38 protein-coding genes and 1 pseudogene are annotated in these 51,073 nt (G+C 68.2%); 14 read left to right on the forward strand and 25 right to left on the reverse strand.

All coding sequences use genetic code 11. The features are described from left to right. Window positions 1–866: 866 nt before the first annotated feature. Window positions 867–1,199, reverse strand: a complete 333-nt coding sequence (locus QHF89_RS42350; protein WP_136968113.1) for a hypothetical protein — start codon at window positions 1,197–1,199, stop codon at window positions 867–869. 266 nt (window positions 1,200–1,465) lie between these two features. On the opposite strand from QHF89_RS42350, the gene QHF89_RS42355 reads away from it, so the two are divergent. Next, complete coding sequence (locus QHF89_RS42355; RefSeq protein ID WP_136968112.1) at window positions 1,466–2,656, forward strand: HBL/NHE enterotoxin family protein; 1,191 nt, start codon at window positions 1,466–1,468, stop codon at window positions 2,654–2,656. Between the two features lie 27 nt (window positions 2,657–2,683). Here QHF89_RS42355 and QHF89_RS42360 read toward each other — a convergent pair whose 3' ends face one another. The 3 genes from QHF89_RS42360 to QHF89_RS42370 form a co-directional block, all read right to left on the reverse strand. After that, window positions 2,684–4,273, reverse strand: a complete 1,590-nt coding sequence (locus QHF89_RS42360) for a sigma 54-interacting transcriptional regulator (protein WP_136968111.1) — start codon at window positions 4,271–4,273, stop codon at window positions 2,684–2,686. Between the two features lie 68 nt (window positions 4,274–4,341). Further along, complete coding sequence (locus tag QHF89_RS42365) at window positions 4,342–4,602, reverse strand: hypothetical protein (RefSeq protein ID WP_136968110.1); 261 nt, start codon at window positions 4,600–4,602, stop codon at window positions 4,342–4,344. Window positions 4,603–4,659: 57 nt separating this feature from the next. Then, a complete protein-coding gene (locus tag QHF89_RS42370; protein WP_136968109.1) occupies window positions 4,660–6,282 on the reverse strand; it encodes a cryptochrome/photolyase family protein in 1,623 nt (540 codons plus the stop codon). A gap of 113 nt (window positions 6,283–6,395) precedes the next feature. Between QHF89_RS42370 and QHF89_RS42375 the strand changes: the two genes are divergently transcribed. From QHF89_RS42375 to QHF89_RS42395, 5 genes are all read left to right on the forward strand, one after another. Continuing rightward, on the forward strand, window positions 6,396–7,754 hold the full coding sequence (locus QHF89_RS42375; RefSeq protein WP_136968108.1) for a hypothetical protein: 1,359 nt from the start codon (window positions 6,396–6,398) through the stop codon (window positions 7,752–7,754). A 48-nt stretch (window positions 7,755–7,802) separates the two neighbouring features. Next, on the forward strand, window positions 7,803–8,690 hold the full coding sequence (locus QHF89_RS42380) for an alpha/beta hydrolase (RefSeq protein ID WP_136968107.1): 888 nt from the start codon (window positions 7,803–7,805) through the stop codon (window positions 8,688–8,690). 245 nt (window positions 8,691–8,935) lie between these two features. Continuing rightward, on the forward strand, window positions 8,936–9,286 hold the full coding sequence (locus QHF89_RS42385) for a hypothetical protein (RefSeq protein ID WP_136968106.1): 351 nt from the start codon (window positions 8,936–8,938) through the stop codon (window positions 9,284–9,286). A 111-nt stretch (window positions 9,287–9,397) separates the two neighbouring features. Next, window positions 9,398–11,965 carry a hypothetical protein gene (locus QHF89_RS42390; protein ID WP_136968105.1) on the forward strand — a complete coding sequence of 856 codons (2,568 nt, stop codon included), beginning with the start codon at window positions 9,398–9,400 and terminating at the stop codon, window positions 11,963–11,965. A gap of 270 nt (window positions 11,966–12,235) precedes the next feature. Next, window positions 12,236–13,144, forward strand: coding sequence for a sterol desaturase family protein (locus QHF89_RS42395; protein ID WP_284721653.1), 909 nt, complete (start codon window positions 12,236–12,238; stop codon window positions 13,142–13,144). A 107-nt stretch (window positions 13,145–13,251) separates the two neighbouring features. Here the strand turns inward: QHF89_RS42395 and QHF89_RS42400 are convergent, their stop codons facing one another. From QHF89_RS42400 to QHF89_RS42455, 12 genes are all read right to left on the reverse strand, one after another. Further along, entirely contained in the window at window positions 13,252–15,102 is a 1,851-nt protein-coding gene (locus QHF89_RS42400; RefSeq protein WP_136968103.1) for a GNAT family N-acetyltransferase, read from the reverse strand. Between the two features lie 18 nt (window positions 15,103–15,120). Beyond that, a complete protein-coding gene (hypE, locus tag QHF89_RS42405; RefSeq protein ID WP_136968102.1) occupies window positions 15,121–16,182 on the reverse strand; it encodes a hydrogenase expression/formation protein HypE in 1,062 nt (353 codons plus the stop codon). Further along, window positions 16,179–17,270, reverse strand: a complete 1,092-nt coding sequence (gene hypD, locus QHF89_RS42410; RefSeq protein ID WP_136968101.1) for a hydrogenase formation protein HypD — start codon at window positions 17,268–17,270, stop codon at window positions 16,179–16,181. Before hypD ends, hypE begins: the two co-directional genes overlap by 4 nt. Continuing rightward, window positions 17,267–17,527 (reverse strand): HypC/HybG/HupF family hydrogenase formation chaperone, encoded by a 261-nt coding sequence (locus QHF89_RS42415; protein ID WP_136931914.1) that lies wholly within the window; start codon window positions 17,525–17,527, stop codon window positions 17,267–17,269. The genes hypD and QHF89_RS42415 overlap by 4 nt, the downstream gene beginning before the upstream one ends. Beyond that, window positions 17,527–19,827, reverse strand: coding sequence for a carbamoyltransferase HypF (gene hypF / locus QHF89_RS42420; protein ID WP_136968100.1), 2,301 nt, complete (start codon window positions 19,825–19,827; stop codon window positions 17,527–17,529). Before hypF ends, QHF89_RS42415 begins: the two co-directional genes overlap by 1 nt. Window positions 19,828–19,836: 9 nt before the next feature. After that, window positions 19,837–20,178: a hydrogenase maturation nickel metallochaperone HypA/HybF gene (locus QHF89_RS42425; RefSeq protein ID WP_136968099.1), complete on the reverse strand. Its 342-nt coding sequence runs from the start codon at window positions 20,176–20,178 to the stop codon at window positions 19,837–19,839. Between the two features lie 16 nt (window positions 20,179–20,194). After that, window positions 20,195–20,647, reverse strand: coding sequence for a hydrogenase maturation protease (locus tag QHF89_RS42430; RefSeq protein ID WP_284721654.1), 453 nt, complete (start codon window positions 20,645–20,647; stop codon window positions 20,195–20,197). Window positions 20,648–20,660: 13 nt separating this feature from the next. Then, a complete protein-coding gene (locus tag QHF89_RS42435; RefSeq protein WP_136968098.1) occupies window positions 20,661–21,950 on the reverse strand; it encodes a Ni/Fe hydrogenase subunit alpha in 1,290 nt (429 codons plus the stop codon). Continuing rightward, entirely contained in the window at window positions 21,943–22,755 is an 813-nt protein-coding gene (locus QHF89_RS42440; protein WP_136968097.1) for an NADH-quinone oxidoreductase subunit B family protein, read from the reverse strand. Before QHF89_RS42440 ends, QHF89_RS42435 begins: the two co-directional genes overlap by 8 nt. A 1-nt stretch (window position 22,756) precedes the next feature. Continuing rightward, window positions 22,757–23,596: an FAD/NAD(P)-binding protein gene (locus QHF89_RS42445; protein WP_136968096.1), complete on the reverse strand. Its 840-nt coding sequence runs from the start codon at window positions 23,594–23,596 to the stop codon at window positions 22,757–22,759. After that, window positions 23,593–24,006: a cyclic nucleotide-binding domain-containing protein gene (locus QHF89_RS42450; protein WP_284721655.1), complete on the reverse strand. Its 414-nt coding sequence runs from the start codon at window positions 24,004–24,006 to the stop codon at window positions 23,593–23,595. The genes QHF89_RS42445 and QHF89_RS42450 overlap by 4 nt, the downstream gene beginning before the upstream one ends. A 63-nt stretch (window positions 24,007–24,069) precedes the next feature. Beyond that, window positions 24,070–25,251: a 4Fe-4S dicluster domain-containing protein gene (locus QHF89_RS42455; RefSeq protein WP_136968094.1), complete on the reverse strand. Its 1,182-nt coding sequence runs from the start codon at window positions 25,249–25,251 to the stop codon at window positions 24,070–24,072. Between the two features lie 124 nt (window positions 25,252–25,375). On the opposite strand from QHF89_RS42455, the gene ppsA reads away from it, so the two are divergent. Continuing rightward, the gene (gene ppsA, locus QHF89_RS42460; protein ID WP_136968122.1) at window positions 25,376–27,652 is read left to right on the forward strand and encodes a phosphoenolpyruvate synthase; all 2,277 of its coding nucleotides are present in this window, start codon (window positions 25,376–25,378) and stop codon (window positions 27,650–27,652) included. A gap of 336 nt (window positions 27,653–27,988) precedes the next feature. Here the strand turns inward: ppsA and QHF89_RS50065 are convergent. After that, window positions 27,989–28,207 (reverse strand): annotated as a pseudogene (locus tag QHF89_RS50065) (ABC transporter permease subunit); the annotation flags it as partial. A gap of 1,260 nt (window positions 28,208–29,467) precedes the next feature. Between QHF89_RS50065 and QHF89_RS42470 the strand changes: the two are divergent. The 3 genes from QHF89_RS42470 to QHF89_RS42480 all read left to right on the forward strand — a co-directional run bounded on the left by QHF89_RS42470 (window position 29,468) and on the right by QHF89_RS42480 (window position 35,336). Then, window positions 29,468–31,543 (forward strand): multicopper oxidase family protein, encoded by a 2,076-nt coding sequence (locus tag QHF89_RS42470; protein ID WP_136968092.1) that lies wholly within the window; start codon window positions 29,468–29,470, stop codon window positions 31,541–31,543. 284 nt (window positions 31,544–31,827) lie between these two features. Next, entirely contained in the window at window positions 31,828–33,078 is a 1,251-nt protein-coding gene (locus tag QHF89_RS42475) for a SufS family cysteine desulfurase (protein ID WP_136968091.1), read from the forward strand. A gap of 71 nt (window positions 33,079–33,149) precedes the next feature. After that, on the forward strand, window positions 33,150–35,336 hold the full coding sequence (locus tag QHF89_RS42480) for a sensor histidine kinase (RefSeq protein ID WP_136968090.1): 2,187 nt from the start codon (window positions 33,150–33,152) through the stop codon (window positions 35,334–35,336). 135 nt (window positions 35,337–35,471) lie between these two features. Here QHF89_RS42480 and QHF89_RS42485 read toward each other — a convergent pair whose 3' ends face one another. Both QHF89_RS42485 and QHF89_RS42490 read right to left on the reverse strand, forming a co-directional pair. Next, on the reverse strand, window positions 35,472–37,769 hold the full coding sequence (locus QHF89_RS42485; protein ID WP_284721658.1) for a heavy metal translocating P-type ATPase: 2,298 nt from the start codon (window positions 37,767–37,769) through the stop codon (window positions 35,472–35,474). 239 nt (window positions 37,770–38,008) lie between these two features. Continuing rightward, window positions 38,009–38,335: a hypothetical protein gene (locus tag QHF89_RS42490; protein WP_136968089.1), complete on the reverse strand. Its 327-nt coding sequence runs from the start codon at window positions 38,333–38,335 to the stop codon at window positions 38,009–38,011. A gap of 237 nt (window positions 38,336–38,572) precedes the next feature. On the opposite strand from QHF89_RS42490, the gene QHF89_RS42495 reads away from it, so the two are divergent. Further along, window positions 38,573–39,019, forward strand: coding sequence for a multicopper oxidase domain-containing protein (locus QHF89_RS42495; protein ID WP_284721659.1), 447 nt, complete (start codon window positions 38,573–38,575; stop codon window positions 39,017–39,019). A gap of 10 nt (window positions 39,020–39,029) precedes the next feature. Here QHF89_RS42495 and QHF89_RS42500 read toward each other — a convergent pair whose 3' ends face one another. Both QHF89_RS42500 and QHF89_RS42505 read right to left on the reverse strand, forming a co-directional pair. Beyond that, complete coding sequence (locus tag QHF89_RS42500; protein WP_136968087.1) at window positions 39,030–39,290, reverse strand: hypothetical protein; 261 nt, start codon at window positions 39,288–39,290, stop codon at window positions 39,030–39,032. Between the two features lie 170 nt (window positions 39,291–39,460). Then, the gene (locus QHF89_RS42505; RefSeq protein ID WP_284721660.1) at window positions 39,461–41,701 is read right to left on the reverse strand and encodes an FG-GAP repeat domain-containing protein; all 2,241 of its coding nucleotides are present in this window, start codon (window positions 41,699–41,701) and stop codon (window positions 39,461–39,463) included. 484 nt (window positions 41,702–42,185) lie between these two features. Here QHF89_RS42505 and QHF89_RS42510 point away from each other — a divergent pair, with 484 nt between their 5' ends. Both QHF89_RS42510 and QHF89_RS42515 read left to right on the forward strand, forming a co-directional pair. Then, window positions 42,186–43,568: a hypothetical protein gene (locus tag QHF89_RS42510; protein WP_284721661.1), complete on the forward strand. Its 1,383-nt coding sequence runs from the start codon at window positions 42,186–42,188 to the stop codon at window positions 43,566–43,568. Between the two features lie 11 nt (window positions 43,569–43,579). Then, window positions 43,580–43,786: a hypothetical protein gene (locus tag QHF89_RS42515; protein ID WP_136968084.1), complete on the forward strand. Its 207-nt coding sequence runs from the start codon at window positions 43,580–43,582 to the stop codon at window positions 43,784–43,786. A gap of 60 nt (window positions 43,787–43,846) precedes the next feature. On the opposite strand, the gene QHF89_RS42520 is transcribed toward QHF89_RS42515, so the two are convergent. Beyond that, entirely contained in the window at window positions 43,847–44,746 is a 900-nt protein-coding gene (locus QHF89_RS42520) for a hypothetical protein (protein ID WP_136968083.1), read from the reverse strand. Window positions 44,747–44,996: 250 nt separating this feature from the next. Between QHF89_RS42520 and QHF89_RS42525 the strand changes: the two genes are divergently transcribed. Then, on the forward strand, window positions 44,997–46,055 hold the full coding sequence (locus QHF89_RS42525; protein ID WP_136968082.1) for a hypothetical protein: 1,059 nt from the start codon (window positions 44,997–44,999) through the stop codon (window positions 46,053–46,055). A 1,022-nt stretch (window positions 46,056–47,077) separates the two neighbouring features. Here QHF89_RS42525 and QHF89_RS42530 read toward each other — a convergent pair. Genes QHF89_RS42530 through QHF89_RS42540 form a run of 3 tightly spaced genes read right to left on the reverse strand, consistent with a single transcriptional unit; the run spans window position 47,078 to window position 50,631 of the window. Further along, on the reverse strand, window positions 47,078–48,022 hold the full coding sequence (locus tag QHF89_RS42530; RefSeq protein WP_284721662.1) for a substrate-binding domain-containing protein: 945 nt from the start codon (window positions 48,020–48,022) through the stop codon (window positions 47,078–47,080). Window positions 48,023–48,064: 42 nt separating this feature from the next. Beyond that, window positions 48,065–49,090, reverse strand: coding sequence for an ABC transporter permease (locus QHF89_RS42535; RefSeq protein ID WP_136968080.1), 1,026 nt, complete (start codon window positions 49,088–49,090; stop codon window positions 48,065–48,067). Further along, window positions 49,087–50,631 carry a sugar ABC transporter ATP-binding protein gene (locus QHF89_RS42540; RefSeq protein ID WP_136968079.1) on the reverse strand — a complete coding sequence of 515 codons (1,545 nt, stop codon included), beginning with the start codon at window positions 50,629–50,631 and terminating at the stop codon, window positions 49,087–49,089. Before QHF89_RS42540 ends, QHF89_RS42535 begins: the two co-directional genes overlap by 4 nt. Window positions 50,632–51,073: the final 442 nt, after the last annotated feature.

A 51,073-nucleotide genomic window follows, 5' to 3' on the forward strand; every position in this document is an offset into this window, starting at 1 on the left:
GGGGACAGCAGAAGCCGTAGCGCGGCTGTCTTGGTGGGGAACGCCGCCGCCGGTCAAGGCCAGGGATGAGCTTGCCTACCAAAGGCCGCAGCGCGGACAGGTCGGCGGCCAACGCCTCGTCGCATGAGGTCGTGGCGTGACGCGATGGCCTCACGCTCCAAACAGCACGGCTCCGTCCCTCCACGTGATGCGGCCGTAGGTCTTCGGGCGAGGAGCCTATGGTCTCCTGCATCGTGCCCATCTCTCGACGCCACGAGCCCGTCGCCCCTTCCATCGCCCCCGTTCCTCCAAGGCACGGCCTCGTACCTCCGGAGGCTCGACGGCACGCCCCAGAGACACGTCCCCGTCCCTCCAAGGCACGGCCTCGTACCTCCGGAGACTCGACGGCACGCCCCAGAGACACGTCCCCGTCCCTCCAAGGCACGACCTCGTACCTCCGGAGGCTCGACGGCACGCCCCAGAGACACGTCCCCGTCCCTCCAAGGCACGGCCTCGTACCTCCGGAGACTCGACGTCGTCTCTTCGGACCATGCCCCCCATCCCTCGCACCCACGTCCCCGTCGCCTTTGGGCTCGGCCCCCAAGCTTGAAGACACGGCCTCATCGATGAACTGCGCATCGCGCAGCTCATCGAACCGACGCCAACGAACCTCCCCATGGTCTTGCCACCGGCCTGCTGGAAGGCCGCGCGCCTGTCTCGGTTGGCAACGTCGCTACCGGTCTTGACCGGGCCTGTTCGATGAACTGCGCATCGCGCAGTTCATCGACCTCGGGTCCAGCCCCTGGCTGGTCCGGGTGCAGGGGCGGACAGCCCCTGCTGGGGCCTGGGGCAAAGCCCCAGCTCCGCGGCTTCAGCGACCGCTCCTCTCAGCGCTCTACGCGGCCGGAGCCTACGTTGATGGTCCCGGTCTTCGTTCCCTGGCCTGGGCCCGTGACGTCCGTCGTGGAGATCAGGTGGGCGCCGAGCTCTGCTCTCGACGAGACCGTCACGACGACCCCTCCCGCCGTCGTGACGTCGAACGGATCGGCCCCAGACGCGAAGAGGTTCGCTGGCCAGGTCACGGGGGCTGACAGCGTCCGGCCGGAAGCGAGCTGGAACTCGATTGAGTCGTCTCGATACACATTGTTCGTCAGCCCGTCCCGGCCCGTGAAATTCTCGAAGCCGGTGTTGGTGATGTTCATCGTGAACCTCTGCGCCATCTTGCCATCTCCTATCGAGCCGTAGCGTTGCAGCGGGCGTGCCAGTGGGACACGGCGCGGATCCCATCGTTCACGCGGGAACGCGCCGCGCGCAACGGCTCCTCGCCGCGTCGACGCGTCGGAACGTCCGCGTCGACGCGTCGACCGGGGCCACACGAGGGCCCCGGGCGACGGCCTTGCCCTCCTTTTCGCCGAGGGCGGCGCTGGCATTGCCTTTGCGATGTGCCCGTCGCGGGACACACCCCGAACGACGACAGGAGACCCCCATGGCACGACGATTCTTTCCTTTCCGCTTCTCGCACCAGGACTCCCGCGCGGCCCTCGAGCTCGTCCGGCCGAACCGCGCGCTTGGCTTGGCCGCGGCGGCGAATGATTCGCCGCCCATCGATCAGCAGCTCGCCGACGCGTTCAACGCGAACAACGCGGTCATGGCCTATGTCCTCGCGATCACGGCGACCACGTTGCCCACGCTCACGCCGCCGCCCGATTGGTACCAGAGCTTCGTGAATCAGTTCTCCGACGCCAAGACGCACGCGATGGAGTGGCAGAACTCGATCACGCCGGGCCTGTACGCGATTCCGCAGGGGATCATCAATTACGCGTCGCTCTTCAGCCTGAACATGATGACGATCAACCAGGCGATGCCCATCCTCCAGCGGGATCCCAGCAACCCGCAGGCGCGGCAGGCCGTGCAGAGCTCGCTCCAGACCTTGCTCACCGGCCTCAGCACGCAGCTCGAGACGGCGGTGACGTTCCAGAAGGAGATCGACGACTTCGCGAACGCCCTCACCTCCGACGCCACGAACATGCAGACCGCGATCACGAACGCGGAGCAGACCGAAGGATACGACGCCGACCAGGTGAAGAAGCTTCAGGACGACATCAACAGCCTGAACGACCAGATCGCCACGTGGCAGACGGTCGTCACGGCCTCGGCCATCGGCGCGGGCGTCTCGTTCTTCGCGGGCGCGGTCATCGCCATCTTCAGCTTCGGGGCCGGGCTCGCGTTCGGCATCATCGGCGCGGCGGCGGGCATCGCGCTGACGGTCGCCGGCGAGATCGAGATCCAGAAGCTCTCCGCGCAGATCGCGCTCGATCAGGCCAACATGAAGGCGCTGAACCAGCAGATCGCCTCGCTCAAGGTGATCCAGAGCAACCTGACGACGCTGATCACGCTCTCGCAGGCCGCGAGCCAGCAGATCGCTCTCCTCCTGCAGGCGTGGCAGTCGCTCGAACAACAAATCACCCAGGTGATCACGGACCTGAACAACGCGCAGTCCGATCTGACGAGCAGCCAGATCACGCAGCTCCAGGCCGACCTGAACGCGGCCAACGCGGACTGGCAGACCCTCCAGAGCTTCTGCCAGACGCTCGTGGGCATTCAATACAACAGCGCCACGCCCGCCACGGTCTCGCTCCCGACCACGCCGCCGCAGAAGGCCCCGCGCGCCGCATGAACGACATCCGGGCCTCGTCGCCCGGATTCAACCGAGCCCCATCTCCTTCACCCGCCGCTGGAGCGCGCGCCGCGAGACCTTGAGCGCGGCCGCCATCCGATCGAGATCCCCCGCGTGTTCCCGGTGGCTGCGCTCGATTTCCTCCGCGCGTAGATCCCCGGCCGTGCGAATGCTCGGGCACCGCTCGATGAGGTCGTACATCGACGACCGCGGGATCCCGAGCTTGTCCGCTGCGGCCTTCAGGTCCCACGCGTGCTCCTGGAGCGCCGCCGTCAGCTCCTCCTCGTGCACATCCGAAGGCTTGCGCCGTGGCGCGCTCGCCGCCTCCCGCGCGCTCGGCGCGGAACCTCCCGGCGCCGGGGCCGGCGCGCGCTCTTCGAGCTCCGCGTCGAGGCGCGGATCGACCAAGAGCCGCGCCTGCCCTCGGCTGCCAATCACGAGCTGCCGCGCCACGTTGCGGAGCTGGCGAATGTTGCCCGGCCAGGAAAACCGAACGAGGCGCGCGGCGAGCGTCGCCGGCATCCACGGCTCCGCATAAGGGTCCTTCGGCGCGAGCTTGTGCGCCTCGCCGATCGATTGAAGCTCCTCGCGGGCGAAATGATGCAGCAGGATCCCGAGATCCTCCCGCCGCTCCCGGAGCGGCGGCAAACGAAGCTCGTAGCCCGCCAGCCGATGGAGCAGCGGCGCCTTGAAGCGACCCTCGCGGATGTGCTCCTCCAGGTTTGCGTCCGTCGCCGCGACGAGCCGCACGTCCGTCGAATGAGGCGTCCGTCCTCCCACGGGATAAAACTCCCCCGCCTCCAGGACGCGGAGAAGCATCACCTGCACCTCCGGCGGCGCCTCCCCCACCTCGTCGAGGAAAAGCGTTCCTCCCTGTGCGGCCCGAAAAAACCCGCTCCGATCACTCGTCGCGCCCGTGAAGGCGCCTTTCTCCGTCCCGAAGAGCTCCGCGGCGGCGAGCTCCCGCGGGATGGCGCCGAGGTTCACGCTCACGAACGGCTTTTGCCGCCGCGGGCTCCTCTCGTGCAGCGCGCGCGCCACGAGCTCCTTGCCGGTCCCCGTCTCGCCCCGGATCAGCACGGGCACCGGCAGGTCCGCGACGCGCTCGAGCATGCTACGCACGCGCCGGATCCCCGCGCTCTGCCCGATCATGCCGAGGGCGACCGGGCCATCCTCCACGTCGAGCTCGATGCGATGAAGCAAGAGCACCACGCGATCGGCCAGCGTGATCGGCACCCCCGCGTCAATGTCGGCGGCCTCGATCTCCACGCTGCCGCGCACGCGCGCGCCCACCACGACGTCCGTGCCCGCATCCCCGGCGCGCAGCACGATGCCCCCGCTCTCCGTGGGCGCGAGGCGGATCGGCTTGCGGCTCACGAAAGGATCGCCGAGCCCCGCGCCGAGGACGGCGCCGGGTCTCGTGAAATCCGGGGCGTTTCGCGAAAGCTCGAGCTCCTTGCCCGGGGCGAGTGCGTCGAGGAGCGCGCGCTCGCCGACCCGGTCTGCATTCGGATGCGCGACGATCGTCAGCGCGGGGACGACACGCGCCGCCTTCGTCCCCCCGCGCTTCTTGCCGATCGCCGTGGAGACGTCCTCGATGGCCCGATCCCTGCGCATCTCTTCCTTCCCGCGCGAGCTTCCGCACGGAGGACGAGCGCGTCAATGGAGATCCATCACGCGTCGTTTCAGTGGGGCGCGGCGCTCCCCGCGGGGGCCGGCGACGCGGACGGCCCTGCGGAAGGCGCGCCCGAGGCCGCGGCGCTCGCGGAGGCGGCGGCGGCGTTCATCTTTGCGCGGACCGAGAGGCGCATCGCCACGATGGTGCCGGCGATCGCGGCGGAGGTGACCACGATGAAGACGACGAGGATCTTGCCCGCGGATCCGCCGGACGGCCTCGACGCGGGCGTGGACGGCGAGGTGCGGGGCGCGGGCGAGGGGGTTTCCATGGCGGGCCTTCTATATCGTCCGATCCGGCACGAGGCAACGCGCGTGGACCTCTCGTTTCACGGGGGCGGCGGGAGGATTTCGGGCGTGAGCGGCTCGCCGCGCGCGAGCGTCGAGAGGACGGCCTCGCGCACGCGGGCATCCGCCTCCCGGCGCGGGCCCGGCCGGCGGGCGAGCGCCTGGAGCGGGACCAGCATGCACGGGTTTTTCTGGAGGATCGGCTCGTTCCGCGCGAGGAAATCCCAGTAAAGCGCGGTGATCGGGCACGTCTTTTTGGGATCGAACGGGCAGCCGTCGCAATAATCGCTCATGCGATCGACGTAGGCCGCGCCCGAGACGTAGGGCTTCGTGGTCATGATGTCGCCGGCGGCGAACGTCCCCATCCCGAGCACGTTCGACTCGACGACCCAGTCATATGCGTCGATGTACGCGGCCCAGAACCAATCCGTGAGCGCGCGCGGCGAGAGGCCGAGCAACGTGCCGATGTTCGACAGGATCATCAGCCGCGTGACGTGGTGGCTGTAGCCCTCGCGCCAGACGTCGCCGAGCACGCGATCGAGGCAGGCGAGCCCCGAGCGCGGGCCTCCCTCCCAAAAACACGCGGGCAAGGGCTCGGTCGCGCCGAGCATGTCCGGCAGCGCGGGCGCGTTCGGGTCGCTGAGGCCACGCGCCATTCCTTCGGGCAGATCGGGCAGGATCCGAAACCCGTCCGTTTCGCGGTGCACGTGCCGCACGAATTCGCGCCAGCCGAGGATCTGCCGGACGAACACCTCCTTGCTGGCGATCGGAATGGAGAGCGCCGCGGCCTCGTGCACGATCCGCGCGGGCAGGAGGCGGTGGAGGTGCAGGAGCGGGGCGAGGCGCGTGTGGAAGAGGTTCGACGACGCAGAGGACATCGCGTCCTCGAAGGGACCAAAATGCGGCAATGCGGCGTGTTTGCCCCAGGCCCAGAGCGCCTCGGCGTCGGCCTGCGTGGAAGGGAGCGCGCCGGGATCGAGGTGGCCGGGGTGATCGGCATATCGACGGAGGATGAGCGCGCAGACCTCCTCCGTGATGGGATCCGGCGTGAACGAGGGCGGCGTGGGCGCGGGAGGTTCGCCGCGGAACGGGAGGCGGTGGTCCGTGTCGAAGCTCCACCGCCCGCCCTCGGGTTTGCCGTCGTGCACGAGGAGGCCGGTCCGGCTGCGCACGTACCGATAAAACGATTCCATTCGATAGGGCGGACGCCCGCCCGTGGCATGGAGAAAATCGTCGTGTGTCGTGAGCCACCCGTCGTGGGGAACGAACCTGAGCGCGCCCGAAGCCAGGGCGGGCGCGAGATCCACGCGGAGCTCGCGCTCGGCGGGCTCCATGCAGAGGAGCGGCCCGACCTCGGCGGCCGCGCGCGTGACGGCCCCGGCATACCCCGCGTCCGCGACCACATACCGGACCGCGACGCCACGCTGCGCTTGCTCCAGCGCGAAATGGCGCATGTTCGCGAGCACGAGGGCGAGCTTTTGCTTGTGGTAGGGGCGGCGCGCGGCCTTCGCCGGGTCCTCGACGAGCAAGACGCCCGCGCGCTCGGGGGGAAGATCACGCAGGGGGCCGATCGCGTCCGAGAGCTGGTCGTAGGGGACGAAGACGAAGGTGCGCCCGCGCTCGTCGCGCGCGGCGGCGCGGAGCTCGGCGAAGAAGCGCTTCATGAGGCCTGCGTCTGCGCCATGGGGGTGCGGTGGCACGTAGGGTTCTACGAAGGCCCGGTCAAGCTGCCCGGCGATGTCTTCCTTTTCAGGGAGAAACCGATTAGTTTGCCCGCATGCGTGGCCTCGTTGCCCTGCTCGCGTGTGCGCTCGTTCCCTCGGCTCTGCTCGGCTGTGGCAACAACACCGACAAGGGCCCCGCGCCGACACCTTCGGCGACGACCACGGCGACGACGCCGGCCCCGGAGGTGCCCAAGGGCCCGCTCTCGGTGGTGCTGGAGGCGAAGGATCCGATCACGTTCTCGGGCGTCGCCGAGGGCGTGGTGATCGCGGATGCGGGGCGCACGCGGATGGCGACGGCGGCCGTCGAGGGCGAGCTCGTCGAAAAGCCCATGCCGACCGGCCTTCCCGCGGAGGGGCACATCCTGCGGTTTTCGGGCCGGCTGCCCGGCTCGGTCTGGGTGCTCTTCGAGACGCCCAAAATCGAAAAGGAGCCCGCGAAGAATCCGTTTCTCCGCCTGGAGCAGGCCAAGGGCAGCTTCAAGGCATACGCCGACGACTGGAAGCCGCACCTCGCCGCGTGGTCGAAGAAGCGGATCCTCGCCATGTCGACGTCCTCGGGCAAGCTCAAGGTCAAGGTCGTGGATCCGCACCAGGACAAGCCCTCGCCCGATCTGCCGAGCGCGCGGCTCGACGACGAAGCGTGCGCGAAATCGCTGCGCATCGAGGAGATCGCGGCGCTCGCGACCGGAGAGGTGTTCGCCGCGGGGCATTGCAGGACGGGAGATTCCGGCAAGCACCACATCGTCGTACGCTGGGCCGAGGAGGCCCCGAGCGCGCCCTCACCCAAGGCGAGCGCGAGCGTGGCGCCCGCCGTCGCGAGCGCGGCGGCCGCACCCGTCGTGAACGAGGCAAAGGACGTGGAGCTCGACGGCGGCGCGGCGGACGCAGGGACGGACGCAGGGACGGACGCAGGGGCGGACGCAGGGGCGGACGCCGGCGAGGTGGAGGAGGCGCCCGTGGGGGTGCCGGGCCAGGTGTACGTGCTGTCGGGCGTGCCGGTGTCGATGCGCCACGTCGCCCTCGTGGCGCAAGGGCCGAGCGACGTGTGGGTGCTCGGCGCCGAAGACAATGGCAGCGCCCACCTGCTCCGGCTCGAAGGCGGCGTGTTCAAGGCGCAGACCTTGCCGAAGCTCGGCGCGCCCGCGCAATCGCTCGCGGGGGCGGGCGACGGGACGTTGTGGCTCGTCACGGCGGACGCGATCTGGAAGCGATATCCGCCCGGAGAATGGGAGGAGGTCCCGCCGCCCGCGCACGCCGCCGTCCCGGAGCCCGATTCTCGGTGGGAAATGCGCGAGGTGTGGGCCCCCGGGAGCGACGTGTGGATCGCGGCGAAGCACACCACGAACAAGGGCGAGCGGCACGTCGTGCTCCGGGCGCGGCCGGCGAAGGACGTCGTGCGCTGGTGGCCCTGATCCTTCCCCCGGCTTGACGACGCGGGCGCGCGGGCGTCTCATGCCTGCATGGAAACCCCGGGTCTCGCCGAGCTCATCACGTTTTTCCGATCGAATCCCCCCAAGAGCCCCCTGCCGGCCGACATGCGCGCCTGGTTCGCGGCGCTCATGCAAGCCACGCCCGTGCCCAGCGAGGCGCGGCTCGAGCGCACCTCGTGCGACGTGCCCGCGTATTGGATCACGCCGCCCGGCGCCGATACGAGCCGCGTGATCCTGTACCTGCACGGCGGCGCTTACATCGTCGGCTCACCCGAGACCCACCTGGAGACGGTCTTCCGCCTGGCGAAACACGCCGGGACGCGCGCGCTCTCCGTCGATTATCGCCTCGCGCCCGAGAACGCGTGGCCCGCTTGCCGCGAGGACGCAGTCGCGGCGTATCGCTGGCTGCTCGCGCAGGGCGTCGCGCCTTCGCATATCGCGATCGCCGGGGATTCGGCGGGCGGCGGCCTCACGCTCTCGACGTTGCTCGCGCTGCGCGACGCGGGCCTGCCCCTGCCGAGCTGCGCGGCGTTTTTCTCCCCCTGGGTCGATTTCACGGGCTCGGGCGATTCGACGAAGACGAACGGCGAGGGAGATCCGCTCGTCGATCCGCGGGGAACCGCCATGATGGTCGGCGCCATTCTCCAGGGGAAGGATCCCGCCGCGAGCTCGCCGCTCTTCGCCGATCTCGGCGGGCTGCCCCCGCTCTTCGTGCAGGTGGGCACGGCCGAGGTGCTGCTCGACGATGCGCGCAGGCTCGTCGACAAGGTGAACGCCGCGGGCGGTGAGGCCGTGCTCGACGCGTGGGAGCACATGATTCACGGGTTCCAGGGGTTCCCGACGTACCTGCGGGAGGCCATCGCCTCCACGGAGCGGGCCGCGGATTTCCTCCGGGCGCGGCTCTCGCTTGAGGCCTGATTGGATGGCTGGAATGCCGCAGGGCAGGCATGGGCGACCCTCCCTCAGCGCGGCGTCCGCAGCGGCCCCGGCGACGCGCTGAACCGCCAGGATGGGTGAACGCGAAGCCCTCCGATCCCGCGAGGGTGCGAGATCAGCCGAGATCAGGGGACGTGGCACCCGGGTTCTGCAAGATGCCGGTCACCGGTGGTTGCCGCTTGCTCGCCGAAGCGCGGAGCGGGCCCCTGCGGAAGGAAGGCTACACAATGTTCAAGCACGCTCTGGTTGGGCTGATGATCGCTTCCGCGTCCCTCGCGGGTTGTGCCGTGGGGGGCGACGAGCTCGTCGAGGAGGCCGAGCTCGCGCTCGAAGATCGCGAGGACAGCGACGGGCGCGAGGGCGACGGCGACCAGCTCGCGCTCGAGGGCGCCGGAGCGGCGCCGGACCCGCTCGACCGTGGGCGCGCCTGCACCCAGTCGGAGTGGAACGTCGCCGAGCACCACGCCGACGACAACCACACCCTGCCGATCCCCGGCTCTGCAAACACGCACAACCCGCAAGTGACCGGCTGCACCGTCAGCAACGGCTGGATCGTCTACACCTACACGTACCCCTGATCGGTACGCCGGCACCAAACGCGGGAGGGCGTCATCGCGAGCGCGACCCCACCCCCCGCGTCGCGCAATCCGACTCGTAAAGTCTCGGCGTTGCGCTAGAAAATGTCGCGGATGCTCCCCGCGTCGCTTCCGCTGACCTTGCGCGCGCCGAACCCGCCCGCGCTCTTCCTGGGTCGAGAGAAGGAGCGCGAACAGCTCCGCGTCGCGTTCGCGAGGGGCCCCGTCACGCTCGTGAGCGGCGAGCACGGCGTCGGCAAGACCGCGACGGTCTTGCAGGTCTTGCGCGAGAGCTTCTTCGAGGTGCCAGTCGTCTTCGCGTCCTTCGGCGGGTTGCCGGACGATGTCGCGCCGGATCGCGAGCTCGTGCGCATCGTCGCCGCCGCTGCGAGCGTCACCCAGATCGCGTGGGCCTCGGTACTTCGTGTGCGCGAGAGCCTCCCCGAGGTGCTCCTCGACATGGCCGAGCGCGCGCGGCTCTGGCTCGTGCTCGACGGGGTCACCGCCGATCCGCTGCTTCGTGATCTCATGAGCGTCGTCTCCCGCTACGCGCGCGAGTCGCGGTGGATCGTGACCGGTGAAGGCTTCTGCGAGAGCCGCTTCGTCCCCGGACAGAGCCTGCGCCTCGGGCCGATGCCCGACGCAGAGCTCGAGACGTTGGCGCACGGGACCGCTGCGAGGCCGCTCGATTTCGGCAGGGCCGTGGAGGCCTCCCGCGGCAACCCCGGCGCGCTCCTACGCGCCGTCGCGTCGGGCGCCGAGCCGGATGTCTCGATCGTCGACCCGATGCTCTCGGCGATGCGCGCCCTTTCCGATCGCAACGCCGCGACGGTGCTCGCGTGGCTCGACGAGCACGCAGAGGAAGCGCTGCGCGACGGCTATGCGCGCAACCTGTACGCGGTTCTGTCGCTCCGGCGCCACGAGCCGGAGCTAGGCCGGTGGTGGATGCGCTGTGCCGCGGAAGTGGGCGATCTGGCGGCGCTGCCGCACGGCGCCGCGCAGCACGCCTCGCTGAAGGACGCTCTGGTGCTCCTCGAAGCGTTCTTCTCGGGGGGCGATCTCGACCGCTCGCTCCGCGACGCGGAGGCGCTCGTCGCCCGCGCCGAAGCCGAGGGCGCCCCTCGGATCGCCGGCGAGGCGAAGACGATCGCCGTCCAGTGCCTGGTGATGAAGGGGGAGCTCGCGCGCGCTCTCGCCCTGGTCGAGTCGATCACGACGGAGGACGACGAGCTCGCCTGCTTGCGCGACGGGAGCGCCTCGACCGTCCTGGCGCTGATGCATCGTAGCGACGAGGCGCATGCACGCCTCGAGCGGGTCCGTGCCGGCGCCGTACGCCTTCCCTTCCGCGCGCAAAACCCGATCCTCTTCCGCGCCGCCGACACCCTGTACCAACTCGGCCTGCTCGAGGAGGCGCACGACGTCCTGTCCCAGTTGATGTCCGGCGATCGCGCTCGCTCGCTGTCGTTCCACCACCTCGGGCCGATCCTCCTGCTGCAACTACGAATCGCGATCGACCGAGGTGCCCTGCGCGACGTGGCGGCCCTGGAAGAGCGGCTCGCTCCGTTCGCGCGGGAAGGGACGCTCCAGCACCCTTTCGCGGGATCCAGCCGGGTGTTCGCGCGCGTGTGGGCGGGCGACTTCGACGGGATCGGCGAGGAAGTGAGCGATTCGCTCCAGGCTGCGCGCGAGGGAGACCTGCTCGAGGCCCAATCGTCGGCGGCGATGGCTGCGATCGAGGTCGCGCTGGCGCGCGGCACGGACTTGGGCGTCACCCTGCGCGATCCCCTCGTGCTGTGGTTGCGAAACGGGGCGCCCGCGAGCCCGCTGCTCGAAGAGACCCGGAGGCGCGCGCGCCTCCGCCTCGGCGAGCACGTCCCCTCCCCGCCTCCCGTGGTGCGGAGCATCGAGCACGAGATCGTGGCGCGCCTCGCCGATGCCGAGGCGCACGTGTTGAGGGGCGCCTGGCACGAAGCGACCACGGCCAGTCGCGCGGCGGTCCAGCACGCCTCGCGCTGGGGCTACGCCTCACGCGAAGCGCACGCGCGCTCGACGCTGACCTTCCTCCTGCTCGCCCAGGGCCGCCGCGAGGAGGCCGCGCAACAGGTAGGAAGGCTCCGCGAGTCGGCAGAGCGCATGGGGAGCGCGCGTTTCGTCCGCGAAGCCGAGCTGCTCGCATACCTTTCGCAGCCCGCCGCCTCGATGCTGCAGCTCGTGTCTTGGGCACGCGACGAAGCCCCCGCCCCGATCGTCGCGCGCTGCGCACGACACCTGCTCGGGGCGCCCGCAGGTCCCGACGCCGTCGAGCGCGCACTGTTCGACGCGCTCGTCGGCCACCTCGGCAAGATCGTGCACCTCGCGCCGGGATCCCTCCCGAGCTGGGGCATCGCCGACGTCGATCGATCGGTCGTCCTCGACGACGGATCGCGCATTTCGTTCGAGTCCAAACCGCTGCTCTGGCGCCTCCTCGAGGTCCTCTGGGATCACGGCGGCGAGGCCAGCAAGGCGGAACTCGTTCGTGAGGGCTGGGCGCAGCCCGACTATCACCCGCTGCGCGACGACAACCGGCTGCACGTCACCATCCGCAAGCTGCGGGGTCTGCTGATGGATGGCCAGCCCCCCGCTCGCATCCTCACACGCGACGAGGGCTACGCCCTGGGAGGCACCCCCGTCCGCGTCCGCTAGGTGCGGCAGATCAGTCGAGATCAGTGGCTCGGCGCGGGGGGGCGCTCGCAGAAGGCGCGGCGCTCGCAGAAGGCGCGGCGCTCGCAGAAGCTGCGGGCTGGGGGGCGTCGTCGAGGGCGGGCGCGCCGGTCGGGAACGTCTCGCCGAGGGCTTCGCGCACGGAGAGCGCGAGGCCAGCCACTGCAAGAGGGAAATTTTTGAAGGCAACATGCTTGGATGTGAGTCAGATGGCGACGATGACGAGCGCACAGGATTCAGAGGAGAATGTACGTGAAGGCGCACGGGAACCTATTGCGACGCTCGCTCTCGTATCTCGCCTATCCGGCGATGACCGGCGGAGCGATCGCGTTTGGCCTCTGGGCCATCGCGCGACATTGGCCGGCCTGGGCTGTCGGCGTTGTGGTCGTCCTGGTGGCCGCGGTGCTCGTCACCTTGCTCGAGTGGATCATCCCGTATTCGCGCGTTTGGGCGAAGCCGCACGGTGACCGGCGCACCGATTTCTGTCACCTCGTCTTCTCAAATCGCGCCTTCGACGTCGGCACGCTCGTCGCCGTCGGCGTGTTTGCCCCGCTCGGAGAGGCGCTCTCCTCTCGGCTCGGCACACGCCTCTGGCCGCACGGTTGGCCCCTCCCGCTGCAAGCGCTGCTCGCCGTGGTGGTGTTCGAGCTGCCCTGGTATTGGATCCACCGACTCGAGCATATCTGGACCCCCTTGTGGCGCGTGCACGCGGTGCACCACAGCTCGCGTCGGATCTATTGGTGGAACTTCGCCCGCACCCACCCGCTCGACAACCTGATCAGCGCGGTCGCCGCCTTCACGCCGCTTTCGTTGCTCGGCGTCGGTGATGCGCCGCTCGCGCTGATGGCGGCCTTCTCCGGCGCGCACGGCATGTTGCAGCACTCGAACATCGATCTTCGCACCGGCTTTCTCGATCTGTTTTTCAGCACCGCGCGCGTTCATCGCTGGCACCATTCGCCCCGCCGGCACGAGGCCGATGCCAATTACAGTCCGAGGGTGATGCTCTGGGATCACGTCTTCGGGAGTTATCGCTTCCGCCCCGACGTCGCTCCACCCGAGGACGTGGGACTCGGCGAGGATGCGGCGGGATTTCCCGAGAGCTACGTCGGCCAGCTCCTCGTCCCGTTTCGCTCGGACCATGGGCGCAAGCGCCACCCCTGAGGCTCGCTGCTCGGGCCGGAGGTAGGACCACGGGCACCAGAATGATCTCTTTGGTGTTTTGCTGCTTCGCACGAGCGCGGCCGAGGGGGTGGCCCTCGGATGCGCAATCATGGGAAGTCAATCTCGAGATGATAAGCGCCATCTCGAAGATTGGCTTTCACGGGCAGCCCGCTTTTGTAGAGGATCGCCATCATGGGCTTGTTGCTCACCAGCACGTCCGCGAAGAAGCCCATGATCCCCCGTGCCCGCGCCACCTCGGCCATGCGCCGCATGAGCAGCGTGCCAACCCCGCGCCCTTGCCATTCGTCGCGCACCACGAAAGCGATGTCCGCCCTCCGTGTCGCCGGGGCCACGTCGTAGCGGGCGAGGCCGATGACCTCCTCGCAGCCGTTGTCGCTGCGCGCGACCACGAGGCCCATGTTCTGCTCGTAATCGAGGCTCACGAGTTGCAGCAGCTCCTCATGCGGGTGGGAGGGTTTGAACTTCATGAAGCGCTGGTAGGTGCTCTCGTCGGAAAGGCGGTAGAAGAGGTCCTTCAGCGCGTCCTCGTCCGAAATGCGTAGCGGGCGCACGAGCACCTCCTGCCCGCCTGGTAGCATCTCGCGCCGCGCCTCCTCCCACGGGTACGCCGAACGCGCGCAGGTCTGGTCGCCGAAGACGTAGCGGCGCTGCTTGGCCGCCGCGAGCAGATCAGCGCGGTGATCGGGGTGAGCGATATCGATGAGCGCGAGCGCGCGCTGGCGGATGTTCTTGCCCCAGAGATCGGCGACGCCGTGCTCCGTGACCACGTAGTGCACGTCGCCCCGGCTCGTGACGACGCCGGCGCCCTGCTCGAGCCCGGCCACGATGCGGCTCACTTGGCCCTCCTTGGCCGTCGAACGCAGCGCGATGATGGGCTTGCCGCCACGGCTGCGCGCCGAACCTCGAATGAAATCGACCTGGCCCCCGATGCCCGAGAAGAAGCGTCCCATCAGCGTGTCGGCTGCCACCTGGCCGGTGAGATCGACGGCGAGGGCCGCGTTGATCGCAATCATCATGTCATTCTGGGCGATGACGAACGGGTCGTTCGTGAAGCCCGAGGGGCGCATCTCCACGGCGGGATTGTCGTGCACCCAGTCGTAGAGTGCCTGGCTGCCCATCACGAACGACGTGACGAGCTTGCCTGGCAGGAGCGTTTTTTTGCGCCCGTTGATCACGCCGCGAAGCGCGAGGCACATGACGCCGTCAGAGAACATCTCGGTATGTACGCCGAGGTCGTGATGCTCCTCGAGCGCGGCGAGGGCAGCATCGGGGATCCTGCCAATGCCGGTCTGCAAGGTGGCACCGTTCGGGACGAGGCTGGCAATATGACGGCCGATAGCGCGGTCGACCTCGTCGAGCGGCTCGGCAGTGCGCGTCGGCAAGGGCGCGTCGACGGGCACGAGGTGCTGGATGCGCCCGATGTTCAAGAACGAATCGCCATGCGTGCGGGGCATGCGCGGATTGACCTCGGCGAGAATGAGATCGGCGGCGTCGATCGCGGCCCGCACGATGTCCACGGAAACGCCGAGGCTCACGTAGCCGTGCGCGTCGGGCGGCGATACTTGGATGAGCGCGACGTCGATGCGCACGCGTCGCGAGCGGATGAGCTCGGGGATGTCCGAGAGGAAGACCGGCATGAAGTCGGCACGCCCCTCGGCCACCGCGTCGCGCACGTTCGGCCCGATGAAGAACGCCGTGTGACGGAAGCGGCATTCGAGCCCAGCTTTGACGTAGGGGGCGGGGCCCAGCGTGAGCAGGTGGACGATATCATTGCCTTCGAGGTGATGGCCATGCTCGACCATGGCCTCGACGAGCCGCGCAGGTTCGGCCGCACCCGAGCCGATGAGGATACGGCGACCGCGCGGAATGGCGCGCGCTGCGCCTTCTGGCGTCGTGACCTTGTGGGAGAAGCGCTGTAGCCAGGGTGTGAGCTCCACGAGAAACCTCCGTCAGGCTCAGCAAATCCTCGGGAGCTGCTCGCCCGCAGGGATGTCGAGCCATCGGTTCATGCCGAGACGGCTCCGGAGCGTGACCCGGCCAGCCCGACCAGGCGCCGCGTTGTCGCGGACGGTCCCGATCCGCGCTGGCTCCGGAGCCGCCGGATGGGCGCGCATCACCTCGATGGCCGCCGCCGCGTGCTCCTCCGGCACGAACGCGACGAGCCGGCCCTCGCACGCGACGTAGAGCGGATCAAGCCCGAAGAGTTCGCACGCGCCGGCCACCGTCTCGTTCACGGGAACCGCGCGCTCGTCGATGTCGATGTCGACACCTGCATCCAGGGCGATCTCGTTGAGCGCCGAGGCGAGCCCGCCGCGCGTCGGATCACGAAGGCAATGCGGCACGACACCCGCCGAGAGCAGCGCGGCGACGAGCCCGTCGAGCGGCGCGCAATCACTCTCGAGCGCCCCCGTGATCGTGAGCCCTTCGCGCGTCGATAGCACCGCGATCCCATGGCGCCCGAGGTCACCGCTCACGAGAACCACGTCGCCTGGACGTACCGCGCGAGGTTCGATCGTGATCCCCTCCGGCACGACGCCCACACCCGTCGTCGTGATGAACATTCCGTCGCCCTTGCCGCGATCCACGACCTTCGTGTCGCCCGTGACGATCTCCATTCCTGAGGCTCGAGCGGCATCGCGCATCGAGGCGACCACGCGGTGAAGGTCTTCCATGGGAAGGCCCTCCTCCAGCACGAAGGCGACAGCAAGCCAGCGGGGCGCAGCACCGGTCATGGCGAGGTCGTTGATCGTGCCGCAAACGGCGAGCTTGCCGATATCTCCGCCCGGGAAGAACAGCGGCCGCACCACGTAGCCATCCGTGGTCAACGCGATGCGGCCCCTGGGAGCCTCCACGACTGCGCTGTCGTGCCGCGCGGAGAGCGCGGCGCCTCCGAAGGCGGGTATGAAAATCTGCTCGACGAGCTCGCGTGAAAGACGCCCGCCGCCGCCGTGCGCGAGCTGCACGGTCCGGTGCCGAAACGGCGCCGGGCATGCAAGTTCGAAATCGCGCGCAGTCACGACCCAGCCCTCCGGTAACGATAATAGGCCGCGCAGGCCCCCTCGGAGGACACCATCGTCGCTCCGAGCGGCGTCTCGGGCGTACAGCGCGTGCCGAATGCCGGGCAGGCCGAGGGTTTCTCGATCCCTTGCAGCACCCGGCCGCTGATGCACACCGACGGCTCCTCGGTCGAGATCGTTCCCACGTTGAAAAGCGCCTCCGCGTCGTGCTGCGCATACTCGGGGCGGAGCCCGAGCCCGCTCGCCGGGATCTCGCCGATGCCCCGCCATTTCCGCGGTACGACCCGGAACACCTCCGCGACGACGTGCATCGCCTCTCGATTGCCCTCCGGGCGCGCCGATCGCGCGTACTGGTTCTCGACCTCCGCGCGCCCTTCCTCGAGCTGCACGACACACATGTGGATGCCCTGCAAAAGGTCCGCTGGCTCGAATCCTGTGACCACGATGGGCGTGTGATGGCGCGTGGCGATGGGCCGGTACTCGTCCAAGCCCATCACCGTGCACACGTGGCCGGCTGCGAGAAAGGCGTCGACCCGACCATCCGGCGCGGAGAGGATCGCGGAGAGCGCCGGGGGCACGAGCACGTGCGAGACGAGCATCGAGAAGTTGCATAGGCCGCGCCGCCGCGCCTCGCGTACGGCCATGGCATTCGCTGGTGCCGTGGTCTCGAAGCCCACCCCGAAAAACACGACCTGTCTGCCCGGGTTCTGGCGGGCAATCTCGAGAGCGTCGAGCGGCGAATAGACGATGCGCACGTCGGCCCCCTCGCTCTTCGCACAGAAGAGGTCCGAGCGCGTCCCCGGCACGCGCAGCATGTCGCCGAACGAACAGAAGATCACTCCGGGCTTGGCAGCAATGGCGAGGGCGCGGTCGAGCATCTCCAGCGGCGTCACGCAGACGGGACAGCCGGGACCGTGCAAGAGCTCGAGCCCCGGCGGGAGCAGCGCGTCGATGCCGAAGCGTACGATGGCGTGCGTCTGGCCGCCGCAGACCTCCATGATGCGCCACGCGCGCGTGGCCCTCGCGGTGATGGCCGATGCGTAGCGGCGGCAGACATCGGCGTCGCGGTACTCATCCACGTACCTCATGCGGTCCTCCCCTCCGGCCTGCGCCCGAGCTCGCCGAGGTCCCCGATCTCCTCCAAATAGGAGAAGACGCGAGCCGCCTCGGCCTCATCAATGCGGGAGATCGCAAATCCCACGTGCACGATCACCCAGTCTCCCTCACCCGCCTCGGGTACGTATTCTAGGCATACATCCCGCACGACGCCGCCGAATGCCACGTGTCCAACCCGGAGATCGCCCTCCCGCACATCCAGGATTCTCCCCGGCACCCCCAAACACATCACCGTCCTCCATTTCTAGATTCGTAGCTCCTCGCGGCAATCGCCGCCTGGCCCACGGAGATTCCGCCGTCGTTCGTCGGGACGCGTGCCGGCAGGCGCACGTCGAACCCGTCCGCGCGCAGCCGCGAGGTGAGCGCACGCGTGAGCAGATCATTCTGGAAGCAGCCGCCCGCGAGCACAACGCGGGGCAGATTCACTCGCTCCGCAACACGAGCGCCGAGATCGACCAGGCCCGCGTGGAATCGAGCCGCCATCTCGGCGAGCGGCCGACCGGCGGCTCGATCCGTCAATACGGCCCGCACGAGTGGCCCCGTGTCGGCAACCGCGGGAGCCCCATCTGAAAGTGGCAATGGGTAAGGCTCCGGGCGCGGATCGGGGTGCGTCGCGGCGCACCCTTCGAGCTCCATGGCCGCCTGCCCCTCGAACGAGCACGTGTCTCGCAGGCCGAGAAGCGCCGCAACCGCGTCGAAGAGCCGCCCCACGCTGGTCGAGAGGGGGGCCGCAAACCCGCGGGTCATCGCTGCGAGCAGACAGGACGCGGCGGACTCGTCCCCTAACGCGCGCGCCGCCGTGAGAGTGTCCGGGCCGAGCGTCGCGTAAAGCAGGCCGAGCGCGCTCCGGCGCGGCTCGCGGGCGGCGCGATCGCCGCCCGGCAGGGGGAAGGGTCGAAGGTGCGCGACGCGGCGGAAGCCCGAGGCGCTCGCGACAAGCGCCTCGCCGCCCCACGCGCTGCCGTCCGCCCCGAGCCCCACACCATCCCACGCGAGGCCGAGCACCTCGCCTTCGTCCAAGCCGTGCTCGGCTACCACGGACAGCACGTGGGCGTGGTGGTGCTGCACGCGCACGACCTCAGCCCCCCATTCGCGTGCAAGTCGCTCGGCAAGGCGGCTCGACGCGTAATCCGGGTGCAGGTCGCATGCAATGACGGATGGGCGCAGGTCGAAAAAGCGCGTCATGTCCCTTGCCGTGCGCTCGAGCAGATCCACGGCGGCGGGGCCATCCAGATCGCCGAGATGCTGGCTCGTCAAAAGCTCGCCACCCACGGCGAGCGTCATCGTGCTCTTCAGGTGTGCGCCCATGCCGAGGACGGGGGCATCGGCGGCCCATCTTGCAACGGAGAGGGGCGCGAATCCTCGAGCGCGCCGGATCACGGAAATGCCGTCCGGGCCCGCGCGCACCACGGAGTCGTCGATGGCCCGCACAATGGGGCGGTCATGAACGAGAAACAGATCGGCGATGCCCGCGAGACGCGTGAGAGCCTCGGGCACGTCCACGGCGAGCGGCTCCCCCGAGAGATTGCCGCTCGTGCAAATGAGCGGGCGCCCGGCGGCTTCGGCGATCAATCGGTGCAGCGGTGAGGCCGGCAGCATCGCGCCCACGAGCGGGCTTCGCGGCGCCACCTCGGGGGCGAGGACGGAGGGCACTCGGCGGCGCGCGAGCACGATGGGCGCCTCTGGGCCCACGAGCGCCCGCATCTCCTCGGCAGAGAGCACGGCCGCTGCGGCTGCAGCGTGCGCATCTGCGAAGAGCACCGCGAAGGGCTTCTCATCGCGCCGCTTCCGGCGGCGGAGCACCCTCACCGCATCGCTGTCGGTCGCGTCCACGAGGAGCTGGAATCCCCCCACGCCCCGCAGCGCGACGACGCGGCCCGCGCGCAGCGCCGCCGCGGCGTCTCGGAGCGCGCGTGCTGCCTCGGCGATCTCCTCCCCCGCAGGCGACAGCAGGGAAAGGCGGGGGCCGCAGCGCGGGCATGCGATCGTCTCGGCGTGGAAGCGACGGTTGCGCGGGTCCTCGTATTCATGCTGGCAGTCGTCGCAGAGCGCGAAGGTCCGCATCGAAGTGCGGTCGCGATCGTACGGCAGCGATTCGATGATCGTGCAGCGCGGCCCGCAGCGGGCGCACGTGGTGAAGGGATAGCCGCGGCGCCGGCCCTCCGGGGCGAGGGTCTCGGCCATGCAGTCGGCGCAGGTCGCCAGATCGGCTGGCAAGAGCGGCACGGGCCGCGCGCCCTCCTCGCTCGGCAGGATCGAGAACCCGGAAGAAGGTGGAGCCGCGCCGGTGCGCGCGGGGAGCTCGCGGCGCTCGATTCGCGCGACGGCGCCCGGCTTGGGCACGTCGAACTCGAGCGCGCGGACGAACGCCTCGATCGCCTCGGGAGAACCCTCGGCCTCGATTTCCACAGCGCTACATCCGTTCTTGACCCAGCCCGACAAACCGAGCGCCATGGCCTTACAATAGACGAACGGTCGGAAGCCCACGCCCTGAACGATCCCCTCCACGTGCAAGGACACGCGCGCCATACCGTCCTCCTACTCAACCTCCATGCAATCGATGCCGAGACCCGTCGGTCCGAGGAGCGTGGCCTCGGTGGAGCCGCATCGAGGGCAAAGGAGCAGGTGCTGCTCAGGCCGGTAGGTCCGCTGGCAGGTGTGGCATTCGGCCTCGACGCGGAGGAGCACGAGATGAAGCCGCGCCCCCTCGGCCTTGGTTCCGCGGGCGTACGCGGCGAAATGAAACGCAATCGCCTCCGGATCGAGCTGCTCCGTTTCGGCAACCCAGCCTCGCACAGCGCGTACGCGTGCCGCGCCCTCGTCGTTCGCTCGCGCGAGCGCCAAGCGAAGAACCTCTTTGCCCAGCGAGGACTCGTGCATCGACGTCGGCTCCTCTTCAGCTCGCTCCCGCGACCAGGTTTCGCACGGCCTCGACCGCGCGCGGGACGGCGGCGAGCGCCTCGGGTGACAGGCCATAGGAAAGGCAAGCCGGGCGCTCGACAGAAACCGCGACGATCGAGATGTCGCGACAAACCTTGTCTGGAGCGAGCGCGCGGGCGAGCCCAAGGACCTGCCCCACGGTCAGCCCGTGTGTCGAAATGGGTGCGATATCGCGCACGTCGAGCGTCTCCTCCGCGAGCACGTGCACCGTGCCAGCGCCGCCGCCGCCACCCAGGGCCGCGTCCACGAGGATCACGCGGCGTGCGTCTTCCAGAAGGGGCAGGAGCGCGGAAGGCTCGTCCACCTCGCAGAGGTCGACCCCCTCGCCTGTACCCTGCGCCCGCAATGCGTCGAGCACGGCCGGCCCCACACCGTCATCGCCCGCCGCACGCTGGCCTATGGCAATCACGCGAACAACCACGTCAATCCTCCCGCTCGATTGCGAGGCGCAGAAAGTGGGTCGAGCAGGAGATGCAGGGATCGAAATTGCGCACGGCCTGCTCGGCGCGCCGCGTGGCCGCCGCGTGGGGCATCGCGGCGAGCGTCGGGGCGAGCTGCCAGAGATCCTGCTCGATGCATTTCTGGTTCTGGGAGGTGGGCGGGACGATGCGGGCGTCCTCGACGAGCCCGGCCTCGTCCAGCGTGTATTTGTGCCAGAGCATGCCGCGCGGCGCCTCCGTGCAGCCATATCCCGTGGCCCTGCGCGGGGTCACCGTGATCGCGGGCGCGTCGGGCGGCGCGTACCCGTGGATGATGCGGATCGCCTCGTCGAGCGCTTGGATGATCTCGATCATGCGCGCGAGCAGACTCTTGTATACGTTGTGGCATGGCGGGACGAACGCCACGCGCTGTGCGGCGTCACGGGCCCGTTCGCCGAGCCGATCGAAATTCAGGTTGAACCGAGCGAGGGGCCCGCACTGATAGTCGCCTCGGCCGCGAACGACCGAGTGCAGCGCGGTCGAGTGAGGCACTTGCAGCTCGGCGAAGTGCTCCTCGTACGCGTGCAGGTCGATGTCGAGGCCCTTGTTCGATACGATACGACCCTCGCAAAACGGGTACTCGTCCACGTGGCGCAGCGCGACGAACTCGTAATCACGCTCGAACGCCGGGAAATCGAACTGCGCCGCCCAGTCGAGGCACATCTCCGCATCGCCGAGCGCAGTCTCCAGCGCGGGCACGAGCGCCGATAGCTCAGCGCGGGTCGGCACGCGGTAGAACCCGCCGACCTTGACGTTGATCGGATGGATCTCCCGTCCGCCGAGGGCGGCCACGATCGCATTTCCAGCCTTCTTGATGCCGAAGCCTCGAACCACCCATTCGCGGTGGTCCTTCGCCATCGCGATCGCGTCTTCGTAGCCCAGAAAATCGGGTGCATGCAGCAAGAACACGTGCAGCCCGTGGCTCTCGATCCACTCGCCGCAGTAGAGCAGACGCCGCAGCGCGCGGAGCGCGCCGTCCGTCCGTAGGCCGAGCGCATCCTCGATGGCATGGCAGGCGCTCATCTGGTAAGCGACGGGGCAGATGCCGCAGATGCGCGCGACGATATCGGGGATTTCCAGGTATGCTCTGCCGCGCAGGAAAGCCTCGAAGAAGCGAGGCGGCTCGAAGATACGCAGCTCGACCGCCGAGGGGTTGTCACCCTTGAACCGGATGGTGAGCGCCCCCTCGCCCTCGACGCGCGCGAGGTAATCGACCTTGATCGTCCTAGCCAAGGCGCCCCTCCTTCAGCCGGATCTGCACGAGCTGCTCTTCCTGCGCCCTCCGGAACGGCGGCGCGGCCGTGTTGAACGTGGCGTAGGTGCGCGCGATGTCCTCATGGCTCGCGCCTGCGGCGACGAGCGCCCATTCGAGCCCGCCCGTATTCGTCGTCTCGGCCGGGCCGAAGCAGCCATAACAACCGCGGTGGTACGTCGGGCAGAGGGCGCCACAGCCCGCGTGCGTGACCGGGCCGAGGCAGGGCGTCCCGTGCGCGACCATGACGCAGACGTTCCCGCGCAGCTTGCATTGCACGCACACCGCGTGGCTCGCGATCGACGGCGTTCGGTCGGAAAGCAGCGCCGAGAGCACCGCGAGGAGCTGGCGCTTGTCGATGGGGCAACCGCGGAGCTCGTAATCGACCTTCACGTGGCCCGCGATGGGCGTCGAGGTCGCGAGCGTGTCGATGTACTCCGGCCGTGCGTAGACGACGCGCGCGAATTCCTTCACGTCACGGTAATTGCGGAGCGCCTGGACGCCGCCAGCCGTGGCGCACGCGCCGATGGTGACGAGGACGCGCGACTGGGCGCGGACCTCGCGAATCCGCTCGGCGTCGTGCGGAGTGGTGATCGAGCCCTCGACCAGGCTGATGTCGTACGGGCCCCGAAGGACTCTGCTCGACGCCTCGGCGAAGCTCGCGATCCGAACAGCGTCGGCCAAGAGGAGCAGCTCGTCCTCGCAATCGAGGAGGCTGAGCTGGCAGCCGTCGCAGGAGGCGAACTTGAAGACGGCCAGCTTGGGTTTCTTCTTCTGTGTACGCACGCTACACCTCCCTCACCAGGAGCAGGTCCTGCACCCGGTCGTAGCGGTACACGGGGCCGTCTTTGCACACGAAGGAGGGGCCGAACTGGCAATGACCGCAGAGGCCGGTGCCGCAGCGCATGTTGCGCTCCATGGTGATCCATATCCTGTCCAGCGAGACCCCGAGCCGCTCGAGCTCGCGTGCGCAGAAGCGCATCATGATCTCGGGGCCGCAAATCATGGCGAGCGCTCTTCTGGGATCGAATGCAGCCCGGCTGATGAGCTTGGTGACGACGCCCGTATTTCCTCGCCAATCGCTCCCGGCCGTGTCGACCGTGATCTCGACCTCGACGTCGAGCCTGCCCCGCCAGCGCTCGATCTCCTTGCGGTAGAGGATGTCGTCGGGGGTGCGAGTGCCGTAAAGCAAAGCGACCTTGCCGAACGCTTCGCGACGGCGGAGCGCGTGATAGACGACGGGGCGAAGCGGGGCGAGGCCGATGCCACCGGCGATCACCACGAGATCTCTTCCCTCCGCCTCACGGATCGGCCAGGCGCTGCCGAACGGCCCGCGCACGCCCACGACGTCACCACGGCCGAGGCGCTCGAGGGCACGCGTCACCGCGCCCACGGCGCGGATCGTGTGTTCGAGCCGATCGGGCTGGTGGGGATCACTGCTGATCGAAATGGCTGATTCACCCGCGCCGAACGGGTACAGCATGTTGAATTGCCCCGGCAGGAACGGAAACCCGCCGCGGGCAGAGACGTCGAGTTCGAACGTGAAAACACCGTGCGTCTCCCGCTTCGCTCGCGCGATGCGGAGCGGCTCGGGGAGCATGGGGTCGGGGGCGGAGGAGACGGTCATGGCCTGGCCCGATAGACGTCGAGCGCCTGCAGCCGCGCCCGCTGCAGGCGGCTGTGGACCTCGTTCAAAAGCCGTCGAGTGAAGGCGTACCCGAAGTCGTGGTCGGCCTCGAGCTTGGCGCGCAGGCAGGCGCCATCGATGGCGAAGAGGTGCGCAAGATGGATTCCACGCGCATCGAGTCCCCACCGATAGGGTGGAAAGAGCGTCGACCAGCCGAGCGCGTCGCCCCCGCCGACGGTCTCGGCCACGATGGCTCCACGGGCGCCATCATGGCTCTCGAGGGCGAGCTTTCCGGAGCGAATGAGGTAAAGCTCATCCGCGCGCTGGCCCTCGCGGAAGAGGAACTGGCCCTCGTCGAGACGGGCGTTCCTGACGCAGCCGCTCAGAAAGTCGACGTGCTCATCGGACATGCCGGCGACGAGGGGATGCTGTGCAATCGCTCGGGCGAGGGATTCCTGCTCCATACGCCTCTTTCAGCCGTCCTTTTCCGGCTGCCCGACGGCGGCAGCCTCTTCTGTCATGTCAATCCCCACGGGACACCAGGTGATACAACGCCCGCACCCAACGCAGCCGGAGGAGCCGAACTGGTCGTGCCACCCGGCGAGCTTGTGGGTCAGCCATTGACGATAGCGCGCCTTGATCGAGCTGCGCACGGAGCCACCGTGCACATGGGAAAAGCCGAGCGTGAAGCACGACTCCCAGCGCTTCGTGCGCTCCGCAGTCTCGCCCGCGAGATCGGTCGTGTCCTCGAATTCAACACAGAAGCAGGTGGGGCAGACCATCGTGCAATTGCCGCAGGCCAGGCAGCGCGTCGCGACATCGTCCCAGCGCGGGTGCTCCAGGTTTTTCTGAAGACGCTCCTTGAGCCCGCTCGTGTCGAGGCGGCGACCCATGGCCGCGGCGGTGCGCTCGGAGACCGAAGCCGCCGCACCGATCTCCTCTGGATTGGCCGGACGAATGGGCAACTCCGCGGCGACGGCGGCGCCCTCGTCGCTTCCAATCTCGACGAGAAAGCGGTGGGCGCCCGACTCGATGAGCTCGGTGAGAGCGAGATCAAACCCCCGCTCAGCGCGAGGGCCGGTCCCCATGGATGCGCAGAAGCATGTGTTTCCTGCGCGCATGCAGTTCACCGCGACCACGAAGACGTCGCCTCTGCGCGCGGCGTAGCGTGGGTCGGGGTGCTCGCCGTGGATGAGGATCCGGTCCTGGATTTCGATCGCGTGGATCTCGCAGGCGCGAGCGCCGAGCAGGGCGACCTGCAGGCGCGGCGTCACGTCCGGGAGGACGGAGAGCCCTTCCTTGTGCCGCCGAATCTGGAACAAGCGTTCGACCGGTACATGGAAGGTTTGCTTCCAGGAATGCGGACCGACGGTGAACGCAAAAAAGGCGTCATGCTCGCGGCGCTCGAGGCGATAGCGGCCAGGTCCCTGCACGTCTTCGAGGCCGATCGGCAGGTCCGCGGCGTGCCGCACATCGTCGATCACGATTGCACCGTCACGCGCTACGGGCCCGAGGACGCGGTAGCCGCGCCCAGCGAGCGCCTGGACGAGGGCGTCCAGATCGGCCGCTGCGAGGACGACGGGCAGGCGTGCAGCAGATGCAGGTATCGCGCGTTCAGGCGCAAGTGGTGCGGGGGCGGCATGGGGCGTCGGCATACGGTAGCCGGTTCAAAAGACGCGAGACCGACAGCGGCAAGGGGGAAGTCTCGCGTTGGTGGATAATCGAGGCGTGAATCTTGCCGGCACGCTGGCAAGCGCCGCGAGCCCCGGGGAGGTGATCATGGTCGCGCACGTGATCTGGTTCGAGAAGCTGTCGCGCGCGGACATCGCGTCGGCCGGTGGAAAAGGAGCCAATCTGGGCGAGCTCACGCGCGTGGGTCTGCCTGTGCCCCCCGGCTTTGTCATTCCTGCGGATGCGTTCCTCTGCTCGATGGAGGCCGCGGGGATACGGCAGCAGCTTGCCGAGCGGTTGGCGGGGATCGATCCGGATGACGCTGCCGCCATGCGCGCGACGAGCACCGAGATGAGGCGCCTCGTCCGCGCAGCAGCGATACCGACCGAGATCGAGGCGGATATCGTCGATGCCTACCAAAAGCTCGGCCCCTCCTCCGCTGTTGCGGTGCGCTCGTCCGCCACCGCGGAGGATACGGCCACGACCTCGTTTGCCGGAATGCACGAGACATACACGAACGTCGTTGGGCAGCAGGCGCTGCTCGAGCGCGTGCGCGATTGCTGGGCGTCGGCGTACGGCGAGCGCGTGGTTGCTTATCGGAAGACCGAGCAACTCCGAGACGAGCCCGCTTTGGCGGTCGTCGTGCAGCGAATGGTGAACTCCGATCGCTCCGGCGTGATCTTCACCGCGGACCCAGCGACTGCGGATACCTCGCGCATCGTCATCGAGGCGGCATTTGGACTAGGAGAAGTCGTGGTCGGTGGTCAGGTCGAGCCGGATACGTACACCGTGTCGAAGCGCGGCCCTCGGCTGCTCGAGGCGCGCGTGGGACACAAGGCGTTCAAGGTGATCCGTGGCCCCGACGGTGCGGAGCGACGCGTGGAGCTATCGGAGGAGGAGGGCGGCCGCAGAGTGCTCCGCGATGAGGAACTCTTCGCGCTGGTGCGCCTGGCGATACAGGTCGAGGAACATTACGGCGCTCCGCAGGACATCGAATGGGCCGAGGAAGGCGGCGCCTTCTATCTGGTCCAGAGCCGGCCCATCACGACGCTCGGCGCGCCGCCGGAGCGAGGAGCGGCCCTCGTTTCCGGCCTCGGCGCCTCGCCGGGCATTGCGTCGGGTCGGGTGCGCGTGCTGCGCTCGCCGGGCGAAGGGCAGAGGCTCGAGGCGGGCGAGGTGCTCGTGGCGCCGATGACGTCACCCGACTGGGTGCCTACGATCCGACGCGCGGCGGCGCTCGTGACCGACAGCGGCGGAATGACCTGCCATGCCGCGATCGTCAGCCGCGAGCTGCGTATCCCGTGCGTGGTCGGCGCGCGCGCGGCGACCCGCCTGCTCCGGGACGGCGAGCTCGTCACCGTCGACGGAGCGCGCGGTCAGGTGCTCGCGGGCGCCGCCCCCGCGGCCGAAAAGCCCAAGACGGCCTCCCCAGGGACCGGGACGGCCCCCTCCGCTGGGCCGTCGGGCGCGCCTTCGCCTACTGTTCTCGGCACGCGCCTTTACGTCAACCTGGCGATTGCAGACCGCGCCGAAGAGGTCGCCGCGCTACCCGTGGACGGCGTGGGGCTGCTCCGGGCCGAGTTCATGCTGCTCGACGCGCTCGCCGGGGTGCACCCGAAGGAGCTGCTCGCGTCCGGCGGTCGTGACGACTTCATCCAGCGCATGTCCGCGTCCCTGCTCCGCATCACTCGCGCCTTTCAACCCCGACCGGTCATCTATCGGACCTACGATTTCCGGACCAACGAGTTCCGCGGGCTGAAAGGGGGCGAACGGTTCGAGCCCCTCGAGGAGAATCCGATGATCGGATATCGCGGCTGCTATCGCTACGTGCGAGAGCCCGAGCTGTTCACCCTCGAGCTCGACGTGCTCGCCCGGGTCCGTGCGGAGACGCCGAACTTGCACCTGATGATCCCGTTCGTGCGGACGCGCTGGGAGCTCGAAGCGTGCCTCGAGATGGTCGAGCGAAGCGCGCTCGGCCGCCAGCGAGGTCTTTGGCGATGGGTCATGGCCGAGGTTCCCTCGGCGGCATTCTGGATTCCTACGTATGCGCGCATGGGCATCAACGGTGTCTCGATCGGTTCGAACGACCTGACCCAGCTCATGCTGGGCGTGGATCGTGATTCAGGGTTGTGCGCCGAACTCTTCGACGAATCCGACGCAGCCGTGCTCGACGCGATCAAGCGGATCGTCCGCGCGTGCCAGAAGGCCGGGATCACCTCCTCGCTTTGCGGCCAGGCGCCGTCGAATCGGCCCGAGTTCGCCGAGCACCTGGTGCGGCTCGGTATCACGTCGATCTCGGTCAACCCCGACGCGGAGCCGGCTGCACGGCGGGCGATTGCCGCGGCCGAGCGGCGCCTTCTGCTCGAGGCGGCGCGGCGGCCTTGAGGCTCGAGCGCCCTCCCCCGAGGCTGTACCATCGAGCCGTCGCGAACAATCGATAGATCTCGTATGCGAATTGAGATTCATGGCGCTCTTGAGGCCCCCAATTGCGCTCTAGAATGTCGCGCGCGTGCATTGCCATGCGCCTTTTCCTCCCTCGCCCGGGCTTGACTCGTCTCGCCGTGCTCACCCCACTGCGTCCGCAATACGTCCCGCCCGTTGACGCCTCGCTGGGGCGCTCGTTGTTCGTTTTTTCCTGACACCCATTCAGGTCCGCGAGGCGCTCCGGAAACTGGCGGCTCACACCGCGGCGGCCTGGGCATTGCTGCTCGTCCGGTCGGAGACCGAGGTGTCTTTGATCAAGATGACGAACTCGTTCATGAGGGGCGGGATGACCCGCCGCACGGCCTGGGGAACGATGACGTACCGCATCGATTGCATGTAGCCGAGCCCGAGCCCCCGGGCCGCTTCCATCTGGCCGCGCTCGATCGACTGGATACCAGCCCGGAACACCTCCGCGGAGTATGCGCCGGTGTTGAGGGAGAAGGCCAGGATGGCGGCGGTGTAGGCGTGAGCTCGACGTCGAATCCCGTCGTTTCGCCGCTCTCGGTGAAAAACTCGAAAGGGGGATAGGGGAGGTCCGATCCGATCGTCAACGTCTTCGGCTGCACGGTCGATAGCGAGGAGCAGCCGGAGAAGGGTACGGCCGTCGCATCCTCCACATGAGACGGGAGCTGCTGCCTGGGGAAATACTTGGTGAAGATCGCCTTGTAGGTGCCGTCGGCGAAGAGGTTCTCGAGCGCCTGGTCGATGCCGTGGAGGAGCGCGGATTTTTCCTTGTGGACCGCGAATGCGTATTTCTCGCCATTGTCGATCCGCTGGACGATCTTCAGGTCGGGCTTCCTCTCGACCACGTCCTCGGAGATCGGAAGGTCGTTGATGATGGCTTGGATCTGCCCCGCCTCGAGCGCGTTGTACATGTCCGGGGCCTTGATGAAGGTCACGATCTCGACGCCCCTCGGCGCGAGCGTGTTCTCCGCGTAGAAAGCGCCGGTCGTGCCCCGCTGCACGCCAACCCTCGCCCCGGGCACGAGGTCGCTCACGCTCGTGATCGGGTGGGTGGGAGGCGGGGGCGGAGCCCTCTTGTCGCACGCCGCAGCGGCCAGCACCATCGCGGCGAGCAACGCCGGCGTCCAGGCGAATCGCTTCTGCATCCTTGTCCTCTCCCGGCACGAACCGGGCACGAACCGGACCAGACGCCGGGCTCGCCCAGCTCATCCATTCGTCGGGCTGACGATCGAAGAGGCTGCACAGGTTGTCCAGGCGGGCGCAGGCTTCCTTCACGCCGAGCCGGCAGAACCCCCGGAGCGGGCTCCTCGCGTATCCGGAGGAAGGCTGTCCTCGGCGTAAAGCTCTACATCAATTCGGCCGCGCGGCTGCGGCGTTGGTGAGCAGGTTTGTGACCACCTGGTCGAGCCACGTCTCGGTCCCCGAGCGCAGCCTGCGCCTCGCCTCCCAGGGCCATTGATCAACCCCGGCGGGTCGTTGTTGCCAGCGAGCATATGGTGAGGCACACTCGGGCCCGCTGACGCGGGGGAGGGCGAATGCGTCCCTGCCCTCGAAAGTTTTACACGGGCATTCGATCGCGCAGGCACCGATCCGACGAAGGTGTGCAGCGACCGTCCTTCAACCTTCTGGACGAACGACGTCCGCCGAGCAGGAGGCGCCGGCGTGCCAGATGGCGGAGGTGTCGATCACGCGCTCACATTCGACCTGGAGAGCCGCCTGCGACCCAGAACCACGAATGAAGAAGGGGGCGTGATGCTTTCACGGCGGGCATTCTTGAAATACACGGGGGCGACGGCGCTGACGCTCTTCACCTACGACAAACTCGGCGTTCGCAGGGCGCTCGCGCAGGTTCCGGGCGGCACGCTGGATCCCACGCTCGTGACGAAGTATCTGACCCCCTTGCTGATCCCGCCTGTGATGCCCAAGGCCGGAACGATCAAGATGCAGGGCGGCAAGCAGGCCGACTACTACGAGATCTCGGTGCGCCAGTTCGCCCAGCAGATCCTGCCGGCTGATTTGTTTCCGCCGACGACGGTGTGGGGATACGGCGCTGTTACTTCAGCAAGCAAGAACGGGAGAGGTTTACTGATACACAACGCGCCGTCGCTCACGATCGAGGCGAACTGGAAGCGTCCCGTCCGCATCAAATGGATGAACGAGCTCCTCGACGCGAGCGGGAATTTCCTGCCTCATATCTTGCCCGTGGACCAGACGCTGCACTGGGCCAACCCGCCCGGCGGTCTTGCGGAACGTGACACGCGGCCGACCTTCGCATCCACCCCCGGTCCATACACCGGACCGGTGCCCATCGTCACGCACGTGCATGGCGCGGTTGGCGTCGGCGACGAGAGCGACGGCTACGCGGAGGCATGGTACCTGCCGGCGGCTGGCAATCTTCCGGCGAGCTACGCCACGGAAGGCACCTGGTACAACTTTTTCGCGAGCAAGGCCGCAGCGAAGTTCGGCGTCACGTGGGGTCCGGGATTCGCGACCTTCCAATACCCGAACGACCAGCGCGCAGCGACCATTTGGTATCACGACCATACGCTGGGCATGACCCGCGTGAACGTGTACGCGGGCCCGGCCGGCTTTTACATCATTCGCGGCGGGCCGGATGGCGATGGCGCCGTGATCGATACCCGATCCGGCAATCAGGCGGTGCTGCCGGGCCCCGGCCCCAAGGAAAATGACAAGTTCCCGCCCAACAAAACCTATTACGAGATCCCCATCGCCATACAGGACCGCTCGTTCAACACGAATGGGTCGCTCTTCTACCCCGACACGCGGGCGTTCTTCGACGGCATCCCCGGGCCCTACATTCCGGACACCGACATCTCGCCAATCTGGAATCCAGAATTTTTCGGCAACATGATGATGGTCAATGGGAACACCTGGCCCTTCCAGACCGTCGAGCGGCGGCGCTACCGGTTTCGCTTCCTCAACGGCTGCCAGTCGCGCTTCTTGATCCTCGACTTCAGCAACATCCCCGGCGTCGCGGTCTGGGCGATCGGCAATGAGGGCGGCTTCCTGGCGGCACCGGTGAACCTCACCGTGACGAACGGCAATCATCTGGTCATGAGCCCGGCCGAGCGGGCCGACCTCATCGTCGATTTCACCAACGTTCCGGTCGGCAATTACGTGCTCGGCAACCTCGGTCCGGACGAGCCGTTCGGCGGCGGCGTGCCGGGGATCGATTTCCCGGTCGCGGACCCGGTGACCACGGGCCAGGTGATGCAATTCCGCGTGGTGCCGGCGGTCGCTCCCGATCCGACCACGCCCCCGCAATTCTTGCAGTTGCCGGCGATCACGCCGCTTCCGGCGGCGACGATCACACGGCCGCTTGCGCTCCTCGAGAAGTTGTCGGAGTTCTTCCCCGACGCGCCCGCGGAAGCCTTGCTGGGCACCGTCGCCGGCGATCCCAATACGGGCGTGGGCACTTGGACCGAGCTCCACTGGGACGACGACGTCTCCGAGAACCCTGCCGTCGGTGCCACGGAGCTATGGGAGTTCTACAACGCGACCCCAGACGCCCACCCGATGCACGTGCACGAGGTTGCCTTCGAGGTGGTCAACCGACAACCGATCCTCGTTGACGAGGCCACCCAGCAAGTCCAGGTCGACATCGGCTTTGCACCGAACCCGCCCGAGGCGTGGGAGACCGGCTTCAAGGACACCGTCATCGCCTATCCAGGCCAAGTCACCCGCATCCGGGTGCAGTTCAAGACGTCCGGGCAATTCGTCTGGCATTGCCACATCGTCGAGCACGAGGACAACGAGATGATGCGGCCGTACCGGATCGGCCCGTTGCAGCCTGGCCAGCCGACGTAGGCGACATCCCTCTGCAGGCCGGCCGGGAAGCCCCAATCACGAGCTACCTGGTGAAGAGCCCGGCCGCCTGTGCTTCTCGACCCACAGGGCCGAGGCTGGAGACGTCCAGGGGCGTCCTTGGTTTCGCCAGGCCCACGCGCGTCTACATCGGCGCGCAACCCGTTCGCTGGCCCGTGATTGCATGGGCCGTACCCAGCGAGGCCAAGCAGCGTTCCCTGGCACGGGGCTCGCTTCAGCATTGCGGCGGTCCGGTACCGAAAACACCGTCGAGAGGGAAGGGCAATATGAGGGCGAACGAGGAGATCGTCCGGGAGAGGGCTGGTGCACCGGCCTTCGAGGTCGAGCGCGTACGGCGGGACTTCCCGATCCTCCAGCGGCCGGTGAACGGGCGGCCGCTCGTGTACCTCGATACCGCCGCGAGCGCGCAGAAGCCGCGGGCCGTCCTCGACGAGATGACGCGCTTCATGAGCGAGGACTACGCCAACATCCATCGGGGCGTGTACGCCCTGAGCCAGCGATCGACGGCGCTCTACGACGCCGCGCGGCAGACGGTGGCCCGCTTCATTCACGCCGGAGACGCGCGTGAGATTGTCTTCGTCCGCAATGCGACCGAAGGGATCAACCTCGTCGCCAGCAGCTACGGGCGGCATTTTCTTGAGAAAGGCGACGAGGTCCTCATCACCCACATGGAGCACCACGCCAACATCGTGCCGTGGCAACTCCTGCGGCAGGAAAAGGGCATCGCGCTCCGCGTCGCGCCGATCACGGATGCGGGCGAGCTCGATATGGATGCCTTCGAGCGAATGCTCACGGACCGCGTCAAGTTCGTCTCGGTCGTCCACGTTTCGAACTCGCTGGGGACCGTGAACCCGGTCCAAGAAATCGTCCGTCTCGCGCACGCGCGCGGGATCCCCGTACTGATCGACGGCAGCCAAGCGGCCCTGCACATGCCGGTCGACGTGCGCGACCTCGACGCCGATTTCTACGTCTTCAGTGGTCACAAGGTATACGGGCCGACCGGGATCGGCGTCGTCTTCGCCAAGCTTGCGCATCTCGAGGCGATGCCGCCGTACCAGGGTGGCGGCCTCATGATCTCCTTCGTGACATTCGAGAACACTGAATTTTCGCCGCCGCCGCAGAAGTTCGAGGCGGGAACGCCCAACATCGCCGGCGCGATCGGCCTCGGCGCTGCAATCGATTACGTGTCCTCGCTCGGCCTCGCGGATATCCACGCCCACGAGTCGGCGTTGCTCGCCTACGGCACCGAGCTGCTCCGAGAGATCCCGGGGCTCCGGTTGATCGGCACGGCCCGGGAGAAGTCGAGCATCCTGGCATTCGTTATCGATGGGGTGGACCCGCAGGAGATCGGCGCCGCCCTTGGCAGGAACGGAATCGCGGTGCGGGCGGGGCACCATTGCACGCAACCCTTGATGGGCCGCTTGGGGCTCCCCAGCACGACGCGCGCGTCGATAGGCCTTTACACCACGAGGGAGGATATCGATGCGCTCGCCACGTGTCTGCGCGAGATGCGATAGCCTCCGGACGACCGCCCGACGCGCCGGGGATCAGGGCTCCAGGACCGGGTGGTTTTTACGGATCGGGCTGCGTGTTCCAGAAGGAGACGCCCGCCCGTCTTGCCCCGGCGAGACCTCGCGTGATCGCTCTCGATGCGCTCAACCGCTTGCTGGCCGCGGTGACCTCGACGGTTGCCCTCGGGCGTACCAATACCTTCTGCATGATCGTGGAATCCTTGCTCCCCTGGCCAATGATGAGGCTGACCAGCACGGGTGAGGTCCAGGCGAGCGCGTCCTTGCGCGAGCTCCTGGAGATGGAGTCACCGACCCCGGAACGGCTGTCGGAGCGCTTCGAGATATCCCGGCTCGGAACCCAGGCGGTCCTCGCCGAGAAAGAGTTGCCGTGGCGTCGCGCCCTCCACGGCGAGTCCTTCTGCGACGAGGAAGTCTGGTACGATCGACAAACCGCTCGCCGCCTCCTGCTCCTGGTGCGCTGCCGCGCGTCGGCCGGCGAGGCGCTGCTCGCGTTCGAAAACGTCGCCGACGAGCCCTTCGCGGTCCGGCTCGCCGACCTCGTGGCCAGCATCGGCGCCGCGCTTCTCAGCGCGGACGAGCCCTCGACCCTGGCCCATGGGCTGCTCGACGAGGTAGCTGCCGCCGTTCGCGCCGACGCCGCGTTTCTCATCGCCACCGGGGGCGGTGAACGTCTCAGGCTGGTCGCCTCGGTCGGGGTTCCCGAGGCATTCGCGCAAGATTTGAATACGAATTTGGCGAGCACGGTCGCGGCGCTGGCAGCCGAGACCGGGGACATCCAGGAGATCGCTCGCATCGAGGAGCTGCCGGAGGGCGCCTTCCGTGGCACCCTGCGCCTGCTCGAGCTGGGGCTCCACGCGGTGGTGGCGTTCCCCCTGAGCGTAGGGGGCGAGCTTGTCGGGGTGCTAGGGCTCGCGCGGCGGCAGCCGGGGAAGCTCAGTTCGCTCGAGCGCCGCCTGCTCCGGGGCGTGGCGGGCGCCTGTGCTCTCGGGCTGCGGCAAGCCCGGCAGCGCGACGCCGAGCGCCGCGAGGCCCGAAGGCTGCGCTTGCTCCGCGACATGGCCATGACCATCGAGGCCGCCATGCCCCTGCGCGAACTGCTGTGCCGCCTGGTGGAGCAGGCCTGCGAGCTGACCCGCGCCCGTTATGGCGCCCTGGGGGTGCTCGACGCCGAGGGCACCGGCCTTTCCGACTTCGTCTACGTGGGCGTCTCCGAAAAGGTCGCCCGTGACATCGGCCACTTACCACAGGGCCGAGGGCTCTTGGGCGCGCTCATCCAAGACCCGCAGCCCAGCCGGGTCGCGGACATCCACGCCGATCCGCGATCGGTCGGCTTCCCCGCGCACCACCCCGCGATGACGTCCTTCCTGGGCGTCCCGCTGCTCATCGGGCAGAAGGTATTCGGGAATTTCTACCTTTGTGACAAGGATGGTGGCGCCGAGTTCACGGAGGAGGACGAGCGTCTGGTCCGGCTCTTCGCCACGCAATCAGCGCTGGCCATCGCCTACGCCCAGCAAGTCGAGAGCACGCAGGAGGCCCACCGCGAGATGGACCGCCTGCGAGACGAGTTCGCGGCCGTCATCGCTCACGATCTCCGCAACCCCGTCGCGGCCATGATGTTGCTTTTAAAGAAGCTGCTCGCAAAACCCGATGGTGATTCGGTCGTGGTGCCGGTGCCGCAACTCCAACGTTTGCTCCAAATCGGCTGCCGGATCTCGCGCATGACGCAGGACCTGCTCGATGCGTCTCGCATCGAGGTCGGGCGGCTATCGCTCGATCGAAAGCCCGTGTCGCTGGAGGAGGAGACGCGCTCGTTGCTCGCTGAAATCGAGCCGACCCTCGGGCAGCACCCGGTGACCCTCGATGTGGAGGGTTGTGTGCCCGAGGTCTTCGTCGATCCGGCCCGGCTGGCGCAGATCCTCACGAACCTGCTCGACAACGCCGCCAAGTACTCCGACGCCGGCTCGCCGATCCGGGTGACCCTCCGTGCGGAGGCGGGAGGCGCGGCGCTGACGGTCGAGGACCGCGGCCCGGGCATCTCGGCGGCGGATCTTGGCAGGCTGTTCGATCGCTTCTTTCAGGCCGCGCGGGCGCGTGAGAAGAACACGGGGCTGGGCCTCGGCCTCTACATCGCCAAGGGGCTGATGGAGGCGCACGGCGGCACCATTGCCGTGGAGAGCACGCCGGGCCAGGGCTCGACCTTCCGGCTATGGTTTCCGGCGGAGCAATCTGCGCTGGCGGCATAGAAAGGTGTCCCGAGTCGCGGGCGCTTTGCCCTCGCCTCCGCACCCTCGCGGCAGCCACTCCGGCTCGTGCTGGCACGCTCCGGGCGGCCTTGGCCATGAATGGCCCGCGTGACGTGTCTCGGCATCGAAAGCTCATCAGCCTTCAAACAGGCTGTACAGCTCCTCCTCCTGAGCGAAGTGCAGCGTGAGGATGGCGTGGAGGCCGTAGAGCACGCGGCGCAGGTCTCGGAGATCCTCCGGCCTGGGGCCCTCCGCAGGAAGCTGAGCGACCAGACGACCGAAGAGCCGCGTGAGCCGCCGGATCTCGTGATGCGTCTGGATCAACGGGCCGGTCGGGTCCTCCTCCTTCAGCAGTTTGCCGAGGAGTGGATAGGCCGTCTGCTGCTCCTCTCGCTCGTGGGGCAGCAGCTCCTTCTCGAACATGTCACGAATCCGCTCGAGCTGTGCACGCGCCTCCCGCGCTGGCAGCGAGTCGAGGCGCGCGGCCAGCGCGGCGAGATCGCCGACGTGTGGACGCAGCGAGCGGTGCGCCGAGGCAAGCCCCTGCGCGAGGCCCTTGACGTCACCGCGCCTTGACATGATGAGCGGGCCACCGTCGCCAAGCGCGCGAAGCGCATTCAAAATCACCAGGACGTCGATGCCCTCCTGGAGTACGGCTCCGGCGACCGGCGTGATGCATCCCGCGGCGGCGAACACCATCGCGACGAGCGAGAGCCCCATCCCCACGAAGACGCTTTCCAGCGCGATGCGCCGAGTACGCTGCGCGATCCGCGTCGTGAGGAGAAGCCCTTCGAGCCGGTCCGCTGTGAGGACGACGTCCGCTGCTTCGGAGGCGGCCGTGGCGCCGCGCGCTCCCATCGCCACTCCAATGTCGGCGAGCGCGAGCGCCGGGGCGTCGTTGATGCCGTCGCCAACCATCACCGTGAGGCCCTCGGCGCGTACCAGCTTGATGACCTCGACCTTCTCCTCCGGCGCTCGCTCCGCAAAGACGCGGTCCACGCCGAGGGCGTCGCCGACGAGCTCCGCGACGTCGGGATGATCCCCCGTCACCATGTGAATGCGCCGAATGCCAGCGGCGCGAAGCGCGCGGAGGGCACGCGGCGCTTCCGGCCGGATCGGGTCCTGGAGGAGCAGCACGCCTGCGAGCGAGCCGTCGATCGAAACGTATACGCTCGACGAGCCCTCAACCGCGGTACGTAGTTCGATCGACCGAAGCTCCGGCGTGCGCGGTGCACTCGGAGCCACGAAACCGAGCTGTCCCACGGCCACGCGTCGGCCGTCCACGTTTCCTCCGATTCCCGTGCCCATCTGCTCGCGCACGTCGACGGGGAAGCTCAGCTCGACGCTCCGGCTCCGCGCCTCCGCAAGAATCGCGGGCGCGTATGGATGGACCGAGACCTGCTCGATGGACGCGGCGTACCTGACGACATCATCGGAGGAGATGGCTCCGAAGGTTTCTACCGCCACGACCTGCGGACGCGCCGAGGTCACGGTCCCGGTCTTGTCCAGCAGCAGCACCGTGGCACGTGCGAGCGTCTCGAGCGGACCGCCGCCTTTGACGATGATGCCGTGCCTCGCCGCGCGCGACACGCCGGCGATGATGGCTGCCGGCGCGGCCAGGATGAGTGGGCACGGCGTTGCGACAACGAGCACGGTGAGTGCGCGGATCGGGCTTTCCCCGGCGATCCACGCAAGCGCCGCGAGCGTAACGGTAAGACCCAGGAAGGCGAGCGCGTATCGATCCGCGAGTCGCACGAACGGCGCCTTTGATTCCTCCGCTGCCCTGACCAGGCGAATGATGCCGGCATAGGTACTTTGGGCCGTGGGCGCAGTCACGCGCAGCTCGAACGGGCTGCCCGCGTTCGTGCCGCCGCTGCGTACAGGGGACCCGGTGTCGATCTGCACGGGTTTGGATTCACCGGTCAGCGCCGACTCGTCGAGAATCGCGGGTCCCAAGCTGACGATGCCGTCCGCCGGAACAACCTCACCCGGCTTGACGACGAGGACGTCGCCGAGCACGACATCGTCGATGTCGACATCGACGATGTCGACCCCCGCTCGGCGATGTGCTGTATGCGGAGCGCGCTCGAGCAGGGCGCTCAGCTCGCGTCGTGCTCGGGCGACAGCAAACCGCTCGAGTGCAGCGCCGCCTGTGAGCATGACCGCGATGATGGCGCCCGCGAGGTATTCGCCGAGGACGAGTGCGCCTGCCATCGCCAAGACGGCGATGAGATCGACTCCCGTTTCTCCTCGGAGCAATCCCCTCACGACAGAGGAAAACGTCCAGAGGAGAACGATACCGGTGACACCAGCCCATACCCACCGGTCCGCATCGCCGACCCTTGCGAGGTGCAGAATGCTACCTGCAGCCAAGCCAACGAGGGCGAGCCCGAGGAGAGCCAACTGCCACTGCGACTGGACGTGCTTGCGCACGTGATCACCGCCCGCGCATGGCTTGCATGGCTTCCCTCCCTAGGTCCTGCCGCTGTTCATCCTGGCGCATATCGTATATGCACTTACTGGACCAAGGCGAGCCATGGGCGAGCGTCTGCGGAACGCAGTGAAGTTCTTGCAATTGCCGCAGCCGGCCTCTTCGGCGCGGGGACAGCAGGAGCTCGCTCGAGGGCTGACGGCGACAATCATAACGGGACCTCGCGCTCGACGCCATTGGCCTACGAGCAGCGCCGTGCTTTCGATACACGCCGCACGGCGCGCGATCCCCATCGCGTCCACAGGCACTCGGCCGCGACATGATGAATGGTGCCGAGGGCCGCGAGGACCAGGCCTGAGTAGCTGATCGTGATGCACTTGCCCCCGCCGATTGGGGCATTCACGTCGAGCGTTCGAGGAAGGACACCGCTTTCGATTTCGCCTCCGCGTCCGTGGAGCACCAGGTAGGCCGTCAAGGCCCACTGGAGAATGGAGAGCAAGATGCCGATCCCGATCAGCACGCTGCCCATCCAGGCGAGGGCCCCCGCTCGAGCACACCGTGTCGTCATCGTCCTCCCTCCTGCCACACGAAATGAGAATCCGCGGCAATGATACGGGGGCATGAGCCACCACGCGCCCGACACGCCGTCCGGGCGATCTCATGTCGTTGCGCGCGTTCAACGTCAAGCGAGCACTCGGCCAGAAAAATGTCATTTAAGTGAGCACTGCCATCCGCACGCATGCCAAGGCCTGCAAAATATCTCAGTGAAGCCCTCTACGCGTGCCTGCGCTGGTATACCAAACACTTGCGTTCGTTCGAGCAATGGGATCCGACTCCGATCCCGACCGGACCGCGGGAGGGTCACCCGCTTCATTGGGGTGACGCCACCACCGAAAAGCCGCGGTTGGGAACGGTCGAGATCTGGCGGTTGATCAACACGACCGTGGACACCCACCCGATTCACCTTCACCTCGTTCGATTCCTCATCCTCGACCGCCAGCCCTTCGACGTCGAGCGATTCCGGTCGGCAGGTGAGCTGGTCTTTACCGGACCGGCCGTCCCGGCGGCCGAGAACGAGCGCGGCATGAAGGATACCGTTCGGGCCAATCCAGGCGAGGTTACCCGCTTCGCTGTCCGATTCGGCCGCTACACCGGGGAATTCGTGTGGCACTGCCACATTCTCGAACATGAAGACATGGAGATGATGCGCCGCATGGAGGTGATCGCGGAGGACTCGAACCGGCGACGATGATGCTTGCTGTTCAGTCGATTTCGTTAACCCGTTTTTCGGAACAGCCCCCCAATCCGGCGGCGCGCCCGATGCCGCCAGGCTGCGGCGCCGACGCGTGTCTCGGAGCGAGCAGGAGCCCCTGCTCGACCTCCTCCACGGTTCCTTCGGCTGGATGCTCATGCCGCTTGCGTGATCCACGACGAACTTCGGGGATGATGCTCGAGGCTCCATCGACCGAGTCAATCCCGAGCTCGACGACACGCGCGATCACGTCATCGCCACGCTCCACCACCTCACACGACGATAGGCCTTTGGCGCGGGCCGCCCACGAAGGACGGCCCGCCCCCCCCTTCACGCCCAACCCTTCCCGCGGCGCACGAGCGTGGCGATGACGTGATCCATGCGGTCGAGCGTCTGCGGTTCAATGCCGACGACGCAACGCGGGAGATGGAGCCGACCGTCCTACGGGGTGCACGTCGTGAGCAACACGCTCACGGAGTTGCCGTTCGCGTTCGCTGTAGCGAGGTCGGGCATGCTGTCGCCGTTCAGATGGGACGCCACGACGCTGTAGGGGAGAGCGCCCGTGGGGTAGTTGACCCTGGCGGCGAAGGTGCCGTCGCCGTTGCCAAGAAATAGGCCCACGGTGGAGGTGGAAGCGCTCGTGGCGACGAGGTCGGGCTTGTTGTCGCCATTGAAATCCCGCGCCACGACGCCGGTCGGTCCTGCACCCGCGGAATAGTCGACCTTGGCGGCGAAGGTGCCGTCGCCGTTGTTGAGAAGCACGCTCACCGTGTTCGCGCTCGCGTTTGCAACAGCGAGGTCGGGGTTGCTGTCGCCGTTCAGGTCCAGCGCTGCGACCGAGAGGGCCGCTGCGCCCGTGGGGTAGTTGACATTGGCGGCGAAGGTGCCGTTCCCCGTGTTGAGCAGGACGTTGACGCCCCCCCCGTTCGCCTGGGTCGGGATGGCGAGGTCGGGCATGGCGTCGCCATTCAGGTCCATCGCCACCATAAGGCCGGGGCCCCCGCTCACGGGGAAGTCGGTCTTGGCGGCGAAGGTGCCGTCGCCATTGCCAAGAAGCACGCTCACGGTGGCGCTGTTGAGGTTCGAAACAGCGAGATCGGGCTTGCCGTCGCCATTCAGGTCCATCGCCGCGGAAGAGATGGGATCCGTGCCCGCCACGTAGTCGACCTTGGCGGCGAAGGTGCCGTTCCCCGCATTGAGCAGCACGCTCACGTTGTCGCTTCCTACATTCGTGACGACGATGTCGGGCATGGCGTCGCCGTTCAGGTCCATCAGCGTGACGCTGCTGGGCTGCGTGCCTACGGGGTAGTCGACCATGGCGGCGAAGGTGCCGTCGCCGTTGCCAAGGAACACGCTCGCGCTGTTCGTGCCGAAGTTCGAGGTGGCGAGGTCGGTCTTGCCGTCGCCATTCAGATCGAGCGCCGCGATCGATCGGGGAGACGTGCCAGCGGGCAAGGTCGACCCGGTGAACTGGTTCGTCCCGGTGCAGGCCGGGTAGACGCACGCTCCGCTGACGCAGTTCATGCCCGTGCCGCAGACGAGGGGGGGGCCCGCGGTGCAAACAGCGTTCTGGCAGGTATCGCCCGTGGTGCAGCCGTCGCCGTCGCTGCACGCGAAGCCGTCGGCCTGCACGGGGTTCGAGCACATCCCCGTGCTCGTGTCGCAGGTGCCGGCCGCATGGCATTGATCGAGCGCGGTGCACACCATCGGGGCTCCGCTCGTGCAGGCGCCGGCCTGGCAGGTATCCGCCACGGTGCACGCATTGCCGTCGTCGCAGGCCGTGTTGTCGGCCTTGTTCGGGTAGCTCGGCACGCCGGCCGTGCAGACCTCGTCGGTGCAGGCGTTGTTGTCGTCGGGCGGGAGATCGGTATTGGTGGGGGTGGCGACGATGTTGCCGCTGCCATCACACACCGCCGTCACGCAGTCGCCCGCGGTCTGTGCTGCCACCGGGATGTTCGCCTCGGTGAACGCCGCACCGCACATGCCTGCGGTGCACGTGCGCACCTTGCACTCGTCGTCCGTGCCGGGACAATCGGCCGCGGTGTTGCAGCCGATGCAGGCGCCGTTCGCGTCGCAGACGAGGCCAGCCCCACACGTTGTGCCCTGGGCCTTGTTCGGGTTGGAGGGGACGCCGGCCGTGCAGACGTCGTCGGTGCAGGGCTTGCTGTCGTCGGGCAGGTCGGTGTCGTCGTTCTGGGCGATGGTGGCGCCGTTGCCGTCGCACACGGCTTTCTTGCAGTCCCCTGCAGTCTGCGCGGGCAGCGCGGTGTCGGCCGGGGCGAAGTCGAGGCCGCACTTTCCCTGCGCGCAGGTGCGGGTCTGGCAGGCGTCGTCCATGCCGGGGCAGTCGGCCGGGACCCTGCACTCCACGCTGCCGCCGCCGCTGCCGCCGCTGCCGCCGCTGCCGCCGCTTCCGCCGCTTCCGCCGCTGCCGCCGCTTCCGCCGCTTCCGCCGCTGCCGCCGCTGCCACCCTCGCCTCCTTCGCCTCCTTCGCCGCCGGTGCCGCCGGTGCCGCCGATGCCGCCGGTGCCGCTGCTGCTGGAGGACGAGGCGCTCGTCGCTCCGCCGGCGCCACCCGAGTTCTCGATCTGGCTCCGATCGACCGCGGCGATGAGCTCACAACCGAGTGAATTGGCGAGAAAACCGAAGCACACCAGAGCAAGCGGGGAAGCTCGATTCATACGGACTCCTTGATCATGTTGAAGATGGCGAAGCTCGACGCGTAGACGCGGCCGGCGACCTTATCAATGGCAAGCATCCTCGGGGCGAAGCAGGCCCCCTGCCCCGCCGGAGTCAGCCCTCGGCCGTGAGCAAGACGCCCGCCTTGTGCAGGTCCTCGTTGAACTTTCATGTACGCGGCGATGGTTTTGATCGCGCACCCTCTCACATTTGAAGCGGATTCACAACGTCCGCCGCCGCTCCCTCTCCCGCCCTCGCTCCCTCCGCCTGCAAAACCACCTTGACCTTCCCCCATCCCTCCGGCTTTCCTGCGGGCCGCACCTTCCTGAAAAGGATCCCCTCGATGGCAACCATCCCCGCATGGAAGCTCCGCCGCCTCGCGACCCGCGCCAAGCGCGGAGCCGGCACCGTAGTTTCGTGCGAAATGAACCGCCCGCGCCTGGGGCGCGGAACGAGCCGTTCGTGAGCGCGTCGACGAGAGGACCGATGGAAACAACCGACGAGACGCCACGCACGCCGCTCGCGTGCATCGACGGCGAACCCTTCGTGTATGCGGACGTTTCGCCCATCCCCGGCCGCTCGCCGCGTCTCGATCTCCCGCTGCCTAGCGTGGGCCCCGCGCTCGATCACTACGCGTCGCAGCACGCGCCGCTGGGGCTCATCGCGTTTCGTCTGCGTCGGGGGGACGTGGCGGTCCTCGATGACGTGACGCGCGCCCTCTCGCATGCACCTGCAGCGGAAGGCCACGATGCCGGCACGGCCTACGGGCATCGCGTGCGCGCTTTGCTTTGCGACGATTCGATCGGGCCGAAGGTCGTCTCTTGGCTACAGAGCTGCCTCGCCGACGAATCCATTTCGCGCGCGGCGCGCGCGGCGCTGGCGCGAACGATCGCCTTCGGTCCGCAAAGCGCTTCACCCACGCTCGATGCACTCTTCGCGTCGGACGTCGTCGACGACGAAGCACGAGAGACGTATGCTGCGATGCGCCGTGCGAGGCAAGGCGCACGCACCGAGCCCGACGAGCCGGAGCCCGACGAGGCGCGGCGCGCGCTGCTCGCGAATCCGTTCCTCGCGGTGCGCGAGCTGAGGGATGGCGCGCGTGAGGTGCTCGCGGCTCACCCCGAGCTTCGCGGGGACGTGCTCGCCGCTCTCACGGTCGTGGTCACGGACGAGACCGAGCAATACGATGTCCGCTTTCACGCGCTCGAACAGCTCACGGAGCTCGATCGCGCGTACGCGGTCGCCATCGCCGAGATGGTGGAGGACCCCGGGATGGCCCCGCGGGTCGCGCCGCTCGTGAAGTTTCCGGAGCCCGGCGCGCTTGCGCGCTACGCGCACGACGTGGGGCTTCTCTCCGAGCTCACCGACGGGGGGCCTGTTGCGCTCACGATCGAAAACGTCCTCGGGTCGCGTACGGCCCTCTTCGCGAAGGAGACCGACGCGTACCCGAATCACTACGACGACGTGCTCGCTCGCCTGGCGCGGCTCGTGTCGCCGGTGCTCGACGACGTCCTCTTCGAGGAGGTGCCGCACCATGAGTTCTTCGATGACGACGAGGACGAGGACGAGGACGAGGACGAGGACGCGTATCGGCCGGTGAACGACCCCGATCAATTGCGCGACGCGTACAGGCTGCGCGCGTTCTTGCCGGATTGCACCTACGAGATCGTCGCCGGCAACACCACGGATTGGATCACGGTGGAGCCGGCGCTGGCGCTCCTGAACACGCTGTGCGAGGCGCGCGGGTCGGACGACCGCTTCGTCGAGCTCCCGACCGGCTCGCAAGACGGGTGCGTGCTCGCGGCGCCAGCGCGGGCCATTCAAACCGCCGTCGACGAAGGCGTCCTCGTCGTGGTATGGCCCGATTGAGAGGTGAGACGATGACGAAGAATGTGACGGGATGCTCGTGCAACGCCTTTGTCGACGCACGTAACTACAGATTCGTGCGCGAAGATGCACAAGGCTTCTGGCTCGCCGATCTCGAGCAGGGCTCGTCCGGCATGGGGGGATATCAGCGGACGTATGGCCCCGCGATCGCGTTCTGCCCGTTCTGTGGCACGAAGCTCGTGACGGCGCCGCGCGGCTAAATCCGGCCTGCGGCGTCAGGCGAGCGTGACCAGCTTCCTGGAGACGTGAGCGTTCGCGCCTCAGCCGTCGCCGCGGAGGCGTTCGAGGATCACCTCCGCCCGCGCGAACGCATCGCCATAGGCGTTCGGCGGAAGAGCGCCGTCGATCTTCCAACGTGGTCCGCGGCCGCGGGCGCGGTCGACCTGCTTCTTCACGCCACGACCGCCGGCCGAGGCCGCGTCGCACATTGCATTCCAGTGCTGAAGGCTCTCGGCCATGAAGAAGAAGCCTTCTTCGTGCGAATAGTAGAGGACGACGGCGGCGTCGTCCGGAGCCTCGAAGAAGACGAGCACGCCGACGTAGTCGCCATCCGCTCCGGCGATGGGGAAAAACGGCGCGTCGAATCGGGAGCCGACAAGCTCGTCCCAGTCGGGGTCGGCGCCCAGCCAATCGAAGTTCGACATGTCGAGCGACGTCTTGCCCTTGGGCGTCAGCGCTTCCCCGTATTCGGCGAAAAAGTCCTCGGCACGTTCGCCCTGGGGGTTTTGCAGCGCGGCCGCGAGGGACGGAGAGACCGCGGCGACCGCGTCGAGCGGTCGTGGCAGGACGCTCAATGCGTCGCGCTTCGCGGATTCACGCGCCTCGTTGGCCGCGCGTTCCTGGCGTACGAGCTCGGGCTCGGGGATGTCGATCAGGTACTGGAGTCGGTGGTAGAGCCGTGCCTGCTCTTCCGCATCGCCGATCTCGCCGAAGTGATCGAACCATTCACGAAGCACGTCGAGCGCCTCCTCGACGAGCGCGCTCGGATCTTCGAACGCGTCGGGCGTCGTCTTCATGCCGAACAAGATCGTCCGGTCCCCTTGGAAGAAGCTACGTAACGCGAGCAGGTCATCCACAGCAGTCATCGTCCGCGACGGCGGGCGAGCCTCTTCGATCATCCGCATCGCCCAGCTCTGCATTTTCTCTTTTGAGATGGCCACGCGGAGCATGTACCACCGCAACGGAAATCCTGCACTCGTGAGGGTCGAAATTCGGAGGGCGAACCCATGCCGCAGAAGCCACGCCCATGCCTTGCGTCGCGCTTTCGCCGGAATGGCGCCAGCCATATTGTAAAAGATCACCAAAGCAAGCGTTGGGGGCGCGGGGCTCTGGACAGCGGCCGCCCCCCTTGTCACCTTAGGCGCCCTCACTCCCGCCTCGATCACACGCGGCGACCGGGCCAGAGACTTCATGAGCCGAGCCCAAAAGAGCCTCGAAGCGTCCATCCTCCCCGCGCTGGTCCTCTGCGCAGCGGCTTGCCGGGAGCCCCCCCGCGACGGTCCGCCCGCGCTTCCCGCTCTCCGCGCGACCCCGGCTGTTTCACCAAGCCCGGCGACGCTCTTCTCCGGCAAGCTCGCCGCCGATGAGCCTTCTTCCAGCGGACGGGCCGATCTCGACGGCGACGGCGCCGAGGACTGCTGGGAAGCGCAGGATCAAGGTGGCAGCGGCTCCGGGGGCGTTGTCCTGAAGATCGAGTCTCCCTGCGGTGGACCGGCGTCCACGATCGACACGAGCTCGTCGTTCGGCCATTTCCTGGCATTGACGGCGCTGCCGCCGGCGATCGGCGCTCGCCCCCGCCTGGTCGAGGGGGTCATCGACCTGCTCTACGGTCGCGCGCATCTGCGGCAGCTCGGCGCTTCGGGCGGCGGGACGATCGACGGCTCTTTCCATCGGCTGCTCGACCACCACCTCCGCGTGCCCGGTCCGGCCCGCCCGCCCTTCGCCCAGACCGGCAAGTACACGCCGGTCTGGTCTCCCGGCCCTCCGGCGTTGCCCCCGAGCCAGGTCGTCGTGCTCTCGGATCCCGCGTATCGCTCCCTCGCATCCTCCTTGAAGCCGACCGAGGACCTCCCGCAGGCCGCGCCTTATGCGCTGCTCGCATACCATGCCCATAACCATCATGGGTTGAAGCAGGTCGCGCGGTGCGGCCCGCGCGCGGTGTACACGACCGATCATGGGGTGATCGTCCACGACACGGACAGAGGCGCTTCGAGCTGGGTTTTTGTCTCCACCGGCGTGACCAAGCTCCGGCAACCCAGCCTCGGCCGGGTCGCCTGCGCGGGCGACCTGGTCGCGGCCGATCGCCACGTCGACGATGGCATGTGGGAGCTCCTCGTCGCCGAGCCCCGGACAGGCCGCTATGGGCGAATCCCGCTGGAGGGGCCCTGGTCGCTCGACGAACGGGCGCTCACGGTCGGAGAGGAGACGAACACGGTCGAGGACACGGCGCGGGCGCTCTCTCGTCCGTGACGATTGGAAGATCTCGGTCTGGAGCCTACAGCTTCGTGCAGGTTCCCCAAGAATCGCAATTGGCCTTGATGGGGTAGGCTTCGCCGATGCACGAGTCCGTCTCGTTCGTGCCCTTCGGCCGGCAGGTCAATCCGCCCGCCTCATTTGTGTAGCAGCAGGAGGTAAAGGGGAGCGGCTGAGCATTCAATGGCACCACAGCGAACCCAATGGCGCCAAGCGCGAGCGTTGCGAGGACGATTCTGCGAGCGTGAGCGTAGATGGACATGGCGTAACCTCCGGGGCAGCAAAAAGCGTTGTTTCTTGGTGAGGCGAACCTCGCCGCCGCGCTGCCTTTCTCGTGATGAAGCACGCCCCGTGCCGCACCCGCCGAGGAGGGGGCGCTCTGGCGATTTTGCCGAGGCGACGAAAACGCGCGCCTCATGAGGTGAACGCGTTTCAGACGCCCGTCATGCGGGCGTGACAGAAGTCCGTCATGCGGGCGTGACAGTGTCCCGCGGGCGTCACACTCGAATGCCCGGCACCCAGCCGTTGCCGGCAAGCGCGGCGAGCACGTCGACAAAGACCCCGACCGTTGCCGGCAACCACGGCGACCCTGTCGACAAAGACCCCAGTCGTTGCCGACAAGCGCGGCGACCCTGTCGACAAAGACCCCAGCCGTTGCCGGCAAGCCCGGCGACCCTGTCGACAAAGACCCCTGCCGTTGCCGCAACCACGGCGACCCTGTCGACAAAGACCCAGCCGTTGCCGGCATCCACGGCGACCCCGTCGACAAAGCCCCCAGCCGTTGCCGGCAACCACGACGACCCTGTCGACAAAGCCCCAGCCGTTGCCGGCAACCACGGCGACCATGCAGACAAAGCCCCAGCCGTTGCCGGCATCCACGGCGACCCTGTCGACAAAGCCCCAGCCGTTGCCGGCAACCGGAACGAGCCCGTCGACGGAGCCCCAGCCGTTGCCGACGAGCCCGGCGAGCATGTGAAGGCACGCGTGATCCCCGCGCCCCACCCCCGCCCCCCGCGGCGTCACTCGATACGCTCGCCGCCCTTCTTCACGTCGTCCTTCGTGAACCGGCGTGATCCGAGCGTGATCGTCTTCGGCACGGACTCCCCCTTCAAGATCCGCAACGCCGTCTCCACCGCCTCGCGCCCGCCCGTCGGATACTGGAACGTCGCGTCCAGGATCCCCTGCTCCACGTAGCTCACGCCCTCGTGGGGCAACGCGTCGATCCCCACGAACTTCATCTCCTTCTCGCGGCCCGCCGCCCGCGCCGCGAGGTAGGCGCCGTGCGCGCCCGGATCGTTGTGCGCATAGACGAGGTCGATCTTCGGCAGCCGCGCGAGCGCCGAATCCATCTCCTTGCGCGCCTCGGGTTCGAGCCATTTCATGTCGGCCTCGAACGCGATCTCGATCTCGGACCCGGCGATCGCCTCGCGGAACCCCGCGCTCCGGTCCTGCCCCGGCGTCGACGTCATGAGCCCCTTCAGCTCGACGACCTTGCCCTTGCCGCCGAGGACCTTTTTGATCCATTCGCCGGCCGCGCGGCCAATCTTCTTGTTGTCCGCGCCGATGAACGTCGTGTACCGCTCCCCGAGCACGGCCCGATCGAGCACGATGACAGGCAGGCCCGCATCAAACGCTTTGCCGATCGGCTCGGTGAGCGGCTGGGCCTCCTTGGGGCTCACGAAGAGCACGTCGACCTTCGCCGCGACGAGCTCCTCCACGTGCGCCCGCTGCTTGAGCGTGTCGTTTTGCGCGTCCTTGAAGATCACCTCGATGTCGGGGTGCTCCTTGGCCGCGGCGGCGATATCGGCGTTCATCTGCACGCGCCAGGGCTCGCCGAGGTTGCATTGCGACATCCCGATCACGAACCGGGCCTTTTTGGATCCCTTGGGCTCGCGCGCGCAGCCCGCGGCGAGGACGAGGGGCGTGAGGAGAACCGTGCGACGTGTGAAGAAAGGCCCATCCAACGACATTTCCTTGTGACCTCCGGGCGGCCCTCCGCGCGCCCCTCAAGCGTTTTTCTGGGCCACCGCCGCGACGATCACGATGGCGCCCGTGAGCATGAGCCGGCTCGCCTCCGGCACGGCATTGATGCTGAGGATCTTGTCGAGGTACCCAATGGTCAGCACGCCGAGCAGCGTGAGCCCCATCCCCCCGCGGCCGCCCTTGAGGCTCGTGCCGCCGATGACGACCATCGCGATCGCCGTGAGCTCGTAGGTGACGCCGGCCTCGGGGTCACCCTGCTGCTCCTGCGCGGCCTGGCAAATGCCCGCGGCGGCCGCGCAGACGCCGGAGATCGCGTAGGCGAGGATCTTCGTGGCGCGCACGGGGACCCCGGACAAACGCGCGGCCTCCTCGTTTCCCCCGACGGCATAAAGATACCGGCCGAGCCGGTGGCGGGCGCATACGACGCCCACGATCGCGGCAATGGCGAGGAAGACGAGCGTGACGGCGGCGACGTTGCCGCCGAAGACCTGGGCGTCGAGCGCGCGAAAGAGCGGCGGGACCTGGACATAACGGAGGACGCCGTCCGGCCCGGGGACGGCCGTCGCGACTTTCGTGCCTCCGCTCGTCGTTTTTGCGAGGCCACGGGCAAAGACCATCATCGCGAGCGTCGCGACGAAAGGCTGCACGCGGGCAAACGCGACGACCGAGCCCGAAGCCGCCCCGCACGCGGCGCCCATCCCGAGCACGAGGAGCACGGAGAGCCAGGCCGGCTCGCCCGCGTGAATGCTGAGTTTCGCGGCGACGACGGCCGAGAGGCCGAGGACGCTGCCGACGGAGAGATCGATCCCGCCCGCGAGGATCACGGGGAGCAGGCCACAAGCGAGGATCCCGACGACGGAGGCCTGCCGGAGCGCGCCCTGGTGCGTGCCGAGGCGGAAGAAGGCGCCTTCGGCGGGGAAGATCACGCCGAGGGCGAGGACGAGCGCGAGGGAAACCAGGGCACGCGCGAGGGGAGCGTGGTGCCACGCGGCGGGTTTTCCGGGGGAACGCGGGGCGGGCGTTTCGAGGTGTTGGGGGGTTTCGCTCATGCGCGGGCCTCGTCGTGGCCCATGGCGAGGGCGAGCAGGGCGTCCGGGGTCGCTTCGGCGCGCGCGACGTCGGCCGCGATCCGGCCGCGTCGGAGCACGAGGACGTGGTCCGCGAGCGCGGCGATCTCCCGCGCGTCCGAGCCCGCCACGAGGACGGCCGCGCCCGCAGCAGCGAGGGCGCGGATCTTCGCGTGGATCTCGGCCTTGGCGCCGATATCGACGCCCCGCGTGGGTTCGTCGCAAAGAAGGACGCGGGGCGCTTCGAGCAGCCATTTCCCGAGGACGACCTTTTGCTGGTTGCCGCCCGAGAGCGTGGCGGCATCCATGGCGAGGGCCTCGGGCCGAAGGCCGACGTCCGCCGCCATGGCGAGGGCCGCGCGGCGCTCGCGCGCAGGGCGCAACCATCCGAGCGGCGAGAGCGCCGGGAGCACGACGAGGGTCCCATTGTGCTCGGCCGTCATGCCAGGCACGAGGCCCATGGTGGTCCGGTCCGCGGGGACGAACGCGACGCCGAGCGCCCTCGCCTCGCGCGGCGATCCAATTCGAACAGGCACGGACGAGATTCGCACGGCTCTGGCCCGCGCGCGCGCGCCGAGCGCCCCGGAGAGCCCGAGCAAGAGTTCACTCGCGCCCGCGCCCGAGAGGCCGAAGAGGCCGACGATCTCGCCCGCGGACACCACGAACGAAGCCCGATCGACGAGGCGCCGTTCGCCGTCGACCGAATCCACGGAAAAATCCTCGACCGCGAGCCGCTCGTCCCGCGCCGAGGGCGAGACCGGCAAAACGTCGGCCGGCGCATGCCGCGGGCCGAGCATCCAAGTGACGACCTGATCGAGCGGGATCTCGCCCACGCGCGCAGAGCCAACGACGCGGCCGTCGCGCAGGACCGTGAGGCGATCGGCGATCCGCTCGATCTCCTCCATGCGGTGCGAGACATACACGAGGGCGACGCCACGCGCCCGGAGGCCGGCGATGAGCTCGAAGAGCCGATCGATCGCAGGCCCCGCGAGCGCGCTCGTGGGCTCGTCCATGATGAGCACACGCGCGCCGCGGCCGAGGGCCCGCGCGATTTCGACGAGCTGTCGCTCGGGGAGCGAGAGGCGCTCGACGAGCAAGTCGGGATCGAGATCAAGCCCGACCTCGGCGAGGATCCGCGCGGCGCGGGCGCGCTCTCGCCGGCGATCGATGAAGCCAAACCAACCAAGAGGTCGCTCGACGAAGAGGTTCTCCGCAATCGAGAGCGCCGGCAGGAGCGAGAGCTCCTGATGAATGACAGCGATCCCGAGCGCGCCCGCATGCGCCGGGGAGCGAGGACGGACCAGCTTGCCATCGAGGAGAATCGAGCCGCCGTGATCCGCGTACACGCCGGCGAGGATCTTGAGCAGGGTGCTCTTGCCCGCGCCATTCTCCCCGAGGAGCGCATGGACCTCGCCAGCGTGGAGATCGAGCGAGACCCCGTCGAGGACGGTCGCCCGGCCAAACCGCTTGGAGATGCGCTCCATGCGGACGACCGGAGCGGACGCACGATCGGGCTCAGCCATACGGGCGTGGGAAGGGTAGTGCGAGGTGGAGCGGTACGGAAGGGGCGAAGGTCACGGCCGCGCGAGCGATGCTGCAATGCCCGGGACGGCATTCGGCGACGTCGCGCTGGGGCTTTGCCCCAGGCCCCAGGAGGGGGCTGTCCGCCCCCTCCACCCCGGACCAGCCAGGGGCTGGACCCAAGCTCGAGGAACTGCGCGATGCGCAGTTCCTCGAACAGGCCCGGGGCAAGACCAGCCGCGACCCTGCCCACCAAGACAGCCGCGCTGCGGGTTCGGCTGGCAACCCGGCTTCTTCGTCGGCCTGTTTGAAAAACTGCGCGGAGCGCAGTTTTTCAACCCTGGGTCCAGCGCCTCGCTGGTCCGGGGTCGAGGGGGCGGACAGCCCCCCGCGGGGACCGGGGCAGCGCCCCGGCGCGACGCCTCACGCTTCCACGAGGGCGCG

This window comes from Polyangium sorediatum (assembly GCF_029946465.1).
Classification (GTDB): Bacteria; Myxococcota_A; Polyangia; order Polyangiales; family Polyangiaceae; genus Polyangium; species Polyangium fumosum.

Excerpts from the sequence above, each read along its gene's own strand:
- QHF89_RS42350 (WP_136968113.1), bottom strand. The coding sequence starts at position 1,199 with ATGGCGCAGAGGTTCACGATGAACATCACCAACACCGGCTTCGAGAAT.
- QHF89_RS42355 (WP_136968112.1), top strand. The coding sequence starts at position 1,466 with ATGGCACGACGATTCTTTCCTTTCCGCTTCTCGCACCAGGACTCCCGC.
- QHF89_RS42360 (WP_136968111.1), bottom strand. The coding sequence starts at position 4,273 with ATGCGCAGGGATCGGGCCATCGAGGACGTCTCCACGGCGATCGGCAAG.
- QHF89_RS42365 (WP_136968110.1), bottom strand. The coding sequence starts at position 4,602 with ATGGAAACCCCCTCGCCCGCGCCCCGCACCTCGCCGTCCACGCCCGCG.
- QHF89_RS42370 (WP_136968109.1), bottom strand. The coding sequence starts at position 6,282 with ATGAAGCGCTTCTTCGCCGAGCTCCGCGCCGCCGCGCGCGACGAGCGC.
- QHF89_RS42375 (WP_136968108.1), top strand. The coding sequence starts at position 6,396 with ATGCGTGGCCTCGTTGCCCTGCTCGCGTGTGCGCTCGTTCCCTCGGCT.
- QHF89_RS42380 (WP_136968107.1), top strand. The coding sequence starts at position 7,803 with ATGGAAACCCCGGGTCTCGCCGAGCTCATCACGTTTTTCCGATCGAAT.
- QHF89_RS42385 (WP_136968106.1), top strand. The coding sequence starts at position 8,936 with ATGTTCAAGCACGCTCTGGTTGGGCTGATGATCGCTTCCGCGTCCCTC.
- QHF89_RS42390 (WP_136968105.1), top strand. The coding sequence starts at position 9,398 with ATGCTCCCCGCGTCGCTTCCGCTGACCTTGCGCGCGCCGAACCCGCCC.
- hypD (WP_136968101.1), bottom strand. The coding sequence starts at position 17,270 with ATGAGGTACGTGGATGAGTACCGCGACGCCGATGTCTGCCGCCGCTAC.
- QHF89_RS42415 (WP_136931914.1), bottom strand. The coding sequence starts at position 17,527 with ATGTGTTTGGGGGTGCCGGGGAGAATCCTGGATGTGCGGGAGGGCGAT.
- hypF (WP_136968100.1), bottom strand. The coding sequence starts at position 19,827 with ATGGCGCGCGTGTCCTTGCACGTGGAGGGGATCGTTCAGGGCGTGGGC.
- QHF89_RS42425 (WP_136968099.1), bottom strand. The coding sequence starts at position 20,178 with ATGCACGAGTCCTCGCTGGGCAAAGAGGTTCTTCGCTTGGCGCTCGCG.
- QHF89_RS42445 (WP_136968096.1), bottom strand. The coding sequence starts at position 23,596 with ATGACCGTCTCCTCCGCCCCCGACCCCATGCTCCCCGAGCCGCTCCGC.
- QHF89_RS42450 (WP_284721655.1), bottom strand. The coding sequence starts at position 24,006 with ATGTCCGATGAGCACGTCGACTTTCTGAGCGGCTGCGTCAGGAACGCC.
- QHF89_RS42455 (WP_136968094.1), bottom strand. The coding sequence starts at position 25,251 with ATGCCGACGCCCCATGCCGCCCCCGCACCACTTGCGCCTGAACGCGCG.
- ppsA (WP_136968122.1), top strand. The coding sequence starts at position 25,376 with ATGGTCGCGCACGTGATCTGGTTCGAGAAGCTGTCGCGCGCGGACATC.
- QHF89_RS42470 (WP_136968092.1), top strand. The coding sequence starts at position 29,468 with ATGCTTTCACGGCGGGCATTCTTGAAATACACGGGGGCGACGGCGCTG.
- QHF89_RS42475 (WP_136968091.1), top strand. The coding sequence starts at position 31,828 with ATGAGGGCGAACGAGGAGATCGTCCGGGAGAGGGCTGGTGCACCGGCC.
- QHF89_RS42490 (WP_136968089.1), bottom strand. The coding sequence starts at position 38,335 with ATGACGACACGGTGTGCTCGAGCGGGGGCCCTCGCCTGGATGGGCAGC.
- QHF89_RS42505 (WP_284721660.1), bottom strand. The coding sequence starts at position 41,701 with ATGAATCGAGCTTCCCCGCTTGCTCTGGTGTGCTTCGGTTTTCTCGCC.
- QHF89_RS42510 (WP_284721661.1), top strand. The coding sequence starts at position 42,186 with ATGGAAACAACCGACGAGACGCCACGCACGCCGCTCGCGTGCATCGAC.
- QHF89_RS42515 (WP_136968084.1), top strand. The coding sequence starts at position 43,580 with ATGACGAAGAATGTGACGGGATGCTCGTGCAACGCCTTTGTCGACGCA.
- QHF89_RS42525 (WP_136968082.1), top strand. The coding sequence starts at position 44,997 with ATGAGCCGAGCCCAAAAGAGCCTCGAAGCGTCCATCCTCCCCGCGCTG.
- QHF89_RS42535 (WP_136968080.1), bottom strand. The coding sequence starts at position 49,090 with ATGAGCGAAACCCCCCAACACCTCGAAACGCCCGCCCCGCGTTCCCCC.
- QHF89_RS42540 (WP_136968079.1), bottom strand. The coding sequence starts at position 50,631 with ATGGCTGAGCCCGATCGTGCGTCCGCTCCGGTCGTCCGCATGGAGCGC.